Below are 41236 nucleotides of genomic sequence, written 5' to 3'. Positions count from 1 at the left end.
TGTACCGCAATGAGCAGTTGGAGCTCATCCAGTACCGCCCCCGTACATCGAAGGTTTATCGCCGCCCGCTGTTAATTGTCCCGCCGCAGATCAACAAGTTCTACATTTACGACCTGACACCGGAGAAGAGTTTCTTCCGTTTCTGTCTTGAGCAGGGTTTTCAGGTGTTTGTGATCAGCTGGCGCAATCCGGTGGCGGAAAACCGCGATTGGGGGCTGGATGAGTACGTCACTGCCGCCAGTCAGGCCATCGGTGTCATTCTCGACATCACCCGCAGTAAAGACCTCAACGTGGTGGGAGCCTGCGCTGGGGGTATTACTTCTTCGATCCTGTCCTCCTACCTGAAAGAGACAGGACGCAATGTGGTCAACAGTCTGAGTCTGTCGGTGTGCATGTTGAGCATGAAATCAAAGGACACGGAAATGAGCGTGTTCACGTCGCCATCATCACTGCAGGCGGCCCGTATCCGCTCCCGCGAGAAAGGTGTGCTGGAAGGCCCTGAGCTATCCCGTGTGTTCAACTGGATGCGTCCCAACGACCTGGTCTGGAACTATCACGTCAACAATTACCTGATGGGAGAAGCGCCCCCGGCGTTTGATATTCTGTTCTGGAATAGTGATTCCACCAACTTGCCGGCCCAGCTGCACTGTGATTTCCTCGACCTGTTCGAGCATAACCTGCTGGAAGAGGGGGAGATGGAAGTACTCGACACCACCATCAACCTGCGCACGCTGGATTGCGACAAATATGTCACGGCGGGACTGTCCGACCACATCACTCCCTGGAAAGTCTGCTATCAGACGACCCAGTTCGTCGGTGGCAATATCAAATTTGTGCTCAGTTCCAGCGGTCATATCCAGAGTCTGGTGAATCCCCCCGGAAACACCCGGGCAAGGTACTACTGCAATGAAGAGTTGCCCGAATCGCCCGATATTTGGCTGGAGCATGCCGAGCAGCTCGAAGGCTCCTGGTGGACCGACTGGTCAGAGTGGCTAAAAGAGCGCTCCGGAGAACGGAAAACGGCACCGCGCAATCTGGGTAATCGCAATTACCCTACCATGGAGGCTGCCCCGGGCACCTATGTCTACAGCTGAAATGATCCTTGATGAGGTTCAGGATGCACCACATATTGCCAGTGGACTGGAGATCTACTGGCTGACCATCATGGGATTGAATATCCGCGTGGGTATTCGCCGTGGTTTGCGGCAGGGCAAACCTCTGCTGCTGCTCAATGGTATTGGCGCCAGTCTCGAAGTGCTGGAATCCTTTATCAATGCCATGGAAGGGACAGAAATCATTATTTTTGATATGCCCGGAGCCGGGAAATCTGACACCCAGACCTTACCTTGGCTTATGCGTACCTATGCCAAGCTTACGGCAACACTGCTGGATCAGCTCGGTTACACCACCGTGGACGTACTGGGTTTGTCCTGGGGCGGGGCGCTGGCCCAACAGTTTGCCAAGCAATACCCCAATCGCTGCAATAAACTGGTGCTTTGCGCCACCGGTTCCGGGTCCTCCATGTTTCCAGGAAAGCCCGGCACGCTGTTAAGAATGATGAGTCCACGACGCTATCTGGACAAACAGTACATGGCGAAAATTGCCGGGGATCTGTATGGCGGGCGCATGCGATCTGATCCGGCCATGGTGGAAGAACACGCTGGCAAGGTACAGAGCACCAGCAGCCGGGGCTACTATTACCAGGTGCTGGCGTTGGCGACCTGGTCCAGTCTTCACTGGTTGCACCGCATAGCCTCGCCGACACTGATTATTCACGGTACCGATGACCCCATTATTCCCCCGGTCAACGCACGGATTATGGCCAGTCGCATTCCCAATGCGGAGCTGTGGCTGATGGACTGCGGACACCTGTTTATGCTCACCATGGCCGACGTTGTCTCCCCCGAAATTATCAACTTTCTGCGCCGATAGCCGTAGTTGTCACGTTCTTGCCATGATCTCCCGATAAAAATTTCTCCCTGTGCAGGCAATAATTCCCCGTATTTTCTGCTGTTGTTGATTGAACAAGGATTCCCCCATGAATGAATTGCCCAGTGGTCTTTCCAATTGGTACACCATTACTCAGCAGCAAATTGACCAGTTTGCCGATGCCACCTACGACCATCAGTACCTGCATGTGGATAGGGAAAAAGCCGCAGTAGGCCCCTTTGGCAAAACCATTGCCCACGGCTTCCTGTACCTGTCCATGGTTTCCCACATGATGCTGGATGATTTGTTGGCGATCATTGGCGAGGGCACCGTACTGAATTACGGCGTCAACCGCCTGCGTTTCGTGTCGCCGGTGACAGTGGATAGTCGAATCCGCCTCCATTGGCAGGTGACCTCAACGGAAACCCAGGGAGAGGGAACCCGGTATACGGTGGATCTGCTGATGGAAATCGAGGGCAGTGACAAGCCGGCCATGGCTGCTGAATGGTTGCTGTACATACTCTAAGCGGCCACGGTTCTACCCTGAAAAATCCCCTTGACGAACATCGCTGTCAGCACAGATAGTGGTTTCCGCATGGAAAGCCGCCAGCTAGACTAAGGTTATGGCTTTCCTTTTCCCTTTCATTCAGGAACACACGTCATGGACCCGCTAAAGTACCGTGCCGGGGTAACCGACGACCAGTTCAACACCCACTGGATGCCGTTCACCGGTAATAGAGAATTCAAACAGAACCCGCGCATGATCGTGTCGGCGGAAGGTACCTGGTACACCAGTGCCGATGGCCGTCAAATCTACGATGGCTTGTCCGGGTTATGGACCTGCGGGGCGGGCCACTGTCGTACAGAAATTGCCGAGGCTGTCAGTCGCCAGCTCTCTTCGCTGGATTATTCACCCGGCTTCCAGTTTGGCCAGCCGCTCTCTTTCCAGCTTGCCGAGCGCATTACCGAGTTTATGCCCGAAGGCTTGAATCGCGTGTTTTTCACGGACTCCGGATCAGAGAGTGCGGATACAGCCCTGAAGATGGCTCGCGCCTACTGGCGCAAGAAAGGACAGGGAACAAAAACCCGGCTCATCGGCCGCGCCAAGGCCTATCACGGCGTGAATTTTGGTGGCATCAGCGTTGGTGGCATTGTTGGCAACCGCATGCTTTATGGCCAGGGAGTGGAGGCCGATCATCTGCCCCATACCCTGTTGCCGGAAAATGCGTTCAGTCGCGGCATGCCGGAGAACGGCGCACACCTTGCCGATGAACTTTTAAACCTGATTGCCCTGCACGATGCCTCCACCATCGCTGCCGTGATTATCGAGCCCATGGCGGGCTCGGCGGGGGTGTTGCCACCACCGGTGGGTTATCTACAGCGAATTCGTGAAATCTGCGACCAGCACAATATTCTGCTGATCTTTGATGAAGTGATCACCGGCCTCGGTCGCCTCGGAGCGCCCACCGCGGCAGAGTTGTTTGGCGTGGTGCCAGATATCCTTAACCTGGCCAAGCAGCTTACCAATGGCGCAATACCCATGGGTGCTGTGGTAGTGAAACAGGAAATCTATGACACCTTTATGGAGCAGGGCGGCCCCGATTACATGGTGGAATTCCCCCACGGTTACACCTATTCCGGTCACCCGGTGGCCTGTGCCGCGGGGCTGGCGGCCCTGGATATTCTTGAGCGGGAACACCTGTTTGAGCGGGTTAAAACCCTGGCGCCGGTGCTGGAATCGAAAATTCATAGCCTGAAAGGCACGAAACATGTTGTGGATATTCGCAACTTCGGCCTGGCGGCGGGTATCACCATTGAAGCGGTACCGGGCGAACCCCTGAAGCGCCCCTGGCAGATTGGTATGAAATGCTGGGAGAAAGGGTTTTACGTTCGCTTTGGCGGTGACACCGTGCAGTTGGGGCCACAATTTATGGCTACCGAAGCAGAGCTGGATTCACTGGTTAATGCACTGGGTGAAGCTATTAATGAAACCGAGTAAACAGGAACATGACAGCTAAACAGCAGTTAAACATCGAGGAAATTGCCCACTGGATAAATGGCTCGGTGGTGAAGGGCGGCGGTCGCAGTCAGCCGGTCTACAACCCGGCCACAGGTGAGGTCGTCGCAAACGTGTCCTTGGCAGATAGGACTGTGGTCGAACAGGCCATTGCCGCTGCCGAAGCAGCCTTTCCCGCCTGGCGCGATACCCCGCCGGTGAAGCGCGCCCAAGTGATGTTCCGTTTCAAGGCTTTACTTGAGCAGCACAGCGAACGCATCGTCGCCGCCATTACCCAGCAGCACGGTAAGGTGTTGCATGATGCCGCCGGAGAACTCGGGCGCGGTATCGAAGTGGTGGACTACGCCTGCGGTGCACCGCAGTTGCTGAAAGGGGAACACAGCAAGAATGTCGGTGCTGGTATCGACAGCTGGAATGAGCAGCAACCGCTGGGGGTGGTGGCGGGTATCACCCCGTTCAACTTTCCCGCCATGGTGCCCATGTGGATGTTTCCCATGGCTATCGTTTGTGGCAACTGCTTCGTGCTGAAACCCTCCGAGCGCGACCCCGCCCCGGCGCTGATACTGGCAGAACTACTCAAGGAAGCGGGCCTTCCAGATGGTGTTTTTAACGTGGTGAATGGTGACCGCGAGGCGGTGGATACCCTGTTACTTGATGCCCGTGTTCAGGCCATCAGCTTTGTCGGCTCCACCCCGGTGGCAGAAAGCATTTACCGAACGGCTACCGCCAATGGCAAACGTGTGCAGGCCCTGGGTGGTGCAAAAAACCATGCCGTCGTCATGCCGGATGCTGACCTCGACAACGCTGTCAGCGCCCTGATGGGTGCCGCCTACGGTTCCTGTGGAGAGCGCTGCATGGCTATCTCCGTAGCGGTGGCGGTTGGCGATGACGTGGCAGATCAGTTAGTCGCCAAACTGCAAAAACAGCTGGGCGTACTCAAAGTGGGGCCGGGCAGCGATAACAGCAACGACATGGGACCACTGATCACCGCCGAACACCTGGCCCGGGTTCGTAGTTACGTTGACCTTGGTCTGCAAGAGGGTGCCGAACTGGTAGTGGATGGTCGCGGCCTGACTGTCCCTGGTAGTGAAAACGGATTTTTCCTGGGTGGTTGCCTGTTCGACAGAGTGACGCCAGAGATGCGCATTTACCGTGAGGAAATCTTTGGCCCGGTACTGTGCGTGGTGCGAGTGACCAGTCAGGAAGAGGCGATGGAACTGATTGATCGCCACGAATACGGTAACGGCACCTGTATTTTCACCCGCGACGGCGAAGCCGCACGCTATTTCACCGACCGTATTCAGGTGGGGATGGTAGGGGTCAATGTTCCGCTACCGGTACCGGTGGCCAGCCACAGTTTTGGCGGCTGGAAACGCTCCCTGTTCGGCGACCTTTACGCTTATGGCCCCGATGCTGTGCGTTTTTACACCCGCCGCAAAACCATCACCCAGCGCTGGCCTTCCAGCAGCGTGCGGGAAGGTGCCAAGTTTTCATTTCCCTGAACAGCCTTCCGCGCTGCCACTGAAGAGTTATTCGTTCAGTGCGTCACCTTGAGCTGGCACCTCTTCTCCACCTGATGAGGATTGGGCGTCCAGGTGAAGGGTAAATACCCTGAAGCAAAAAATGGTGGTGCAGGCAGAAATAATTGAGGCCAACAGGTTTGAGATAAAGGTATAAACAGTGCCGTTCAGGCCGACTGCTGCCACTAACCTTTCCAGAACAGCGAAAGGAATAATGATGGCCAGCGCAATCACCAGCAGACCGCCGAGAATTTTCCACTGGTATTCGCGGCTTTGCTCCCAGCTGGACTTGAAGGCATCCAGCGGAGCTTCTTCATGCAGTAGACAGTAAAACTCTGCAAAAGCCACGCGGGCAGCGACGATAAGCCCCGGCAAAATCAACAGCATGCATCCGCCCATTATGGCGAGACCCATCAGCAGGTAGAGCACCAGGAGTGGGAGCCAGAATTTCATCGATTGTTTGTAGTATTGGCCTACGTTCTGGTGTTCGTCTTTGATCACTGCGGCGAGAAAGAAAATCAATGCGCCCTGGTAAAGCGGGAAGGCAAAGAGTTCCAGTAACAGGGCGGGCCATAGGATCTGTGCTTCGTCATTGGAATAAAATCCAGCCGCCATACTGATTAGGTTCAGGGGTATCAACAGTGGCAACAACACCGCACAAAGGCCAATAAAATGGGTGGTGAAAAAATACCAGGTGTCCTTTAGAAGGGTAGAGAGGGAGAAGTCAGCGTGCTTGGTCATGTGCAGTCCTTGTCAGTTGTCATCAATTCCGTTACTCATCGCGTGAGTGATATAAGGCGTTTTGAAACGATCAGTACAAATTCTGCATGAATTTACCTCGCTTGCATAACCACAATACTATCGCCGGTAAAGATAAGAGCATGAAGGGCTTTGGCTGAATCCGGCCTAGAGGTAAACCGCACAAAAAAGGGTCCATATGGACCCTTTTTTATGGCTGCCAGAATGGCAGTTACCAACGCATCATCCGCCGCACAATGCCGTCATTGCGGAAGGCGTGGTAAATCGCGCCGCTCACGTGCACAGCAATAATGCCCAGCAATGCCCAGGCCACCCAGATATGAATTTCGCCCCAGAACTCGTTCAGTTCCTCGCTGGGGGCCGCAATGCGCGGGAATTCAATGGTCCACCAGTAAACCGTATCCCAGCGGGTGTGTGCCGATGACAGGTAACCGGTCACGCACACCGCCAGTATCAGCACATAAACGGCCACGTGGGCGGCGATGGCCGTTACGTTCATCCACGGCGTCATATCCGTTGAGTCAGGGGGTGCTGGCCGGTGTCGCAGGCGCACATACAGCAGCATAAAAACAACAATCACCAATGTGATGCCGATATTCTTATGCAGCTGGAAAGGGAACGCGCGGAACTGTAATTCCCGCGAGGGCAGCGGCAGCCCCATCATCCACCAGCTTGAAATAAATAAGAAGAAAATCGAAACAGCCAGCAACCAGTGCAGGGTGACCGCCGTTCTATTAAAGCCTTGTCTTTGCATAGCAGAGTCCGTTTATTATCGTTGTGGCAGTGGGTTGTTTATTGCGCTTCGGCTTCGGTGTGTCGGCCAGCCAACGCCCCGGCCACCAGCATAAGATGCAGAATAAACCACAGCAGAATTCCACCCAGGTAAACATCGCGCAGGGTGGGACCGGTATTCACCACAACAGCAAACTGCAACAGGTCGATGGCTGCCAGGCCGCCGAATACCACCAATGCTGCCTTCGACGCCCAGGGGGTGTAATTCACTAAAGCACCGCCAATGATAATGGAGCCAAACGCCAGCACTGTGCCAATGGCCGACAGGGTGATCTGTGCACTGGGGAACCAGTCCGGTGCCGACAGTGCAATGCCCCTCACATGTTGAATCAGGTACTCACACTCCGCCACGCTGATGCCTTCCTCTTCCAACTCTTCTTCCGGGCAATCGGGCTCTGGCATCACGCCATCTGCAGGCATGTTGTTGGTGATCACCACCTGTTTCATCACCTCGTTGCCATGCACGGCGGTCAGGAATACTCCGAGCATAATGGCCACTACCCCGAGGATACTGGCCCAGTGCGGCATAAAAGTTGTGTTGTTAGGGTTAGGCATGCAACACCTGTCCTTTTTTATAGTTAGTTAAGTTGCGCTTTCCATGGCCAAATCCCACGGCTGACAGGCTTTTCAGCTTTAGATCTGTATATTTAACAGATTAGACAACGCTAACAAGTTAGCACTATCAAAACGAGAAACAAACTGATCCTGACATCACCACTGACCTTTGCTCACCAGATTATCCATGGCAGAAAAAAATAACAAGGCAGCGTTGATACCCTGAATACGCCAAGTGTGAACTTCAGCCTGAAGCTTTCCACTCAAAGCCAGTGGTCGTTGCGATCCAGCGATCGTTCATATGAATATTGATAGCTAAAGCTCTCAGACTTGCTTCGGCAATGGGAAGACCAACTGTTTGACAACATCGTCCATAGAACGATCGCCATTGCCCGCTGCCTCGAGTTCGGCGGCGTCTAGAATCGACTGTTCATGTACGACCATTGAGTTTGCCAGTTGCTGGTATTCTGGAGGCGCCAACTCGGCGATCTGACGGTAGCGTTGCACAAATGGTTTGACGACTGTTGCCAGATGCCCCATTGCAGCCTCCCAATCCATGCCTTCAAAAGTTTGATAGAAATCATTTCCCTGATTACGCGACTCATCAAGCTCAATGAGGTCGAGACCGAGCTGCATAAGAGCCGGCCGGAGGCGAGCCTTGGCTTCGGTCTCGAGTTGAAGCAACGTTCCAAGCTTGTACAGTTGGTCTGCACTACCGTAGTGCTCGAGCATTCGAGAAAACAATACCTCGCCGATCACCTCACCTTGGTACAGCTCCACTAACCCGACCTTGAATTCCTGTAATGACATTTGATGTCTCCCTTCTGGTGTTACACGTCGGCCCACTGGAGCCTGTCACCATTCTTCTGTGGCTGAGGCTCTAACGCCAGCCGTAACCGGCGCATTTGCAGTGAGCGCAGCGAACGAAAAATGCGTCCGAGTTTACGGCATTGTTAGGGGTAATCTGCATCGGGCTTCAACGCCTGTGACACATAATTAATTAGCGAAATAGCTTTCAAACTGTTGATGTTGCTTCCGTAATCTAATGACTCTCCATGCAAAACCATATGCCTATTGAGTAGATTGAAACCCTCTTCTCGTTCATGCTCAGAAGCACTTATTGGTGTGCTGGCAGCCAGCGGGCTTAATAATGCTGCCTTGTATGTGTCTGCCGCTACTTGTTCAACATAAATCGCAGTTCGAGGCTTTTTATGTTTTTTTATGAATAAGTATTGATCTACCACTTCTTTACAAACCCCGTCTGTTTGCGCTAGCAACACAGGGATTGACAAGTAATATTCGCCGTTACGATGTGCTTTGATAGCGGAGCTGATGATATGCGACCTATGGGGAAACTGAGCAGTAATTGTTTTTTCAATTTCATCCAGTTGACTTTCAAAATACTCTACTAGAGCCTCCTCAACCTCCTCAATTTCACCACTGGATATTGCCTTCTTAATTTCCCAAAGACTTGGTAGTGGCATATTAAAATCTAAATACCAACCGTGCTGAGCAAGTAAAAGTAGAGCTTCTTGAATTTTTGGAGGCAACTCTCTAAAAGAGCGCTGCAATTCCTCAAAGGCTGGACTAATAATGCCACTGAGAGATTTTTGGTATTGTTCAATTTGTTTTGTAAAAGGGTTTAAGTCTGGCAACTGATAGTTGGGTAACTTTATACTTTCGAAGGCTTTTTGAAGTTTTCTTTGCTCCTCTAGGAAGGGGTCTATTGGTGATTTGAGAGCTTTTTGCAGTTCAAGAGTTGGGCGCAAGGCTTTTTCTATCGCCTTCTGCGCTTCCATAACTGGCCCTAACTGGCCATGTAATCGATTAGATATTTGCTTCCATTGTTTCAGGAGCTTTTCAAAATCGTCCATCCCGTTTCCTTTCATTGCCTAGAACCCTAATTGACCCCTAACAGTCTGTTAATGAGGCCTTCGGCCTCATAATCATTATTATCGGGGGGCCCTTATAATAAGTTATCGGGGCAATGCCGGGTTTCTCTATCGCAATGATATTAAAAGAATAATTATGTTTCCCCTCGTTTGGGGTCAGGATTATCAGGGCATTTTTCTGCCTGATATTAAAAAAAGACTGGGATGGGGTGAAAACTGTGTTGGGGGAGGTTGAATAGCCCACGATAGCGCTTCCTTTGCGTTCAATGCGTCCTTGTTTGGCGTCTGCACAGTATTCCATTGCAGGTGTTGAGAGGCAATCTCACAACAGACCCAGAATAGGCTCAATGCGCACTAAACAACTTTGCCCTCACTGTCTCCCGGTATTTCATGGGCGAGGTGCCAAATTGGCGATGGAAGATTTTGCTGAACGCCGCCGCATCCTGGTAGCCGCAGTGAACAGCAATTTCCGAGATCGATAAATTCGATTTCTGTAAAAGCTCCCGGGCGTTGTTAAGGCGGGTGCGCTGTAAATATTGCAGCGGGGTTTTGCCAAGGGCGTTTTTAAAGCGCCGGTCGAAGGTGCGCATGCTGAAGCCGAACTGTTTGGCCACGTCGCTGATTTTGATGGGCTTGCTGAAGTTGTCTTCGAACCAGATTTGCGCCTGCACCACCTGTTCGTCCGGGTGATATTCCACGTTGTCCGAAAAATAGCTGGTGGGTTCAAAGGAGCTGCGGATTTCGTGAAAGAAGTTGCGCTCCACCTGGGTGGCAGCGTGGCGACCGTAAAGCCGAGCCACAAGGTGCACCATCAGTTCTGCCATGGCGTTCACGCTGGCGGCGCAATACAGGTTGCCTGCCTGGGTGATGAAGTACTGGCGCTTCAGGTCCACCGCCGGGTAGTCCTTCTGGAACTGGTCGAAGTAATGCCAGTGGGTGGTGGCGGGCTGGTTGTCCAGCAATCCCGCCTCCGCTAGAAAACAGACCCCGGTACCAACGGCGATCATCACTGCGCCCTGTTTTGCCTGCCGTTGCAGCCAGGGTACGTAGGCGCGGTATTTTTTCAGGGCTGGTCGCGGGTTGCGCCACAGGGCGGGCAGACAGACGATATCGCAGTGTTCAATTTCGTCCACGGTAGCAAAGGGCTGAATGGCAAAACCGGAGGGGGAGTCCACCGGTTCCCGGTCGATGGACAGGGTGCAGGCGGCTATGGTTTTTGCCTCGGGGTTAATGGCGCGCTCGGCAGCCTCTGCGGTACGCAGCATTTCTACGGGAAGTGTAGCGCTGGTGCCGAGCAGGTTGTGGTACAGCAGAGTGCAAACCTGTAGAGGTTTTGGTGGATTAATGGGTTTTTTGGCCATAATGGGAAAATATATGGCCATAATGAACAAAAATCAATGACGGATGATTGATAGACTGCGTCAATCAATTGATTCATGCAGTTCTACAGGACCCCGTTTCCTATGCAAGCTTTACCCGTTATTGTCGGTTTTGGTGGCTACAATGCCGCCGGTCGCAGCTCTTCCCACCAGGCGTTTCGCCGCATGGTGCTGGATTCCCTTCCGGCACAAGAGCGTGAAGAAACCATTGCCGCGCTGGCCTGCCTGATGTCGCTAGTGAGCTGGGACGGTGAATGCTACCGGGATGGCGATGGCAATAGCCTCGACCTTGCTGCTGTAGCGGCCAAATATGCCGGACAGGTGCTCGACGGAACCCTGATCCGCCGTCTTGAAACTTCTCTCTATGATCCCGACCAGGTGCTGGCTCACAAACGTGTGAAGGTGCAGCCGGGTGACGATGGCCAGGTCAGTTTCAAGCTGGGTCGCCGCGATATGCCGGGAAAAGTCCCTGGCCACTGGCAGGTAGAACCCGAAAACGGCAGCTTCGAGGTGCGCAGCAAGGATAACGGTGAATTCCTGGTTCCTGTATACGATAGCCAGGCTGCTCAGGCCGCCGGTCAACTGCCTTCCGGTTTTGATCCTGCCGAACAATACAATTCCCGTTTTCATCCCCGTGGTCTGCAAATGGCCCTGCTCGGTGCCAGCGATGCGCTGCATTCCGTAGGCGTGCCCTGGGAAACCATTGCCGCTTCGGTGCACCCGGATGAAATTGGTGTTTACGGTTCCAGCGTGTTCGGTCAGTGTGGCCCCGAGGGTTTTGGTGGCCTGCTGCAAAACCGTCTCAAGGGTGAGCGCACTACCTCCAAGCAGCTGGCGCTGGGTCTGAATACCATGCCAGCAGATTTTGTGAATGCCTATGTGCTGGGCAGTGTTGGCCACACCGAGGCCATCACCGGTGCCTGTGCGTCGTTTCTGTACGTGTTGCAGGCAGCGGTCAAGGATATTCGCAGTGGTCGCCGCCGGGTGGCCATCGTTGGCAATGCCGAGGCCAGCCTGACACCGGAAATTTTCGAAGGCTTCACCAATATGGGTGCTCTGGGTACCGATGAGGGGCTCTGTAAGCTCGACGGCTCCAGTATCCCCAACTGGCGACGTGCCAGTCGCCCCTTTGGTGACAACTGCGGCTTTACCCTGGCGGAGGGCACCCAGTTTGTGGTGCTGATGGACGATGCCCTGGCGATGGAGCTGGGTGCCGATATTCACGGTGCCGTGTCCGATGTGTTTATTAACGCAGATGGCCTGAAAAAATCTATTTCCGCCCCCGGTGCCGGTAACTACGTGTCATTTGCCAAGGCGGTGGCTTCCGCCGTGGCGGCCTTCGGTGAAGAGGTGGTTCGAGAGCACAGTTTTATCCATGCCCACGGTTCCAGCACGCCAGCCAACCGGGTTACCGAGTCGGAAATATTTGATGCGGTGGCAGGGGCGTTTGGCGTATCCGATTGGCCGGTGGCCGCGGTGAAGTCCTATGTGGGCCACACCATTTCTTCCGCCAGCGGCGATCAGATGATGGCGGCGTTGGGCACCTTTAAATACCAGCTGATACCCGGTATCAAAACCATTGATGCCGTCGCCGAGGATGTGCACCAGAAACATCTTAGCTATCCGCTGCAGGATCTGGATACCAGCGAGCGCGGCATGGAGCTGGCCTTTATCAACTCCAAGGGTTTCGGCGGCAACAATGCCACCGCGGTAGTGGTAGCACCCCAGAAAGTTGAAGCCATGCTGGCCCGCCGTTATGGCGATGCCATGGCGCAATACCAGAAACAGCGCGAAAAAACCCGTGAGGCCGCAGCTGACTATGCCGCCAGGGCGGATCGTGGTCAGCTGGATGTCATCTACCGCTTTGGCGAGCCAGTGATTGAGGAAAATGGCATCAAAATTACCCGGCAGGGCATGTCTGTGCCGGGTTATGAGCTCGATGTGGTGTTCGATCAGGCCAATCCCTGGCCGGATATGGCGTAACACCGTCACTCAAAATCGGCTTGTTTGCTGGCCGCTGGCATCAGCGGCCGGGTTCAGCGGGCAATTCAATGTGACCCCGAGAGACTGGCGGGTCGGAATTTCTTTTTTCCTGTTCTAGAATTGTCTTTTCTCGTTCATATTTTTTTGTGAAAGTGGCGCCCCCCTGCGATTTGTCTCAGACTGCAGCGGGTAACAATTTTGCCGTTGTGGCTCGGGTTCGGAGACTGGTTTCTCCGGAGGGTGGTACTGCTCTTCTATCTGTTTTTCTGGGGGTACTTATCATGAACAGGATAATGACGTTTTTTCTGCCACTGCCGCCTGCTGGCGTGGACAACCCGGGGATACAGCATTGAATGCCCCCGAGCAAAAAGGGTGGAGTACAGCTGATTCAGCTATTCTCTACGGCGTCAACGATTGGGGTGCCGGTTATTTCGACCTGAATGACAGGGGCGAAATGTCGGTGCTGATTCCCCGCAAAAAGCGTCCCCTGAGCATATCCCTGATGGATATCGTCGCCGGTCTGGAAGATCGCGGCCATGCCATGCCCGTGCTGCTGCGCATTGAAAACCTGCTGGACGATCGCATCGCCTGCCTCAACGAGAGCTTTGCCGCGGCCATCAAACAGCAGGGCTATCGCGGCGAGTACCGCGGCGTGTTCCCCATCAAGGTGAACCAGCAGTGTCACGTGGTCGAGGAAATTGCCAAATACGGTGGTCAGTATCACCACGGCCTGGAGGCGGGCAGTAAGGCGGAACTGATTATCGCCATGTCCCATCTGCGGGACCGCGAAGCCTGTATTGTCTGTAATGGCTACAAGGATGCGGAATTTATTGAGCTGGGTTTGCACGCGCGCAAACTCGGCCTGAAATGCTTTTTCGTGATCGAGACACCCTCGGAACTCGCCATCATTCTGGAACAGAGCAAGCGACTCGGCATTGAGCCGCTGATCGGTGTGCGCGTGAAACTGGCTGCCAAGGTGGAAGGCCACTGGTTTGAAGACAGCGGTGAACGCTCGCTGTTTGGCCTGACTATTACCCAGCTGATTGAGGTGGTGGACCAGCTGCGCGAAGCGGATATGCTGCATTGCCTGCAATTGATGCACTATCACATCGGTTCACAGATCCCCAATATCCGCAATATTCGCGACGGGGTTCAGGAAGCCTGCCGCTACTTTGTGGATCTGGTGAAGGAGGGTGCGCCCCTCGGTTACCTCGACCTCGGCGGCGGCCTGGCGGTGGATTACACCGGTGCCAACACCAACGAAACCCACAGCAAGAACTACTCTCTGGAAGAGTACTGTGTGGACATCGTCGAGACCATCAGCGAGGCGCTGGACAGTTACGATGTGCCTCACCCGACCATCATTACCGAGTCGGGTCGGGCTACGGTCGCCTATTCGTCCTTGCTGCTGTTCAATATTCTCGATGTCAGCTATTTTAAATCCAACGGCCTGCCTGAGGCTCTGCCCGAGGATTGTGCGGAATCCCTGACCAACCTTTGGGCGACACTCGACCTGCTGGGTGAAGACAATGTTCAGGAGTGCTGCAACGACGCGGCCCACTACCGTGAGGAAATGCGCCGTATGTTCCGTCAGGGGCAGGCAACCTTGCGTGAGCTGGCACTGGCGGAAAATCTCTACCTGGAAATTCTGCAACGGACCCGTCAGCTGTTGCCGAAGTTACGGCGTATTCCTCCGGAACTGCAAAATCTCGACGAGGCACTAGCCGATATTTACTACGGTAATTTCAGTTTGTTCCAGTCGCTGCCGGATTCCTGGGCCATTGACCAGATTTTTCCGATCATGCCCATTCACCGACTGGATGAAGAGCCCAAAAACAAGGCGGTGATCGCCGACCTGACCTGTGATTCCGACGGCAAGCTGGACCTGTTCGCGAATGCTGACGGGGAAACCCGCACGCTGCCCCTGCACGATCTGAAAGAGGGTGAGGAATATTACCTGGGGGTTTTCCTGGTGGGTGCCTACCAGGAAACGTTGGGTGATTTGCACAACCTGTTTGGCGATACTCACGTGGTCAGTGTGCGCATTGATGGTGATGGCGACTTTGAATTTGTGGAAGAAATCCAGGGCGACACTATCGGTGACGTACTCAGCTACGTAGAGTACAGCCCCAAGGAGCTGTACGAGCAGTTTCGGGTGGGCGCTGAGGCGGCGGTCAAGTCCGGTAAAATCAGTGTCACGGAACGTCGTAAGATGTTGCAGACGTTCAGTAATAGCCTGAACGGTTACACTTATTTCGAGCGAGATTAAAAGGGTGTTTTTTCGTGATGGCTTACGTGCACTCACAAAAAATTCATCATTTTTAAATTAATCCTTAGTTATTGAAGGAATCAGTTATGGCAAAAGTACTGATTATTGGTGCCGGCGGTGTCGGTGGCGTGGTAACCCACAAGTGTGCACAACTTCCCGAGGTGTTTGAGGAGATCGTGCTGGCCAGTCGCACCGAGGAAAAGTGCCGACATATCGCCGCACAACTGGATCGTCCCATTGAGACTGCCCAGGTGGATGCCGATAACGTGCCGGAGCTGGTGGCGCTGATTAATCGCGTCAAGCCGGACCTGGTGATCAACGTGGCGCTGCCCTACCAGGATCTGACCATTATGGACGCTTGCCTGGAAGCGGGCGTCAATTACCTGGATACCGCCAATTACGAGCCGCTGGATACCGCCAAGTTCGAGTACAGCTGGCAGTGGGCCTACCAGGACAAATTCAAGAATGCTGGTCTGATGGCGCTGCTGGGTTCCGGTTTCGATCCTGGTGCCACCAACGTGTTCACGGCATACATCGCTAAGCACTACTTCGATGAAATCCATACCCTGGACATCATCGACGTTAACGGCGGCGACCACGGTTACCCGTTTGCCACCAACTTCAACCCGGAAATCAATATCCGCGAAGTGACCGCCGAGTGCCGTCACTGGGAAAACGGTGAGTTTGTTACCACCCCAGCGATGTCCACCAAGCAGTCCTTCACCTGCCCGGACGGAGTGGGTACTTACAACATCTACCGCATGTACCACGAAGAGCTGGAGTCGCTGGTGAAAAATTTCCCCAGCCTGAAACGCGCCCAGTTTTGGATGAGCTTCGGCGAAAGCTACCTGAAGCACCTGGAAGTGCTGGGCAATGTGGGCATGACCGGCATCGAACCGGTGGAATTCAATGGCCAGCAGATTGTGCCGATTCAGTTCCTGAAGCGCCTGCTGCCTGACCCGGCCAGCCTCGGTCCGCGCACCAAGGGCAAAACCTGTATCGGTTGCGTGGTAACGGGCGTGAAAGACGGCAAACCGAAAACTGTTTACCTGTACAACATCTGCGATCACCAGGCATGTTATGCCGAGGTTCAGTCCCAGGCGATTTCCTACACCACCGGCGTGCCGGCCATGATCGGCGCCAAGATGATGCTGGAAGGCAAGTGGCAACAGGCTGGTGTCTGGAACATGGAGCAGATGGACCCCGATCCGTTCATGGAAGACATGAACAAATACGGTCTGCCCTGGGCAGTAATCGAAGAACCCGGTTTCGACCTGGTCTGATTCGGAAAGAACCCATTGGCTAACAATCCCTTTGACGGCTTTGATGCCCGCCGCGTGCCTTCGCCCTGTTTTGTGGTGGACGAGGCCGCGGTGGAACGCAACCTGCAAATTCTTCACCGTGTGCAGGAAGAGAGTGGCGCCAAAGTGCTGGCGGCGCTAAAGGCATTTTCCATGTGGAGCCTGGCACCGTTGGTGTCGAAATACCTGTCTGGCACCTGTGCCAGTGGTCTGCATGAGGCGCGTCTGGGGTATGAGGAGTATGGCGGTGAAGTGCATGTGTTCTCCGCGGCCTACACTGAACACGACCTGGCGGAAATCCTCAAGATCGCTGACCACGTGGTATTCAACTCCTTTGGCCAGTGGCAGCGCTTTCAGCCGCTGTTGCAGCAGGCGAAACAGGAAAGACCCCATTTAAAGTATGGTCTGCGGATTAACCCCCGCCACTCCGAGGGCGAGGTCGCCATTTACGACCCCTGTGCGCCCTGTTCGCGGCTGGGTATCCCTCTGTCGCAATTCGAGGGTGAGTCACTTGAGGGCATCAGCGGCCTGCATTTCCATACCCTCTGCGAACAGGATGTGGAGCCGTTGAAGCGCACGCTGGCAGCTGTTGAGGCGCAATTCGGCGACTTGCTGCATACCATGGAATGGGTCAATTTCGGCGGCGGCCACCACATTACCCGACCGGATTACCAGGTGGATGAGTTAATCGAGCTGGTGAAAACCTTTAGTGCCAAATACAACGTGCAGGTATTCCTGGAGCCCGGAGAGGCGGTTGCTATTCATACCGGCGTGCTGGTCACCGAGGTGCTCGACCTGACCTGGAACGATATGGATCTGGCGATTCTCGATACGTCTGCCACCTGTCATATGCCGGACACCCTGGAAATGCCCTATCGACCCCATGTGCTGGGGGCGGGTCAGCACGGAGAAAAGGCCCATACTTACCGTCTCGGTGGCATGACTTGCCTGGCGGGAGATGTTATTGACGATTACAGCTTTGACCAGCCCTTACAGGTGGGCCAGCGGCTAGTGTTTGACGACATGAGCCACTACACCATGGTGAAAACCAGTACCTTCAACGGCATTAATCTGCCCGCCATCGCCATCTGGAATTCCGAAACTGATGAATTGCGTGTGGTAAAGCAGTTCGGCTATGAAGATTTCAAACAACGGCTGAGCTAAGCTCGCTTGCACAGGCATTCAAAACAGCCCGGCGGGAAACCGTCGGGCTGTTTTTTTGGTGTGAGATTGTCAGAGGTGGCGGGCTTTCATCGGAGTTCTGATCAGGGCCATAGCCAGAATCAATAGGCCACGTTATTGCAATATGCGTCGCCGATGGCTACTTTTGAAGAACGTTATCAGTATCAAATATTGGATAAAGGAGTTCGAGTATGGCTAACGAAGGTTACCATGAGCCCATTGATGAATTGAGTAATGAAACCCGGGATATGCACCGGGCCATTACCTCGCTGATGGAAGAGCTGGAGGCGGTGGACTGGTACAACCAGCGGGTTGATGCTTGCAAGGACCCTGAGCTGAAGGCCATCCTGGCGCACAACCGCGACGAGGAAAAGGAACATGCGGCCATGGTGCTGGAGTGGATTCGACGCCGTGATCCTGCCTTTGACCATGAGCTGAAGGATTTTCTGTTTACCGACAAGCCCATCACCCACGGATAGGTATTTCTCACCGGGAAGGGGATCGCTTACCAGTCTGTCAGCTGTCGATCCCCAGTGAGTCCCAAATCTCGTCTATTCTCGCTTTGACCTGTGAGCCCATGGTGATGGGTTTGCCCCATTCACGGTTGGTTTCGCCGGGCATTTTGTTGGTGGCATCGAAACCGATCTTGGAGCCGAGTCCGGATACCGGGGAGGCAAAATCCAGGTAGTCGATGGGGGTGTTGTCGATGATCACCGTGTCCCGCCGCGGGTCCATTCGCGTGGTCATGGCCCAGATCACATCATTCCAGTCACGGGCGTTGACATCATCGTCGGTGACCACCACAAACTTGGTGTACATAAACTGGCGCAGGAACGACCACACGCCCATCATCACCCGCTTGGCATGACCGGGGTACTGCTTCTTCATGGTGACCACTGCCATGCGGTAGGAGCAGCCCTCCGGCGGTAGGTAAAAGTCGACAATTTCCGGAAACTGCTTGCGCAGGATTGGCACGAAAACTTCATTCAGTGCCACGCCGAGAATGGCTGGCTCGTCCGGCGGCCTGCCGGTATAGGTGCTGTGGTAGATGGGGTTGGTGCGGTGGGTGATCCGCTCCACGGTAAAAACCGGGAAACGCTCCACTTCGTTGTAGTAACCGGTATGGTCGCCAAACGGGCCCTCGTCGGCCATCTCGCCAGGGTATAAATGGCCTTCCAGAATAAACTCGGCGCTGGAGGGCACCTGCAAGTTGCTCCCCAAGCACTGGACCACTTCCGTGCGCTCACCGCGCAGCAATCCCGCAAAGGCATATTCGGACAGGCTGTCCGGCACGGGCGTGACCGCACCGAGGATGGTGGCCGGGTCGGCCCCCAATGCGACGGCTACCGGGAACGGTTCTCCAGGGTGCTGCTGTTGCCAGTCGCGGAAATCCAGGGCGCCGCCTCGGTGGGACAACCAGCGCATAATCAGTTTGTTTTTGCCGATCACCTGCTGCCGGTAGATGCCCAGATTCTGGCGCTCTTTTTCCGGTCCGCGGGTAATCACCAGCGGCCAGGTCACCAGTGGACCCGCGTCTTCGGGCCAGCAGGTCTGGATTGGTAGTTTGCCCAGATCCACGTCATCCCCCTCAATAACCACTTGTTGGCAGGGAGCTTTCTTTACCAGCTTGGCGGGCATGTTGAGAATAGGTTTGAATTGGTGACGTTTTTCCCAAAGGTCTTTCATCCCCTTGGGCGGATCGGGTTCCTTGAGGAAGGCCAGTAATTCACCCACTTCCCTCAGCGCTGAAATGTTTTCCTGCCCCATTCCCATGGCCACCCGTTCGGGGGTGCCGAACAGGTTGCCGAGCACAGGGATGTCAAAACCTTTGGGGTTTTCGAACAGCAGCGCCGGGCCGCCCGCGCGTAGGGTGCGGTCACAGATTTCTGTCATTTCCAGGTGGGGATCGATCTCGGTGCTGATGCGTTTCAGCTCGCCGCGTTGTTCCAGAAAATCGATAAATTCCCGCAGGTCGGAATGCTTCATAGGGTCGCTCTTTTGCTCGGTGTGCCAAGTGTTACGGCATCGGCCAGCGAATGCAACAAGTGCGGGCGGGCGCTGTGTTGGCAGATGCAAATGGATGGTATTGGAGTTACATTAACGCCATGGTTTATCCCGCCCTGATTCTGATCATCGCCCTGATTCATTTCGGCTTTGTGCTGTTTGTGATTGCCGGTGGTCTGCTGGCATTTTACTGGCCGTCGCTGATCTGGGGTCATTTTCTCTGCGCCGTTTACGGTGTTTCCATCATGCTGATTGGTTGGCGCTGCCCGCTGACTGAACTGGAGGTATGGTTGCGGCAGCAGAAGGGGGAATCCATCGTTGCTGGGGAATGGGAGTTTTTGCGCCACTACATCTGGTCGCATTTGGGGCTGGATGGTAATGAGTGGTTTATTACGGCAGCCCTGCTGTTGGCACTTTTGCTGTTTAATTTCCAAGCCTATCAGGCTGTGGCGTTCTGGAGTTAGTTGTGGAAGGGTTGGGTAAAATTTTCCTGTTTAACTCTGCTGTGGTTGGCATTGCCGTGCTGATTCACTACGAGGCATTGTACCGGCTGGCCCTGTTGCTGCCGAAGCTGGGTATAGCGCCGCGCTTTCGGGTATTGTGTGGCATCTGCGGGGCATTTCTCGCCCACGTGGCGGAAATCTGGCTATTTGCCTTTGCCTATTACCTTTTGCTGCAGATTGGGGGATCCGGTTCCCTGGGTGGCAATTTTGACGGATCGATTCTCGACTGCAGCTATTTCTCTTTCAGCAACTACACCTCACTTGGCTACGGGGATATTGAGCCATTCGGGCACATTCGATTCCTGGCCGGATTGGAGGCCCTCACAGGGCTGATTCTGATCGGCTGGACAGCCTCTTTCATGTATATCGAGATGCAGAAATTCTGGGTGGCTGGAAAAGGTAGGCGCTAGCGCAGCCGTCTATTCAAAGACAATCGTCTTGTTGCCGTGCAGTAGTACCCTGTCTTCCAAATGATAGCGCAGGCCCTTGGCCAGCACGGTCTTCTCTACATCTTTACCCTTGCGAACCAGATCGGGAATGCTGTCGTGGTGGCTGATGCGCACAACATCTTGTTCAATGATCGGGCCGGCATCCAGATCGCTGGTGACATAGTGACAGGTGGCGCCGATCAATTTAACACCGCGTTCTGCCGCCTGATGATAGGGCTTGGCGCCGACAAAGGCGGGCAGGAAGCTGTGGTGGATGTTGATGATTTGACCCGGATACCGGGCACACAATGCCGGGGGCAGAATCTGCATGTAGCGGGCCAGCACAATTACATCGGCCTGGCTCTGTTCGATCAGCGCTTCCACCACGCCGAAATGCTGTGCCTTGTTGTCCGGGTCAACCGGCGTGTGGTGGTAGGGAATGTTGTGCCAGTTGACGTAACTGCGCAGGTCGTCGTGGTTGGAGATGACGCAGGGAATATCAAACTGCATTTCCATGCTGCGCCAGCGATACAGCAGGTCCGACAGGCAGTGGGCCTGTTTGCTGGCCATCAACACAACGCGTTTTGGGGTGCCGGTATCGGTCAGTCGCCATTGCATCTGATACTGCTCGGCCAGCGGGGCAAAGCGTGCGCAGAGTTCCTCGGCATCGTAAGGGAGCGAGTCCGCGGCAATCACCTGTCGCATGAAGAACCAGTTGCTCTCGGGATCGCAGTAATAGTTGGCCTCGGTGAGCAATCCGCCCTCCTGTGCCAGAAAGGTACTGACGGCAGCCACCAGACCAACGCGGTCAGGGCAGGAAATGATCAGGCGATAACTTTGCGCACTCATGGTTTGAGGGTGTCCGATAACGTGTCCATTCTTGAATATGACGGGTTGCCGTAGGCGACCCGGACTGGGATTATACTGTGGTTTTGATATCAAGTTTGACAAAGGGAATTGAGATGATAATCAGGCCTTGGATCGGGATTTTTCTGGCGATGGTTTTTCTGGGGTTTTCATCGGCTCAGGGGGAAATCTATTCCTGGAAAGATGCCAGTGGCCGTACGCACTTCAGTGATCAGAAGCCGGAAGATGTTTCCGCGCAATCCCTGGAGTTGAAGATCAACACCATTAACGCGCCCTCGGTATCCGATAGTGACTTTCTCGATGCGAGAGAGCGAGGCAAGGTGGTGATGTACAGCGCCGTGTGGTGTGGTGTTTGCAAGAAAGCGCGGCGCTACTTCCAGCAGGAAGGTATTGCCTTTAACGAATACGATATCGAGACTTCCCGTAAGGGGCGCCGGGATTATGAGGCGCTCAATGGTCGAGGCGTACCCATTATTCTGGTGGGCAGCAAGCGGATGGACGGGTTCAGCACAAAACGTTTCATGTCTCTTTGTGAGGGGAACAAGTCGCGCTGACAGCAGTTACTTGATCAGCCGTAACACATCCCGGAACCGGGGATGATCGGCACTGCCCAACCACTCGAATAGCACCATTTCCGTGGAGACGATTTCCACGCCGTTAGCCGCCATGCGCCGCAGAGCGGCATCGCGGTTTTCCGCTGTGCGTGAGCCAATGGCATCGCTGGTGACGAACACCTGTTTTCCCGCTTCCACCAGCCCGAAGACAGTTTGTAGTACACAGACGTGTGCTTCACAGCCTGTCACGATCAGTTGTTTGGCCGTCGGTATCGCCATATCAGCCCCAAGGGCGCGGCAGGCGTCGAACGTCATTTTTACAAGGACCGGTTCATCTGACTGTAGGTCAAGGCGTTCATCGGTGCGACCTAAACCCTTGGCATTGTGTTCCGTGAATAGGCGGGGAATATCCAACAATCGGGATGCTTGCAGCAGCCTCTGAGTGTTCCGGATCACGGTATCAGCATTGTGGATCACCGGCATCAGACGGCTTTGAATATCCACAACCATAAGGGCGCAGTGGCGTGGATCGATAAGTTGCATGTGCTATCCCAGAGCAGCCTGGTTGGCCAGAGCAGTTGCGTAATCCTGCATCATGACCTCGGCGTTAGCACTGAATATGCGGATGCGGCCAGTGTGGGCAAGTAGGAGCAGTCCTGTGGCATGGGCAAACAGGCTGGCGGTAATTTCCCGGGCGTTACTTTCAGAGGCTCCCAGGGCCAGGGCGGCATTGGTAATGGGGAGCAGACTGTCATGCAGCTGCTTATTGAGCTCGAGATTGCGCTCCTTTCCCAGGCCTGTAGGTTTCATGCCACCGCGAAACAGGTAGAAACCCAGGTCAAGATCCCCCGGGTTATCGCGGTAGTAATGGAAAAAAGCCATGGCGGCGCTTTTCAGCCGTTCTGCGGGGTTGGCCTCGCGGGCGATCGCTTCTTCTGTGGCGCTGCACAAGGCATTCAGGGATTGGGATAATAACTCTGCATAAACAGCTTCCTTTGAGTCGAAGTGGAAATATAGCGCGGCCGGTGTGTATCCGGCAGCCTTGGCAATGGCTCTCAGGCTGGCTCCTTCAAGACCCTCCTGCTCAAAAACCAGACGTGCGGCGTTGAGGATAATATCCCGTTTCAGATCTTTGGTAGCAGGGCGTCGTTTATTCAAAATCATTCCTGGCCATGGAGTATGGCGACTAGGTTGGGGGCTTGAACAAAAATTCTAACAGCGTTAGATTGTTCGTCAATTATTATTTCAGGGCGTTTCATCATGTTGATGGATAGTGCGGAATACCGGGAATCATTAAGGCGATATCAACCCAGGGTGTTCCTCAACGGCCAGCGCGTGGCCAGTGTCGCCGACGAACCTCTGTTGGCGCCGGGAGTGGCCGCCGTTGGGGTGACCTACGATTTCGCCCACAAACTCCAATATGCGGAGCTGATGACGGCGACCCAGAAAACCTCCGGGAAGCTGGTCAACCGCATGTTGCATATCAGCGAGGACAGCAATGACCTGCTCAACAAGCTGGAGGCAGTAAGACTGGTGTGTGCGGAATCCGGTTGTGCCCAGCGCTACCTGTCTCACGATGCCCTGAATGCTCTCTTCCAGTCGACCTGGCAGACAGATGAGCTTCATGGAACCGACTACCATCAGCGATTTTTGAATTATTTGCACGATGTTCAGGATCAGGACCTGACCTTGGGTGTTGCCATGACGGATGCCAAGGGAGATCGCTCCCTCCGTCCGGGTCAGCAGGCCAACGCGGATGTGTATGTGCACATCAAAGAGCGTCGTGCAGATGGCATTGTGATCAGTGGCACTAAGGCGATTGTCACTGGTGCGCCCTACATGCACGAATTTCTGGTCATGCCCTGCCGCACCCACCGCACTGAGGATGCTGATTATGCTGTGGCCTGTGCGGTTCCGATCGATGCCACGGGGGTGACGATTGTTGCCCGTCCCGCTGGACGGCCCGGAGAGAGTGCGGCCAAGTTCTCCGCCAAATACGGACAGTCCACCGGCGTGGTGATTTTTGAAGATGTGTTTGTTCCCCATGACCGGGTGTTTTTGGCCGGGGAGTGCGAGGAGGGCGGGTTTCTGACCACCAGCTACGCCACACATCATCGGCATTCCTGTATCGGTGCTCGGGCAGGATTTGGTGACCTGCTGATCGGTGCCGGTGCGATGGTCACCGAGGCCAATGGGCTCGACCCCGATCGCCACGGCCATATCCGCGACGCAATGGTGGACCTGATTACCATCACAGAGGGTTTTTATGCTTGTGGCGTGGCTGCATCCGTTTATTGCCAGGAAGATCCAGCAGGCGTGGTTATGCCTGATGCCGTCTTTAGCAATATCGGCAAGTTGCTGCTGGCCAATAAGATCTATGACATGCACCGCCTGGCCCACTACGTATCGGGTGGCATGATTGTCGCGCTACCGGGTCCCGACGAGGATCACAACCCGGAGACAGCCGCGTCCCTGGCAGCGGTACTGGGTGGGCGTCAGGATATTCCTGCGGATAAGCGCCTGGAAGTGGCGCGCTTTATCGAGGATCTGACCGCTTCTCACCAAGGCGGTTGGTACTCGGTGATCTCACTGCACGGGGGCGGTTCACCGGAGGCGATGAAGCGGGAGATCTGGCGCAACTATCCCACCTACGAGAAGCGGGAGTTGGTTGAGCGCCTGTTGGACCGGGGCGTGTTCGATGAAGGAAAACGCACCTCCCGGCAGCCGGGTCGATGCTGTGCCCGGGGTTGCCAGGCGCCGGAGAGCATGGCAAAGCCTTGATCCATAGAGGCCCGGATTGCAGCCCCGGCGGTTCTGCGGCATAGTACGCCGCAGTTAAACGGAGCCGGAAAATACCATGACAGACTACCTGATTGCGCCCTCTATACTCTCAGCGGATTTTGCCCGGCTGGGTGAAGAGGTGAATGCGGTTCTGGCAGCCGGTGCCGATGTGGTGCACTTCGATGTGATGGATAATCACTACGTACCCAACCTGACAATTGGCCCCATGGTGTGCAAGGCATTGCGCAATTACGGTGTCACCGCGCCCATTGATGTGCACCTGATGGTCGACCCGGTGGATCAGTTGATCGGTGACTTTGCCGATGCTGGTGCCAGTTGGATCACCTTTCATCCGGAAGCCTCCCGCCACGTTGACCGTTCCCTGCAACTGATTCGAGATGCGGGCTGCAAGAGTGGACTGGTTCTGAATCCTGCCACTAGCCTGGAGCAGGTCAAATATGTCCTCGACAAGATTGATGTACTGTTGCTGATGTCCGTAAACCCGGGTTTCGGGGGGCAGAAGTTTATTCCGGCCACCCTCTGCAAGTTACGGGAAGCTCGGGCATTGATTGATGCCAGTGGCCGCGATATCCGCCTGGAAATCGATGGCGGCGTCACTGCAGATAATATCCGCGAGATTGCCGATGCCGGTGCCGATACCTTTGTTGCCGGCTCGGCAATTTATGGCAAGGCTGACTACAGTGCAGCCATAGGTGCAATGCGCACGGCCCTTGCTTAGGCTGCAGGCAGGCCCCGAGTGCTTGACTTTGCAGCAACGGTTGAATGAATTAGAATGCGCCCTCTGACAATTGGAGGCTTTTGTGGCATTCGGTAATTGCCCATCTCTCATTTCTGCTCAACTCGGCTGGCGATGGCGCGGCTGCTGATCCCTGCTGCCTGAATGGCGGCCACTTTTTTGCCCCTTTTTTGTCTGAACAATCTGCGCTTGTAAGCGCAAGGGAAGAACCATGACCCCGAATGAATTTGCCGAGCTGGCCGAGCAGAACTATAACCGTATTCCTGTGATGCGAGAGGTGCTGGCCGACCTCGAAACTCCCCTGTCCTGTTACCTGAAGCTGGCCCGAGGGCCCTATTCCTATCTGTTTGAATCTGTCCAGGGCGGTGAAAAATGGGGGCGTTATTCCCTGATAGGTTTGCCAGCTTCCACTGTTCTCAAAGTCTATGGCGACCAGCTCACCATCGAGACCAATGGTGTGCAGCAGGAATGTCGGACTACCACTGATCCGTTGCAGGATATCGAAGCGTTTCACGCCACCTACCGCATGCCTGAGCTACCACAGTTGCCCCGTTTCACCGGTGGTCTGGTGGGTTATTTCGGTTATGACACGGTGCGCTACGTGGAGCCAAAGCTGAAAAACTCTACGCCACCTGACGAGTTGGGCAACCCGGATATCCTGCTGATGGTGTCTGACGAGGTGGTTATTTTCGACAACCTGCTGGGTAAGCTGATACTGGTAGTACATGAAGATGCCAAGGCACCCAATGCCTGGTCACGAGCCCAGGAGCGGCTCGACGATCTGGAAGCTAAGCTGAAATTGCCGGTGCCGGAAATGCCCGGGCTCAACATGGCAGGCAGCGGTTTGCAGGAGTCCGCGTTTGTCTCCAGTTTTGGTGAGCAGAATTACAAGGATGCGGTGAATATCATCAAGGACTATGTTCTGGCGGGGGATGTGATGCAGGTTGTCCCTTCACAGCGGCTGTCCATGGATTTTACCGCTGAACCGCTCAACCTTTACCGGGCTTTGCGCTGCCTGAACCCCTCGCCCTACCTGTATTTCCTGGATCTCGATGATTTTCATATTGCGGGGTCATCGCCGGAAATTCTGGCTCGCCTGGAAGACGGCGAAGTGACGGTTCGTCCCATTGCCGGGACCCGTCGCCGCGGCCATACCGAGGAAGAGGACAGGGCGCTGGAAGCCGAAATGCTGGCCGACCCCAAAGAAATTGCCGAGCATCTGATGCTGATTGACCTCGGTCGCAATGATGTCGGCCGGGTGGCACTGACAGGTTCAGTGAAACTCACCGAAAAGATGTCGGTGGAGCGTTATTCCCACGTGATGCATATCATCTCTAATGTCACCGGGCAGGTGCCACCGGAGACCAGTGCGATTGATGTGTTGCGGGCGACGCTGCCTGCAGGCACCTTGAGTGGTGCGCCCAAAATTCGCGCCATGGAAATTATCGACGAGCTGGAGCCGGTGAAGCGCGGTGTCTACGGTGGCGCCGTGGGCTATATCGGCTGGAACGGTAATATGGACACTGCCATTGCCATTCGCACCGCAGTGATCAAGGGCGGCAAGCTTTATGTGCAGGCTGGTGCCGGTATTGTGGCGGACTCGATTCCCGAGCTTGAGTGGAAAGAGACCATGAATAAGGCGCGGGCCATATTCCGCGCTGCCGACCTGGTACTTTGAGGAGTTGTGCCGTGATATTGATGATTGATAACTACGACTCCTTTACCTACAACGTGGTGCAGTACCTGGGTGAGTTGCATGCTGAAGTAAAAGTAGTACGCAACGATGAGATCACTCTGGATCAGGTTGCCGCGCTGGCACCAGAGAAAATTGTGATTTCTCCCGGGCCCTGCACGCCCAATGAAGCCGGTATCTCCGTCGCGCTGGTGACGGAATTTGCCGGGAAAATCCCTATGCTGGGTATCTGTCTTGGCCACCAGAGTATCGGTCAGGCCTTTGGTGCCAAAGTGGTACGCGCCCGACAGGTAATGCATGGCAAGACGTCGCCGGTCTATCACAATAATTCCGGCGTGTTTCGAGGCTTGGCAAATCCCTTCGAGGCCACGCGTTACCACTCACTGATCCTGGAGCGCGAGTCACTGCCGGACTGTTTCGAAGTCACCGCCTGGACGCAGGATGAAAACGGTGGTGTCGATGAAATTATGGGCGTGCGCCATCGCGACTTTGCGATTGAGGGCGTCCAGTTCCACCCGGAATCCATTCTTACCGAGCATGGCCATGACCTGCTGGAAAACTTTTTAAAGAGTTAAGCCATGAATATTCAACAGGCCATAGCGGCAGTTCTGCAAAGACAGGATCTCAGCATTGAAGATATGCGTGAGGTGATGCGGCAGATCATGACCGGTGACGCAACCGATGCTCAGATCGGCGGTTTTCTGGTGGGATTGCGCATGAAGGGTGAAACCGTTTCGGAAATAACCGCAGCGGCACAGGTTATGCGTGAACTGGCAGCGCCCGTGAGTGTCGGTGGCGAACATCTGGTGGATATCGTTGGCACGGGTGGTGACAGCGCCGGTATTTTTAATGTATCCACTGCCAGCACCTTTGTGGCCGCAGCGGCAGGCGCCAGGGTTGCCAAGCATGGCAATCGATCGGTGAGCAGTAAAAGCGGTAGTGCCGATTTGCTGGAAGCAGCCGGTGTTTGTCTAGACTTGTCCCCGGCTGAAGTGGCGCGGTGCGTCGAAGAAGTGGGTGTCGGGTTTATGTTTGCGGTCAATCACCACAGCGCCATGAAGCACGCGATTGGCCCCCGTCGGGAGCTGGCTGCAAGGACACTCTTCAATTTGCTTGGACCGCTGACCAATCCGGCACGTATTCCCAATATGCTGCTGGGAGTCTTTGACCGCGAGTGGGTAAGACCGGTTGCGGAAGTAATGCGTGAATTGGGCGCTGAGCATGTACTGGTGGTCCACTCGGCAGATGGCCTGGATGAGATCAGTATTGCTGCCGAGACATGGGTGGCAGAGCTTTTAAATGGAGAAATACTGGAATACACGGTTGTTCCGGAAGATTTCAATATTGCCCGTGGCCACTTGCAGGACTTGAAGGTGGTGGATGCGGACGAGAGCCTGGCCATGGTGAAGCGGGCGCTTTCCAAAGATGGCGGTACTGCATCAGATATGGTGGCGCTAAACGCCGGAGCTGCACTCTATGCGGCAGGTGTCGCCACCAGCTTGGCAGAGGGCGTGGGTATGGCCCAGGACGCTATTGGTAGCGGTTTGGCGAAAGCCAAGCTGGATGATCTGGCAGCATTTTCGCGCTGCCTAAAAGAACTGGATACAGAATGATGAATTCCGCGATAAATACACCCACTGTGTTGAAAAAAATTCTTGAACGCAAGGCCGCGGAAGTTGCCCGGCGCAGCCAACAGGTTTCCCTGGAGCAGCTGCAGGAGCAGTGCCGTGACCCTCGTGAAATCAGGGGGTTCGCCTCTGCGCTGCAGTTCAAGATTGACCAGGGGCTGGCCGCTGTGATTGCCGAAGTAAAAAAGGCGTCACCCAGTAAAGGAGTGATTCGTGAGGATTTTGATCCGGTGGGAATTGCCCGCAGTTATGAAAAGGGAGGCGCTGCCTGCCTGTCCGTGCTGACAGAGGAAGAGTTTTTTCTGGGCTCCGACGAATACCTGAAAATGGCCCGTGAAGCCACACGCCTGCCGGTGTTGCGTAAGGATTTTGTGATTGAGCCTTACCAGGTATACGAGTCCTATGTGTTGGGTGCCGACTGTATTCTGCTGATTGTGGCGGCCCTGGAGCAGTCTCAACTGGAAAGCCTGCATGACATCGCTCGGCAACTGGGGTTAGACGTGTTGATCGAGGTGCACAACGCGCAGGAGCTCGACCGTGCCATGGTCATCGAAAACCCGATGATCGGTATCAATAACCGCAATCTGAATACGTTTCATACGACGCTGGATACCACCTTCAGTTTGCTGGGAAAAATTCCCGAAGATAGGATTGTGATTACCGAAAGTGGCATTCTCACCATTGATGATGTGGCGGCCATGCGCGGTCACAATGTCAATGCGTTCCTGGTGGGCGAGACATTTATGCGTGCTGAAGAGCCCGGCCTGAAATTGGTAGAGATGTTTAATTGATAAGCAGGTCTCCCTGCTGCCGTTTGTTAACCATCAATCAACCTTGTAGCCTGGGTTTGGATTCGATTGTGAGCCCCGCGAATGCGGGGCTTTTTTGTGGGCCTGTGGCCGGGCGAACGCCGGTGGCACGGAGAGAGCTACCAGGGTTGTGTGGGGTGTTGCTCCACGCCTTCCGGGATCTGGAACCAATCCTGTTTTTCGCTGGCCCATACGTGCAAAGTCGGTTGAATGTCACGAGTGTCCGCTAAAGTGCTTGGTTTGAGTTTAAGGACTTCCGGCTGTTGCGGGTTGTAGTGGTAAATGCGATTGCCGCAGCCAGGACAAAACTCCGCACAATTGGTATTGCCGCTGTCCGCCGGCCTCTCCCAGTGTTTCAGTGGTCCGTGGAAGCGGATTGAGGATGCATTTACCATGGCTGTCAGACTAAAAGCGCTGGTAGAGAGTTTTTGACATTCGCGGCAATGACAGGCGATAACCCGCAGGGGAGGCTCCAGTAGTTCATAGGTGATCAGCCCACATTGACATGAACCGCTGATGGGGTAATGAATACTTTGCATGGGAATTCCTTTGCAGTGAAGTCAGGTATTCTCATGATAAGAGTGGGCAGGAGAAGTGTACAAGCTGAATGCAGGCAATAAAAAAGGCCTCATGGAGGCCCTCGGGTAAAACCACTTTCCTGTCAGCGCGTACCGAAGACCACCATGGTTTTTCCTTTCACAGAAACTAGACCCTGATCTTCCAGGGTTTTCAAAACCCGGCCTACCATCTCTCTTGAACATCCGACAATGCGGCCAATTTCCTGGCGGGTGATTTTGATCTGCATGCCATCCGGGTGTGTCATGGCGTCCGGTTCCTTGCAGAGGTCCAGTAGAGTGCGTGCTACGCGCCCCGTCACATCGAGAAAAGCAAGGTCGCCCACTTTGCGGGTGGTATCCCTTAAGCGTTTCGCCATCTGAACGCCGATAGCGAACAGGAACTCTGGGTGCTCACGGGAGAGTTCCTGAAACTTGCTATAGTTGATTTCGCCAAGTTCACATTCTGTTTTGGCGCGAATCCAGGCGCTGCGGTCCGGTTGCTGGAAGAGACCCATCTCGCCGAAAAAGTCACCTTCGTTGAGGTAGGCAACAATCATTTCCCGGCCATCGTCGTCTTCTATGAGTACGGTGACGGAGCCTTTAACAATATATGACAGCGTATCGCCTTCATCACCGGCATAGATGATGGTGCTTTTTGCCGGGTACTTGCGTCGGTGACAGTGAGCCAGAAATTCTTCCACGTTGGGAATGTGGGGGGTTATCGGTGCCGGTGCCAACTCGGGTTCCTCCCTTTTGTGACTTTTTTCAAATAATGCCCCCATTATGGGCACAAAGTCCTCTTTGGCCAAGTTGGTATTTGTCATGAGCTCTACTCCTCATTTGAGTGGCTAGTCGTACTGAATTGGCAATTCTAAAGGTAACTGGGTATCAATTATGTTAGGCTCTCGACACTTTTGAGCACGAGGACGACATGAAAACCAAGATTTCCTGGGGCGGAGACGCCAAATTCATCGCAGAGACGGAAAGCGGACATCAGCTCGTGATGGATGGTCCTCCAGATCATGGGGGCAAAAACCAGGGTGCTCGACCAATGGAGGTTGTGCTCAGTGGCATGGGGGGATGTTCCGCTTTTGACGTGGTGCATATCCTTAAAAAAAGCCGTCAGGATGTCGTCGGTTGCGTTGCTGAAATCGAGGCGGAAAGGGCAGATGAAGTGCCCTCAGTGTTTACTAAAATTCACATCCACTTTGTTGTGTCTGGCAGGAATCTTCGAGAAAACCAGGTGGCGAATGCCGTCAAACTGTCAGCCGAAAAGTATTGTTCAGCATCCATCATGCTCTCTCGCGGTGGTGTGGAAATCACCCACAGCCACAGTATTGAGGCGATCGACTAAATTCGATCAGGCAGCGATGCTGTCTTCTTCCCCCTTTCTATAATTCGCAGACAAAAAAATGGGCAGCTTGTGAGCTGCCCAAAGGGATATTAAGAGGGGTAGAAAGTGTCAACTAGGAGGTATAACCCTTGGCGTTGGTGCTTCTCCAAAATTCATCCAGCGCCAATGTATGGATGCTACTCTAGTGATCCTCCTTCCATAATTAAAATGTATTATTTTTATTTCCTATATAATTTAAATTCATATTTTTGTGTGTTGGCCAGCACTGGCTAAAAAAAAGGCAGCTTGCGCTGCCTTGAAAAGATCTAGAGGGAGTAAGAGGTTTGAAGCCTTATCAACAGGAAAATCCGAGAGCTGGATTACATTACCTGTCGGTCATGAAGGGCTAAAACCGCGGTTACCCGAATGGTGAGAGAGGGAGGGGGTAGACCCTATAAATTCTCGGTTTCAGAACACCTTTGCTTCGATTCAAACTATAAGTATCGACAATTCATTACTCAAATGTATTAATATAATGCCAGGCATGAATCAGGGTAATTTATTGTGGTTACAAAACATCTGGCTCGAATGGATCTCAATTTGCTGGTTGCTCTTCAGGTGCTGATGGAGGAGCAAAGTGTTACCCGGGCAGCAGAGCGGCTTTACATCACCCAGCCTGCAATGAGTAAAACTTTGCAGCGACTGCGAGAGCTTTTTGATGATCCGCTCTTTATCCGCAGTGGTCGGGGTTTGATCCCTACACCGCGAGCCACAGAGCTGGCTGTGCAGTTGCCAACGGTTCTTTCCAGCGTTTCCCTGTTGGTAGAAAAAACGACGTTCGATCCCCAGGTTTACGATGGGGAGATGCGTATCATGACTGCAGAGTTTATAGCTGTTCAGGTCATTCCAACGCTGACGCGGCATGTGATAGCAGAGGCTCCTCACATGTCACTGACATTGACCAGCGAGGCTGGCGAGGAAGCCCGGGCGCTGGAAGATGGTAACCTGGATTTTGCTATCGAGATTGCTCGTCCCTACGGCAGTGAATTTCATGTTACCCCCCTGGGTAATTTTACCCCGGCGGTGTGGATGCGTACCGGTCACCCGCTTGCCGATAGGGAAAAACTGACACTGCGGGAAATGCTGGAATACCCCTTTATCCAGTATTACCTGCTGCTTTCGGGAGAGGTTTCCGCATCGGTGGAAAGTCGCTTTGACCGAGAGCTGGCCAAGTTAGGCCTATCCCGTAAAAAGACGCTGGTAACCACCCAGTTGATGACGGCCATGGATGCGCTGTGGCAAACCGACTGCCTGATGATGGCCACCATGCACGACCTGAAAATGGAAGGTGAAACCTATGGCATTGTTCGCAAGGCCTACCCCGAAGAACTGGAGTTTGATAACACGGTGCCTGTCGTGCTGGTGCAGCATGCTCGCACAATCAAGTCGCCTGCCCACCAGTGGGTCAAGGACCAGATCATAGGAATTGTTCAGGAGATCAAGGAAAAGGCCAAGCAGGCCGCTCGGGCTCGCTAGATTCGGTAGCTGCTTTTGGTCATTGCCTTGGAAACCAAACTCATCAAGGTTTTCACCGGCGCTGGAAACTCAACGCCGCCAGCCTGCAGGGCGGCGTGCGCGTGTCTGGATTCGTCTTCCAGCATCTGGTCAACAATGGCGCGGCTCTTGCTGTCCTGGGGTGGCAGCTCCTGCAGATGGCTTTGTAAGTGTTTGCAGACCTGATCCTCCGTGGCGGAGACAAAACCCAGGCTTAACTTGTCGCTGATCAGTCCCGCAGTGGCACCAATACCAAAGGAAAGTCCGTACCAGAGGGGATTGAGCACGCTGGTATGGCTACCCAGTTGCTTCACCCGTTCTTCACACCAGGCCAGATGATCGATTTCCTCGTCCGCTGCCTGCTCCATGTCCTCGCGCACAGAAAATAATTTTGCTGTGAGGGCCTGACCTTGATAGAGGGCCTGGGCACAGACCTCTCCAGAATGATTGACTCGCATCAGCCCTGCAGCATGCTTTTTTTCAACCTCACTCAACGGTTGCTCCGCATTCCCGGCAGCGGGAGAGCTGCGTTCGGGAGACGGCGCATCTGCCACCAATGTTCTCAGGGCCTTGTCGGCCTGAATCAGTAATCCGTCAAAGAATGAGTGTCGTCTGGCGTTCATTGGTCTAATGTTCTGCTGGTTGGAAGGTAAGTATTGTAACAAACTTGTTGCAGCTGCAAGGGGGTGAGCATGATAGGCGCGACAATCGAAGATCTTGGCCACGGTATCTACTGTCTGGACGCCCATTACATCAAGGAGGGGGTAGCATGCTGCTACCTCCTGATTGAGGGATCGCAGGTGTCCATTATCGAGACGGGGACTGCTCATACAGTCGAAGCTATCCAGGCAGCATTGGGTTCCCTGGGATTACCGCTGGATGCAGTGCGTTATGTGGTGCCGACCCACGTACATCTCGATCATGCCGGGGGTGCGGGGGTGCTGATGGCTCGATGCAAAGAAGCTACATTAGTCGTTCATCCCAGAGGTGCCCGGCATATGATAGATCCAAGCCGGCTGATTGAAGGGGTAAAAGCGGTTTACGGAGAAGAAGCTTACAGTGAGCTCTACGGTGAGCTGGTTCCTGTAAAGGAAGAGCGGGTTATTGTTGCAGAAGATGGTGCGGTCATTGAGCTGGGTGGGCGATCACTGCAAATTCGCCATACCCCCGGCCATGCCGAGCACCATTTTTGTGTCTGGGATACCCGCAGTCAGGGCTGGTTCACAGGCGACACCTTTGGCCTAAGTTACAACTTTGAAACCATGGCTGACGAAAGGCTTATTCTGCCAACCACAACCCCTGTTCAGTTTGATCCGGATAAACTGCTCGATTCACTGGATTTGTTGATGAGCTATGATCCCCGGCGTATGTATCTGACCCATTATGGTGTGCTGGAAGCCCCGGCAAACTATGTGCAAAGCCTGAAATATCAAATCAGGAGCTGGAGCCAGATGGCATTAAACTTGGCGTTGGAAGATGACAGGGAGCAAGCCATTGCCGAGAAATTGACTGAGTCGCTCAGGCAGCAAATTCTGGAACAATGGCCAAATGTCGACGCCGCTGAAATTCTCAATGATCTGGCGATGGATATTGAGCTCAATGCCCAGGGCATTGAGGTGTGGTTAAAACGCAACGAACAATAGGAAAAAAGATATGCAGGATGCTCATGACCTGGGGGTGATTGTTGACGCTCGGGTACCCCTGGTGGTGCTGGAGACCCACGAAGAAACTCGCGCGATTGATTTACTGTTACGGGTAGCGCGTCAGCGGGACAAACCGCTGTTTCAATGGACGCTAACCGACGGGCTGAGGCGAGCGGACTTTGGCTTGCAGCTGGCAGGCAACAGTCAGCATGCGGAACCTGAAGCCGTCTTGTCTTTTTTGAAAGAGCGCGCCGAACCGGGCTTTTACGTACTCTGTGACTTTCATCCCTGGTTAAGTGATGAGCCAAAAAATGTGCGCTTGCTGAAAGACATTGCGCTGCGCAACAGTGGTGGTCAGATTACCGTGATTCTGGTGAGTCATCGCCTGCAATTACCGCCTGAACTGTCCAGGCTTGGGGCGAGTTTTAGTATGTCCTTGCCCGGCGATGACCAGATTCATACCCTGATCCGCGATGAGGCGAAACTCTGGGCCCAGGGCAACGGTGGTCGCAAGGTCAAAACCGATAACGGTACGCTGCAAAAGCTGGTGGCCAACTTGAAGGGGCTAACCCAGAGCGAGGTTCGACATCTGGTACGCGGGGCTATTATTGACGACGGCGCCATTACTGAGTCAGATCTGCCGGAGGTGAATCGTGCCAAGTTTCAGCTGATGGACCTGGAAGGCGTGCTCAGCTACGAGTATGACACGGAAAAATTCGCATCTGTCGGTGGTATGGATAACCTGAAAGCGTGGCTGGAAGCGCGTCGGCAAGTGTTTGCGGGTGAGAACAATATGCCTGGGATTGAATCCCCGCGAGGTATTCTTCTGCTCGGTGTTCAGGGTGGTGGCAAGAGCCTGGCGGCCAAGGCGGTAGCCGGGTTGTGGCAGGTACCACTGTTGCGTCTCGACATGGGCGCGCTGTACAACAAATTCCATGGTGAAACAGAGCGTAACCTTAGGGAGTCTCTGGCGCTGGCCGAGAAAATGTCGCCCTGTGTGCTCTGGGTGGACGAGATTGAAAAAGGTGTGACAGGAGATAGTTCAGATTCGGGTACCTCCCAGCGTGTGTTGGGAACCTTGCTCACCTGGTTGGCGGAAAAACGTGAGCCGGTGTTTGTGGTGGCGACAGGTAATGATATTTCTCGGCTGCCACCAGAGCTGGTGCGCAAGGGCCGCTTTGATGAGCTGTTTTTTGTCGACCTGCCGGATAAGAGTATACGGGAAGATATTTTTGCCATTCACCTAGCCCGGCGGGAACTGGACGTTGCCCAGTTCCAGTTGACGGCATTGGCGGCAGCTTCAGAGGGCTTCACCGGAGCAGAAATTGAGCAGGCCGTGGTATCGGGCCTTTATAGTGGTTTGGCGCAAAATGAGGTGCTTAATCAATCGCTCCTGCTGGCAGAGTTGGCAAAAACCAGTCCATTATCGATGGTTATGGCTGAAAAGCTGGCGCTGTTGCGGCAGTGGGCAGAAGAGCGAAATTTGGTGAGAGCCTGACCGATAATGAAATATCAAATGTAGAGAGCTAGCCCATAAAAAAGCCCGGCATATGCCGGGCTTTATTGTGTGAGAACAAGCATTAGTTGCTGCCTTGTTCTCGGGCCACGGCTCGGTAGCCAATATCCGTGCGGTAATACACCTTGTCCCAGCTGATCTGCTCGACCAGCTGGTAGGTGCGCTGTTGGGCACTGGTGACACTGTCCCCCAATCCGACGGCGCAGAGCACTCGGCCTCCGTTGGTGGTCACCGCACCATCGATCATTTTGGTGCCCGCATGAAACACTTTCTGGTCACCAGTCTCTTGATCTGGCAGGCCGGAGATAATGTCGCCTTTGGGATAGCTGTTTGGGTATCCGCCAGCCGCCAGCACAACACCGACTGCAGCGCGCTGATCCCACTGGGTTTCACATTGGTCCAGAGTTTTGTCCAGTGCGGCATTGCACAGGGCCACCAGATCCGATTGTAGGCGCATCATGATTGGCTGGGTCTCTGGGTCGCCGAAGCGGCAGTTGTACTCGATCACTTTGGGGCTGCCATCGGGCATGATCATCAGCCCCGCGTAGAGGAAACCGGTGTAGCTGTTGCCTTCGGCTGCCATGCCGTCAACGGTTGGTCGAATTACTTCAGCCATGATGCGATCGTGGATATCCGGGGTGACCACCGGTGCCGGTGAATAGGCGCCCATGCCGCCGGTATTGGGGCCCTTGTCGCCGTTATCACGGGCTTTGTGGTCCTGGGAAGTGGCCATGGGCAAGATGTGCTCACCGTCCACAATAACAATAAAGCTGGCTTCCTCGCCGGCCAGAAATTCCTCAATCACCACCCGGTGACCCGCTTCGCCAAAGGCGTTGCCGGCCAACATATCGCGGACGGCATTTTCTGCTTCTTCCAGAGTCATGGCGACGATCACGCCTTTACCGGCAGCCAACCCGTCTGCCTTAACCACGATTGGGGCACCTTTTTCTTGAAGATAGGCTAGTGCCGGTTCAATCTCGGTAAAGTTCTGGTAATCGGCTGTCGGGATGTGATGGCGGGCCAGGAAGTCCTTGGTGAACGCCTTGGAGCCCTCCAGTTGTGCGGCACCCTTGCTGGGCCCAAAAGCGCGCAGGCCCCGCTCGGCGAAGAAATCGACAATACCGTCCACTAGGGGTTGCTCCGGGCCGACGATGGTCAGGGCAATGTTATTTTGCTCGGCGAAATCGGCCAGGGCGGCAAAGTCGTCGACGCCGATATCGATATTCTGCAGCCGGGGTTCCAGTGCTGTGCCGGCATTGCCGGGAGCAACGAAGACAGTTTTGACCCCTTCACTTTGAGCCGCTTTCCACGCCAGTGCGTGTTCCCGTCCACCAGAGCCGATGACCAGAATATTCATGGGAGATTCTCTTGCCTGAAATGAAAGCGGCGATTGTACCGGCAAGGCACAATCGCCGCAAAATCAAAGCCCTGAAATTATGTTTGGGGCGCTATTAGTGACGGAAGTGTCGCATGCCGGTGAAGACCATGGCCATGCCATGTTCGTCGGCTGCGGCAATCACTTCGTCATCACGAATGGAGCCCCCAGGCTGGATCACACAGCTGATCCCCACCTTGGCAGCATTGTCGATGCCGTCCCGGAACGGGAAGAAGGCATCGGAAGCCATCACTGCACCTTTCACTTCAAGGCCCGCATGCTCTGCCTTGATGGCGGCGATTCGGGCTGAGTTAACGCGACTCATCTGGCCAGCACCGACACCGATGGTCTGGTTGTTTTTGGCGTAAACAATGGCGTTGGACTTGACCATTTTTGCCACTTTCCAGGCAAACAGCAGATCAGTCAATTCCTCGTCTGTGGGTTTACGTTCTGTAACCACTTTCAGGTCGGATGCCGTCACCATGCCGTTATCGCGATCCTGTACCAGCAGGCCGCCGTTTACGCGTTTGAAATCAAAATCTTGAGGACGACGGTCGCCCCACTGGCCGCACTCCAGTAGGCGAACATTTTTCTTGCTGCTGACAGCTTCTACCGCCGCTGCAGAAACGCTTGGCGCGATGATGACTTCCACGAACTGGCGTTCGCAGATGGCTTCAGCGGTGGCAGCGTCCAGCTCCCGGTTAAAGGCAATGATGCCGCCAAAGGCAGATTCCGGGTCAGTGGCAAACGCCAGGTCGTAGGCTGTGTTGATATCTACTGCAACAGCGCCGCCGCAGGGATTGGCGTGTTTGACAATGACGCAGGCCGGGGCATCAAACTGCTTGACGCATTCCAGTGCTGCATCGGTATCGGCAATATTGTTGTAGGACAGTTCTTTGCCCTGCAACTGGCGGGCAGTGGCAACACCGGTATCCGCCGGGTTGGCTTCGACGTAGAAAGCCGCTTTTTGGTGTGGGTTTTCACCGTAGCGCATTTCCTGGGTCTTCAGGAATTGCGTATTAAAGGTGTCGGGGAAATCACGCTTCTCGTTAGCCGTGTTGCGGGCGCCAAAGTGGTTGGCAATCATGCCGTCGTAGGCGGCGGTGTGCTCGAAGGCTTTTACCATCAGGCCGTAGCGGGTGTCATAGCTGAGCTGCCCGTTATTGCCCTGCATTTCGTCGAGTACCGCACTGTAGTCGCTGGCGTTGACCACGATGGCGACATCTTTGTGGTTTTTCGCTGCGGAGCGAACCATGGTGGGGCCGCCGATATCAATATTTTCGATGGCGGTGGGCAGGTCGCAGTTGGGGTCTGCTACTGTGCTGGCAAAGGGGTACAGGTTTACCACCACCATGTCGATGGGCAGGATGCCGTGTTCATTCATCACCGCGTCGTCAGTGCCGCGACGGCCAAGAATGCCTCCGTGTACCCTGGGGTGCAGCGTTTTGACGCGGCCATCCATCATTTCCGGAAATCCGGTGTAGTCGGAGACTTCGCGAACAGGGATACCGCTCTCGCTCAACAGGCGGAAAGTGCCGCCGGTGGAAAGCAGTTCTACCCCCTGGTCAGCCAGGGCTCGTGCAAAATCCGCAATTCCAGTTTTATCGGAAACACTGATCAGGGCGCGGGAAACTTTACGCAGGTCGCTCATCTCGTCCTCTATGTCTTACAGCAGGTTGTATTGTTTGAGTTTTTTTCTGAGAGTGCCGCGGTTAAGCCCAAGCATTTCCGCAGCCTTGCTCTGGTTGTTACGGGTGTAGGCCAGCACGGCTTCCAGCAGTGGTACTTCTACTTCGCTCAGCACCAGTTGGTAAAGGTCGTTGGTGGGCTGTCCATCCAGATGCAGAAAGTACTGTTCCAGGGCGTTAGCAACGCACTGGTGTAGAGATTCGTGTTGATGGCCGTTATCCAGAGATTCGGTGTTCATTTCCGCCTGGATAGTAAAGGTGTCAATGGCGCTCATGCGGCTGTATCCCATTCTTCTTGTCTCGTCAAAAAGAGTTTCAAACTTTGTTGTTGTTGGCTGGGCGTGTCCAGCAGATTGAAGTACTTCCGAAATGTCTCACCGCTCGGCAGGCTGTCAACGTACCAGCCTATGTGTTTGCGGGCAATGCGTGTGCCAAGATAGTCGCCATAATGTTCATGTATGGCTTGCAGATGTTCACTGATGACAGAGATCCGTTCCTCGGTGGTGGGAGCCGCCAGCAGTGTTCCGGTTTCCAGGTAGTGGTTAATTTCGCGGAACAGCCAGGGATTTCCCTGGGCGCCCCGGCCGATCATGACGGCGTCAGCACCGGTGTGCTCTAGCACTAGTCTGGCTTGCTCGGGAGAACGGATATCGCCATTGGCAAACACGGGAATATCGACAGAGGCCACCACTTCGGCAATGGTGTCGTATTCCGCATCCCCTTTGAAGCGACAGGCGCGCGTGCGACCGTGAACGGCAATTGCCTGGATACCCGAGTTTTCTGCGATTCTGGCGATTTGCACGGCATTGCGGGATTCAGTGTCCCAGCCCGTGCGAATCTTCAGTGTGACCGGGACCGGAACCGCATTGACCACGGCACAGAGGATGTCTTCCACCAGAACTTCATCCTTTAACAGCGCCGATCCTGCTGCGCGTTTGCAGACTTTTTTTGCCGGACAACCCATGTTGATGTCGATGATCTCGGCGCCAAGTAGGAAGTTTTGCCGGGCGGCTTCCGCCATCATTTCGGGGATGCTGCCTGCGATCTGCACGGACTTCGGTGTTGGCTCATCTTCGTGGGGAAGGCGCAGCTGACTTTTTCGGGTATGCCAGAGGCTGGTGTCAGAAGTGACCATTTCCGATACGGTCATACCGGCACCCAGTCGCTTGCACAGTTGGCGAAATGGCCGGTCAGTCACACCGGCCATGGGGGCCAGAATGGTGCGCGATGCCAGAACGTGATTGCCAATGGTAACCAAGTTGAGTTGCCTTTAAACGATGTCAAAAAAGGGGGGTGGCTATAATACCCGCACTTGAGATAAGGAATAAAGGCTATTCCTGGATGAATAATGAGTAACTGACGGCCTGCTCTCCCGGGTCGACCAGTGTTAGCCCCAATCGGACCGGTTGGTTTGGGGGCATCATTCTGACACCGGACATTTCGCCGGAGAGGTAGTCGGCAGGCTTCAGATGCCTCTGAGCCACGGCTTCCCCCTGCAGATCCTCAAAGCGAAGCAGTAGGTCCGGAAAGGGTTGGGCAAAGTCGGCATAGTTGATAATGACGGCGTCCACGGAGAGTGCGCCGGGTATCTCGGGTTTGCTGTAGACCAGTAAAGATTCACTACGAATCTTGTCAATGTCGCGGATGACCGGGACCGTGCAGCCGGTGAGTTCACAGTAGCGCAAAACCCAGGGCCGATAGTCTGGGTTTTTGCCCAGGACATCTGCATAGAAAAAACCATATTGGGCAACAATACACAGCGCGGCAAAAAGCGAAAGGATGCTCCATTGCCAGGGAAAGGGCTGATGCCGGGTTTCTGCCGCCGGAATATCTGTAGCAAGGGTTGCGTCAAAGCCTTCAGGTAACGCCACACTGACTTCGGCTTCGGCTTCGGCTTCGGCTTCGGCTTCGGCTTCGGCTTCGGCTTCGGCTAGATCGGAAGAGCGTCGTGTAGGGAAAGAGTGTGGA

At 54.5% G+C, this 41236-nt stretch carries 41 protein-coding genes; 23 read left to right on the top strand and 18 right to left on the bottom strand.

Annotated elements, in window-relative coordinates; all coding sequences use genetic code 11:
- The 5 genes from ACYZYZ_RS04215 to ACYZYZ_RS04195 form a co-directional block, all read left to right on the top strand.
- On the top strand, positions 1-1094 hold a 1094-nt coding region (locus tag ACYZYZ_RS04215), incomplete at its 5' end, for a PHA/PHB synthase family protein (protein ID WP_461483357.1).
- A complete protein-coding gene (gene phaZ / locus ACYZYZ_RS04210) occupies positions 1081-1932 on the top strand; it encodes a poly(3-hydroxyalkanoate) depolymerase (RefSeq protein ID WP_461483356.1) in 852 nt (283 codons plus the stop codon). The genes ACYZYZ_RS04215 and phaZ, both read left to right, overlap by 14 nt.
- 106 nt (positions 1933-2038) lie before the next feature.
- The gene (locus tag ACYZYZ_RS04205) at positions 2039-2455 is read left to right on the top strand and encodes a MaoC family dehydratase (protein ID WP_461483355.1); all 417 of its coding nucleotides are present in this window, start codon (positions 2039-2041) and stop codon (positions 2453-2455) included.
- A 135-nt stretch (positions 2456-2590) separates the two neighbouring features.
- Positions 2591-3928 carry an omega-aminotransferase AptA gene (gene aptA / locus ACYZYZ_RS04200; RefSeq protein ID WP_461483354.1) on the top strand — a complete coding sequence of 446 codons (1338 nt, stop codon included), beginning with the start codon at positions 2591-2593 and terminating at the stop codon, positions 3926-3928.
- Positions 3929-3936: 8 nt separating this feature from the next.
- Positions 3937-5448 carry a CoA-acylating methylmalonate-semialdehyde dehydrogenase gene (locus tag ACYZYZ_RS04195; protein WP_461483353.1) on the top strand — a complete coding sequence of 504 codons (1512 nt, stop codon included), beginning with the start codon at positions 3937-3939 and terminating at the stop codon, positions 5446-5448.
- A 27-nt stretch (positions 5449-5475) separates the two neighbouring features.
- Here ACYZYZ_RS04195 and ACYZYZ_RS04190 read toward each other — a convergent pair whose 3' ends face one another.
- The 6 genes from ACYZYZ_RS04190 to ACYZYZ_RS04165 form a co-directional block, all read right to left on the bottom strand.
- Positions 5476-6207, bottom strand: a complete 732-nt coding sequence (locus ACYZYZ_RS04190; RefSeq protein ID WP_305170452.1) for a YciC family protein — start codon at positions 6205-6207, stop codon at positions 5476-5478.
- Positions 6208-6436: 229 nt separating this feature from the next.
- A complete protein-coding gene (locus ACYZYZ_RS04185; RefSeq protein ID WP_305170453.1) occupies positions 6437-6979 on the bottom strand; it encodes a cytochrome b in 543 nt (180 codons plus the stop codon).
- A 38-nt stretch (positions 6980-7017) separates the two neighbouring features.
- Positions 7018-7572 carry a hypothetical protein gene (locus tag ACYZYZ_RS04180; RefSeq protein WP_305170455.1) on the bottom strand — a complete coding sequence of 185 codons (555 nt, stop codon included), beginning with the start codon at positions 7570-7572 and terminating at the stop codon, positions 7018-7020.
- 324 nt (positions 7573-7896) lie between these two features.
- Complete coding sequence (locus ACYZYZ_RS04175) at positions 7897-8382, bottom strand: hypothetical protein (RefSeq protein WP_305170456.1); 486 nt, start codon at positions 8380-8382, stop codon at positions 7897-7899.
- A gap of 143 nt (positions 8383-8525) precedes the next feature.
- The gene (locus ACYZYZ_RS04170) at positions 8526-9446 is read right to left on the bottom strand and encodes a hypothetical protein (protein WP_305170458.1); all 921 of its coding nucleotides are present in this window, start codon (positions 9444-9446) and stop codon (positions 8526-8528) included.
- A gap of 362 nt (positions 9447-9808) precedes the next feature.
- Positions 9809-10846, bottom strand: coding sequence for a GlxA family transcriptional regulator (locus tag ACYZYZ_RS04165; RefSeq protein WP_305170459.1), 1038 nt, complete (start codon positions 10844-10846; stop codon positions 9809-9811).
- Positions 10847-10927: 81 nt separating this feature from the next.
- On the opposite strand from ACYZYZ_RS04165, the gene ACYZYZ_RS04160 reads away from it, so the two are divergent.
- The 5 genes from ACYZYZ_RS04160 (at position 10928) to ACYZYZ_RS04140 (ending at position 18057) form a co-directional block, all read left to right on the top strand.
- Positions 10928-12826, top strand: coding sequence for a beta-ketoacyl synthase N-terminal-like domain-containing protein (locus tag ACYZYZ_RS04160; protein WP_461483352.1), 1899 nt, complete (start codon positions 10928-10930; stop codon positions 12824-12826).
- A gap of 349 nt (positions 12827-13175) precedes the next feature.
- Complete coding sequence (gene speA / locus ACYZYZ_RS04155) at positions 13176-15095, top strand: biosynthetic arginine decarboxylase (RefSeq protein WP_461483351.1); 1920 nt, start codon at positions 13176-13178, stop codon at positions 15093-15095.
- 86 nt (positions 15096-15181) lie between these two features.
- Positions 15182-16378, top strand: coding sequence for a saccharopine dehydrogenase family protein (locus ACYZYZ_RS04150; protein WP_461483350.1), 1197 nt, complete (start codon positions 15182-15184; stop codon positions 16376-16378).
- A gap of 15 nt (positions 16379-16393) precedes the next feature.
- On the top strand, positions 16394-17560 hold the full coding sequence (nspC, locus tag ACYZYZ_RS04145) for a carboxynorspermidine decarboxylase (protein WP_461483349.1): 1167 nt from the start codon (positions 16394-16396) through the stop codon (positions 17558-17560).
- A 209-nt stretch (positions 17561-17769) separates the two neighbouring features.
- Positions 17770-18057: a ferritin-like domain-containing protein gene (locus ACYZYZ_RS04140; RefSeq protein WP_305170466.1), complete on the top strand. Its 288-nt coding sequence runs from the start codon at positions 17770-17772 to the stop codon at positions 18055-18057.
- Positions 18058-18094: 37 nt separating this feature from the next.
- Here ACYZYZ_RS04140 and ubiD read toward each other — a convergent pair whose 3' ends face one another.
- A complete protein-coding gene (gene ubiD, locus ACYZYZ_RS04135) occupies positions 18095-19564 on the bottom strand; it encodes a 4-hydroxy-3-polyprenylbenzoate decarboxylase (RefSeq protein ID WP_461483348.1) in 1470 nt (489 codons plus the stop codon).
- Positions 19565-19614: 50 nt separating this feature from the next.
- Between ubiD and ACYZYZ_RS04130 the strand changes: the two genes are divergently transcribed.
- Positions 19615-20046: a DUF2784 domain-containing protein gene (locus tag ACYZYZ_RS04130; protein ID WP_461483347.1), complete on the top strand. Its 432-nt coding sequence runs from the start codon at positions 19615-19617 to the stop codon at positions 20044-20046.
- 2 nt (positions 20047-20048) lie between these two features.
- Positions 20049-20495: an ion channel gene (locus ACYZYZ_RS04125; protein ID WP_461483346.1), complete on the top strand. Its 447-nt coding sequence runs from the start codon at positions 20049-20051 to the stop codon at positions 20493-20495.
- Between the two features lie 9 nt (positions 20496-20504).
- On the opposite strand, the gene purU is transcribed toward ACYZYZ_RS04125, so the two are convergent.
- Positions 20505-21362: a formyltetrahydrofolate deformylase gene (purU, locus tag ACYZYZ_RS04120; RefSeq protein WP_461483345.1), complete on the bottom strand. Its 858-nt coding sequence runs from the start codon at positions 21360-21362 to the stop codon at positions 20505-20507.
- Between the two features lie 113 nt (positions 21363-21475).
- Here purU and ACYZYZ_RS04115 point away from each other — a divergent pair, with 113 nt between their 5' ends.
- Positions 21476-21934 (top strand): DUF4124 domain-containing protein, encoded by a 459-nt coding sequence (locus ACYZYZ_RS04115; RefSeq protein WP_461483344.1) that lies wholly within the window; start codon positions 21476-21478, stop codon positions 21932-21934.
- Between the two features lie 6 nt (positions 21935-21940).
- Here the strand turns inward: ACYZYZ_RS04115 and ACYZYZ_RS04110 are convergent, their stop codons facing one another.
- Positions 21941-22477, bottom strand: a complete 537-nt coding sequence (locus ACYZYZ_RS04110; protein WP_305170476.1) for an isochorismatase family protein — start codon at positions 22475-22477, stop codon at positions 21941-21943.
- 3 nt (positions 22478-22480) lie between these two features.
- Positions 22481-23092, bottom strand: coding sequence for a TetR/AcrR family transcriptional regulator (locus tag ACYZYZ_RS04105; RefSeq protein WP_461483343.1), 612 nt, complete (start codon positions 23090-23092; stop codon positions 22481-22483).
- Between the two features lie 102 nt (positions 23093-23194).
- Here ACYZYZ_RS04105 and ACYZYZ_RS04100 point away from each other — a divergent pair, with 102 nt between their 5' ends.
- The 6 genes from ACYZYZ_RS04100 to trpC all read left to right on the top strand — a co-directional run bounded on the left by ACYZYZ_RS04100 (position 23195) and on the right by trpC (position 29584).
- Complete coding sequence (locus tag ACYZYZ_RS04100) at positions 23195-24715, top strand: 4-hydroxyphenylacetate 3-hydroxylase family protein (protein ID WP_305170480.1); 1521 nt, start codon at positions 23195-23197, stop codon at positions 24713-24715.
- Positions 24716-24791: 76 nt separating this feature from the next.
- Positions 24792-25454, top strand: a complete 663-nt coding sequence (gene rpe, locus ACYZYZ_RS04095) for a ribulose-phosphate 3-epimerase (RefSeq protein ID WP_305170481.1) — start codon at positions 24792-24794, stop codon at positions 25452-25454.
- A 229-nt stretch (positions 25455-25683) separates the two neighbouring features.
- Positions 25684-27150 carry an anthranilate synthase component I gene (gene trpE, locus ACYZYZ_RS04090; protein WP_305170482.1) on the top strand — a complete coding sequence of 489 codons (1467 nt, stop codon included), beginning with the start codon at positions 25684-25686 and terminating at the stop codon, positions 27148-27150.
- An 11-nt stretch (positions 27151-27161) separates the two neighbouring features.
- Positions 27162-27740 (top strand): anthranilate synthase component II, encoded by a 579-nt coding sequence (locus tag ACYZYZ_RS04085; RefSeq protein WP_305170483.1) that lies wholly within the window; start codon positions 27162-27164, stop codon positions 27738-27740.
- Between the two features lie 3 nt (positions 27741-27743).
- Positions 27744-28778 (top strand): anthranilate phosphoribosyltransferase, encoded by a 1035-nt coding sequence (gene trpD / locus ACYZYZ_RS04080; RefSeq protein WP_305170484.1) that lies wholly within the window; start codon positions 27744-27746, stop codon positions 28776-28778.
- Positions 28775-29584 (top strand): indole-3-glycerol phosphate synthase TrpC, encoded by an 810-nt coding sequence (trpC, locus tag ACYZYZ_RS04075; protein WP_439651653.1) that lies wholly within the window; start codon positions 28775-28777, stop codon positions 29582-29584. The genes trpD and trpC overlap by 4 nt, the downstream gene beginning before the upstream one ends.
- Positions 29585-29721: 137 nt before the next feature.
- On the opposite strand, the gene ACYZYZ_RS04070 is transcribed toward trpC, so the two are convergent.
- Together ACYZYZ_RS04070 and crp are read right to left on the bottom strand one after the other, a co-directional pair.
- Positions 29722-30141, bottom strand: coding sequence for a GFA family protein (locus tag ACYZYZ_RS04070; RefSeq protein ID WP_461483342.1), 420 nt, complete (start codon positions 30139-30141; stop codon positions 29722-29724).
- A 122-nt stretch (positions 30142-30263) separates the two neighbouring features.
- Positions 30264-30941, bottom strand: a complete 678-nt coding sequence (gene crp / locus ACYZYZ_RS04065; RefSeq protein ID WP_461483358.1) for a cAMP-activated global transcriptional regulator CRP — start codon at positions 30939-30941, stop codon at positions 30264-30266.
- Positions 30942-31090: 149 nt separating this feature from the next.
- Here crp and ACYZYZ_RS04060 point away from each other — a divergent pair, with 149 nt between their 5' ends.
- A complete protein-coding gene (locus ACYZYZ_RS04060; protein WP_461483341.1) occupies positions 31091-31513 on the top strand; it encodes an OsmC family protein in 423 nt (140 codons plus the stop codon).
- Between the two features lie 543 nt (positions 31514-32056).
- Positions 32057-33028 (top strand): LysR family transcriptional regulator, encoded by a 972-nt coding sequence (locus ACYZYZ_RS04055; protein ID WP_461483340.1) that lies wholly within the window; start codon positions 32057-32059, stop codon positions 33026-33028.
- On the opposite strand, the gene coq7 is transcribed toward ACYZYZ_RS04055, so the two are convergent.
- Positions 33025-33669 carry a 2-polyprenyl-3-methyl-6-methoxy-1,4-benzoquinone monooxygenase gene (gene coq7 / locus ACYZYZ_RS04050; protein ID WP_461483339.1) on the bottom strand — a complete coding sequence of 215 codons (645 nt, stop codon included), beginning with the start codon at positions 33667-33669 and terminating at the stop codon, positions 33025-33027. The genes ACYZYZ_RS04055 and coq7 overlap by 4 nt on opposite strands.
- Positions 33670-33738: 69 nt before the next feature.
- Between coq7 and ACYZYZ_RS04045 the strand changes: the two genes are divergently transcribed.
- Together ACYZYZ_RS04045 and ACYZYZ_RS04040 are read left to right on the top strand one after the other, a co-directional pair.
- Complete coding sequence (locus ACYZYZ_RS04045) at positions 33739-34689, top strand: MBL fold metallo-hydrolase (RefSeq protein WP_461483338.1); 951 nt, start codon at positions 33739-33741, stop codon at positions 34687-34689.
- A gap of 10 nt (positions 34690-34699) precedes the next feature.
- On the top strand, positions 34700-36187 hold the full coding sequence (locus ACYZYZ_RS04040) for an AAA family ATPase (protein WP_461483337.1): 1488 nt from the start codon (positions 34700-34702) through the stop codon (positions 36185-36187).
- Positions 36188-36269: 82 nt separating this feature from the next.
- On the opposite strand, the gene purD is transcribed toward ACYZYZ_RS04040, so the two are convergent.
- The 5 genes from purD to ACYZYZ_RS04015 form a co-directional block, all read right to left on the bottom strand.
- Positions 36270-37562, bottom strand: coding sequence for a phosphoribosylamine--glycine ligase (purD, locus tag ACYZYZ_RS04035; protein WP_305170491.1), 1293 nt, complete (start codon positions 37560-37562; stop codon positions 36270-36272).
- A gap of 94 nt (positions 37563-37656) precedes the next feature.
- Positions 37657-39231, bottom strand: a complete 1575-nt coding sequence (gene purH / locus ACYZYZ_RS04030) for a bifunctional phosphoribosylaminoimidazolecarboxamide formyltransferase/IMP cyclohydrolase (RefSeq protein ID WP_461483336.1) — start codon at positions 39229-39231, stop codon at positions 37657-37659.
- A gap of 15 nt (positions 39232-39246) precedes the next feature.
- Positions 39247-39507, bottom strand: coding sequence for a DNA-binding transcriptional regulator Fis (gene fis, locus ACYZYZ_RS04025; protein ID WP_305170554.1), 261 nt, complete (start codon positions 39505-39507; stop codon positions 39247-39249).
- A 32-nt stretch (positions 39508-39539) separates the two neighbouring features.
- Positions 39540-40526, bottom strand: coding sequence for a tRNA dihydrouridine synthase DusB (gene dusB / locus ACYZYZ_RS04020; protein ID WP_461483335.1), 987 nt, complete (start codon positions 40524-40526; stop codon positions 39540-39542).
- A gap of 73 nt (positions 40527-40599) precedes the next feature.
- Positions 40600-41236: DUF3426 domain-containing protein (locus tag ACYZYZ_RS04015; RefSeq protein ID WP_461483334.1), on the bottom strand; the 637-nt coding region annotated here is incomplete at its 5' end.

The sequence above is a fragment of the Porticoccus sp. genome (genome assembly GCA_023261185.1).
In the GTDB taxonomy this organism is placed as follows: domain Bacteria; phylum Pseudomonadota; class Gammaproteobacteria; order Pseudomonadales; family Porticoccaceae; genus Porticoccus; species Porticoccus litoralis.
The sequence above is the reverse complement of the archived record's forward strand: the minus strand, read 5'-3'. Positions and strand labels throughout refer to the sequence as shown.

Coding starts and splice junctions, on each gene's coding strand:
- phaZ (WP_461483356.1), top strand. CDS start 1,081: ATGTCTACAGCTGAAATGATCCTTGATGAGGTTCAGGATGCACCACAT.
- ACYZYZ_RS04205 (WP_461483355.1), top strand. CDS start 2,039: ATGAATGAATTGCCCAGTGGTCTTTCCAATTGGTACACCATTACTCAG.
- aptA (WP_461483354.1), top strand. CDS start 2,591: ATGGACCCGCTAAAGTACCGTGCCGGGGTAACCGACGACCAGTTCAAC.
- ACYZYZ_RS04195 (WP_461483353.1), top strand. CDS start 3,937: ATGACAGCTAAACAGCAGTTAAACATCGAGGAAATTGCCCACTGGATA.
- ACYZYZ_RS04190 (WP_305170452.1), bottom strand. CDS start 6,207: ATGACCAAGCACGCTGACTTCTCCCTCTCTACCCTTCTAAAGGACACC.
- ACYZYZ_RS04185 (WP_305170453.1), bottom strand. CDS start 6,979: ATGCAAAGACAAGGCTTTAATAGAACGGCGGTCACCCTGCACTGGTTG.
- ACYZYZ_RS04180 (WP_305170455.1), bottom strand. CDS start 7,572: ATGCCTAACCCTAACAACACAACTTTTATGCCGCACTGGGCCAGTATC.
- ACYZYZ_RS04175 (WP_305170456.1), bottom strand. CDS start 8,382: ATGTCATTACAGGAATTCAAGGTCGGGTTAGTGGAGCTGTACCAAGGT.
- ACYZYZ_RS04170 (WP_305170458.1), bottom strand. CDS start 9,446: ATGGACGATTTTGAAAAGCTCCTGAAACAATGGAAGCAAATATCTAAT.
- ACYZYZ_RS04165 (WP_305170459.1), bottom strand. CDS start 10,846: ATGGCCATATATTTTCCCATTATGGCCAAAAAACCCATTAATCCACCA.
- ACYZYZ_RS04160 (WP_461483352.1), top strand. CDS start 10,928: ATGCAAGCTTTACCCGTTATTGTCGGTTTTGGTGGCTACAATGCCGCC.
- ACYZYZ_RS04150 (WP_461483350.1), top strand. CDS start 15,182: ATGGCAAAAGTACTGATTATTGGTGCCGGCGGTGTCGGTGGCGTGGTA.
- ACYZYZ_RS04140 (WP_305170466.1), top strand. CDS start 17,770: ATGGCTAACGAAGGTTACCATGAGCCCATTGATGAATTGAGTAATGAA.
- ubiD (WP_461483348.1), bottom strand. CDS start 19,564: ATGAAGCATTCCGACCTGCGGGAATTTATCGATTTTCTGGAACAACGC.
- ACYZYZ_RS04130 (WP_461483347.1), top strand. CDS start 19,615: ATGCAACAAGTGCGGGCGGGCGCTGTGTTGGCAGATGCAAATGGATGG.
- purU (WP_461483345.1), bottom strand. CDS start 21,362: ATGAGTGCGCAAAGTTATCGCCTGATCATTTCCTGCCCTGACCGCGTT.
- ACYZYZ_RS04115 (WP_461483344.1), top strand. CDS start 21,476: ATGATAATCAGGCCTTGGATCGGGATTTTTCTGGCGATGGTTTTTCTG.
- ACYZYZ_RS04110 (WP_305170476.1), bottom strand. CDS start 22,477: ATGCAACTTATCGATCCACGCCACTGCGCCCTTATGGTTGTGGATATT.
- ACYZYZ_RS04100 (WP_305170480.1), top strand. CDS start 23,195: ATGTTGATGGATAGTGCGGAATACCGGGAATCATTAAGGCGATATCAA.
- rpe (WP_305170481.1), top strand. CDS start 24,792: ATGACAGACTACCTGATTGCGCCCTCTATACTCTCAGCGGATTTTGCC.
- trpE (WP_305170482.1), top strand. CDS start 25,684: ATGACCCCGAATGAATTTGCCGAGCTGGCCGAGCAGAACTATAACCGT.
- trpD (WP_305170484.1), top strand. CDS start 27,744: ATGAATATTCAACAGGCCATAGCGGCAGTTCTGCAAAGACAGGATCTC.
- trpC (WP_439651653.1), top strand. CDS start 28,775: ATGATGAATTCCGCGATAAATACACCCACTGTGTTGAAAAAAATTCTT.
- ACYZYZ_RS04070 (WP_461483342.1), bottom strand. CDS start 30,141: ATGCAAAGTATTCATTACCCCATCAGCGGTTCATGTCAATGTGGGCTG.
- crp (WP_461483358.1), bottom strand. CDS start 30,941: ATGGGGGCATTATTTGAAAAAAGTCACAAAAGGGAGGAACCCGAGTTG.
- ACYZYZ_RS04060 (WP_461483341.1), top strand. CDS start 31,091: ATGAAAACCAAGATTTCCTGGGGCGGAGACGCCAAATTCATCGCAGAG.
- coq7 (WP_461483339.1), bottom strand. CDS start 33,669: ATGAACGCCAGACGACACTCATTCTTTGACGGATTACTGATTCAGGCC.
- ACYZYZ_RS04045 (WP_461483338.1), top strand. CDS start 33,739: ATGATAGGCGCGACAATCGAAGATCTTGGCCACGGTATCTACTGTCTG.
- ACYZYZ_RS04040 (WP_461483337.1), top strand. CDS start 34,700: ATGCAGGATGCTCATGACCTGGGGGTGATTGTTGACGCTCGGGTACCC.
- purD (WP_305170491.1), bottom strand. CDS start 37,562: ATGAATATTCTGGTCATCGGCTCTGGTGGACGGGAACACGCACTGGCG.
- purH (WP_461483336.1), bottom strand. CDS start 39,231: ATGAGCGACCTGCGTAAAGTTTCCCGCGCCCTGATCAGTGTTTCCGAT.
- fis (WP_305170554.1), bottom strand. CDS start 39,507: ATGAACACCGAATCTCTGGATAACGGCCATCAACACGAATCTCTACAC.